This is a genomic window from Pontibacter toksunensis (assembly GCF_042686245.1).
In the GTDB taxonomy this organism is placed as follows: Bacteria; Bacteroidota; Bacteroidia; order Cytophagales; family Hymenobacteraceae; genus Pontibacter; species Pontibacter toksunensis.
On sequence record NZ_JBHUOX010000017.1, the window covers coordinates 57,276 to 114,946 of the forward strand.

Sequence of the window (57,671 nt, forward strand, 5' to 3'; positions counted from 1 at the left end):
CAGGGCATCACCGTGGCGGTTCTCCTCGGCTGTCCATCCACGGTTCCACTTCATCCACGGGCTGTCCGGGTCTTGCGGAAGTCCTTTTATTGTCATCAGCCAGCTCTCGTAAGTTGGCAGTGCTTCTTCAGTAATGGTATCACCCACCAGCACGGCCAGCAGGTCATAGCTCAAGTCCCGGGCACGCTCCCTCAACTCCTTTACTTCATCAAAAAAAGTTTCAAGGGTTGCATCCGGCAGGAGGTCGGCAGGCTGCCAGCTCTCTTCTACTGTTTTCAGTAACTCAGAGAACTTTTCACCCACAAAGTCTTCCATCCATCTAATTACTTCTGTGCGAGAGGTTGCTGCTGTAATCATTATATGTTGGTTGATTTAAATTCAAATATACTTATTTATACTAATTAGTAAATTGATTGTCTGAAATTTTAGTCCAACTGAAATTTGACAATACCACTAAACAGCTCAGGAACTTATACTTACGTAAAAAATGGAAAGGGTTATGTATTATTACTTGTTTTTCAACAGAACTATCAGAGAAAGAGTGCAATTAATTTGAATACTTAAGGTAATAGTACACCCGGCGCAGGAAACTCAGGTCAATTTTCCGCTTGTTCAGCACTTCTAAAAACTGGTACAAAACCGGCATGTCCGCCTGCTGCCGGAGCAGGTGCAGAAGCTGTGCAGCCTCCGTATAATTCCCGGTCAGGTACGCATGGCGGGCTTCATATTTCAGCCGGAATACCAATGCCTCACGCTCTCTTTCTGTTCGCACTAGCGCTGCAGCTTTCCGGCATACTTTAACTGTGGAGGCAAGCAACCTATTTCCTGCCTTATACCATCCTTTAGAGAGGGAGTGGGTATGTACCCGTCGCTTTGTCGTTATTTTATCGAGGTAATGATAGTGGTATGTTCTGGATGATCGTACCCAGAAATCGAAGTCCTCATAGGCCAGCGTCTCATCGTATCCATCCAGGTCCTCAAATACCTGCCGGCGCACTATCATGGTGGGCGGGCAGATAATGTATTTACCCAGCAGGTCAGCAAATACTTCGCCGGAAGGCGCATACGCATCCAGGCTGCCATCTGGCTTGCGCTTGTAATAGTACCCGATGTGCGCGCCTTCGTCAGAGATATATTCGGCATCGGTATACATTACACCATAACTGCTGTCCAGTTCTTCAAATGCTTCCACCTGCTGTGTTACCCGCTCAGGCAGCAGCACGTCATCCGTAGCAAAATCAATGATATAATCGCCGTGGCTGGCGCGCCACCCCATGTTAAAAGCGGTTGTGTTGCCCCTGTTATGGCCGGTGCTAATAAACTTTAGCTGCGGGTATTTCTCTAAATACTCCTGTATGATGGGCACGCTTCCGTCGGTGCTGCAGTCGTCTACTACAATCACCTCTATGTTCGGGTATGTCTGGGCGAGTACAGAATCGAGTGCCTCCCGCAGGAAACGTTCGTGGTTGTAGCACAGGCAGATAATGGAGACAAGCGGTAACTGACTCATATTTGAATTCGGTTAGCGTAGAACAGGAGCATCGGCAACTTTTTACCTATAAAAGCACTTAATGGCCTCCACTACCCGCTCCTGCTCATCTGGTTGTAACCCCGGAAACAGCGGCAGACTCAGGTTTGTTCTGGCAAGTTCCTCCGCTACAGGAAAATCACCGGCACTATACCCTAAAAGGCTGTAGGCAGGCTGCAGGTGCACCGGTACCGGGTAATGAACGGCAGTATGTATGCCCTGCTCCCGCAGTTGTTGCTGCAGGGCGTCCCGCTGCTTTGTCCGGACATTAAAAATATGGTACACGTGGCTGCAACCCGGAGCAGTAACCGGAAGCATAAGGTCAGGCATGTTCTCTAATTCCTGCAGGTAAACCGCTGCCAGTCTTTGCCGTTCTGCATTCAGGCTATCCAGGTACTGCAGCTTTACTCGTAGTACGGCGGCCTGCAGTTCGTCGAGCCGGGAATTGACACCTATCATTTCGCTTTGATACTTCTGCACCTCCCCGTAGTTGCGGTACTTTTGCACAAAATTAGCTACGGCAGTATCATTTGTCACTACAGCGCCTGCATCGCCTAATGCACCCAGGTTTTTAGTGGGGTAAAAGCTGAAAGCGCTGACATGGCCAAAAGTGCCTGCCCGCTGCCCCTTATAGGTTGCGCCGTGCGCCTGCGCTGCATCTTCTATTATTTTCAGGTTATGATCCTTTGCCAGTTGCAGGAGTGGCTCCATTTCGCATACCTGCCCGTACAGATGTACCGGTAGTATGGCTTTGGTTTTAGCCGTAATGGCATTGGCAGCAGTAGCAGCCGTAATATTATAAGTCTTCTTATCCGGCTCTACCAACACTGGCCTCGCCCCTACCTGCAGCACCGCGTTAATGGTGGCAATAAAAGTATGCACCGGCAGCACAACCTCGTCTCCTGCACCTATTCCCACTCCCCTCAGCGCCAGCACCAGGGCATCATAACCGTTCCCTACACCTACCGCTGCGGTTGCACCCAGATAACAGGCAAATTCCTCCTCAAAAGCGAGCAGATCCTTCCCCATAATATAGTGCTTACTGGCTACAGCCTCCACCAAGGCAGCCTGCACGGCGGCTTCACTGCCTGCCGGAAAGTCTCTGAACTGAAAGTACGGGATGGTTGGCTTCATCAATAGAAGAAGTATGGATTACAACGCTGAGTGCGTCGCCAGTTTCCTGAAGTATTCGTAATCATTGATATAATCGGCGGCATTATAATCTGTGGATGTTAGGCAAAGCGCAACAGCTCCCTCTGAGAAATAGATGTCTGTCCAGCACATGGCCGGTATGTAGAGCCCGGTCAGTGAATCCGTCAGTTCAAACTCCTCTACCTTATTGCCTGTGTCTGCTTTCACTCTGATTTGCCCGGTTAAGGCAACCAGCACTTCCTCTGTGGCTTTGTTGGCATGGCGGCCCCGCACTACTTCTGGTGGTGTTCCGTGGGTCCAGAATACGCGCCGGATAGTAAAAGGCACTTTATCAGCATATTGCATGGTGGTAATGTAACCCGTTTCTGGGTTACCGATGCGCTCAAACTGCAGGAGGTATGGAGATGCCGGCAAGGTATAATTTCAATTGAAATTAAAGGATTCTGTACATCCGCAAAGCTGCCTTCTTTCTGATTCAGATAAATCCGGTAATTTGCGTAAGCCCTAAATTAAAACTTTTAAGCCAATAAAGCGCTTTGGCAGGTATGGTTTTGCCCTTGGCGGCAGATAGGTTAGCTTTGCAGCACGGGCGTGAATCAAATACTAATGCTGGATTTGAGTAGGTTTTGTTCAACACTCGTTCAGTAATGGCTGGTAATTAACCCATGGAAGATACCTACAGAACCATAGAAGCTCCTGCTGAAGGACTCTACAAAGAGAAGGGCAGCAAGTTTATCGGCCTCGCCTACCCCGTGTATACTGAGGAGGAGGTAAAGGAGACGATGGCAGAGCTGAAGAAGCAGTATTACGATGCCCGCCATCACTGCTATGCCTATAGTTTAGGAGCCGATAAAGGTCGCTTCCGCGCCAACGATGACGGCGAGCCAAACCACTCAGCTGGAGACCCCATATTGGGTCAGATCCGATCTGCCGATCTCAGCAATATCCTGATTGTGGTGATTCGCTATTTTGGCGGGACAAAACTAGGGGTGAGTGGTTTGATTAATGCGTATAAAACTGCTGCCGCCGATGCCCTGGAGAATGCCACTATAGTAGAGAAGCATGAGACCGTGCTGCTGCAGGTACACTACGCCTATCCGCAGATGAATGAGGTGATGAGCCTTGTAAAAGAGTACGACCTGAACGTGCGGGACCAGCATTTTGAATTAGACTGCCGCCTGAAGCTGGAAGTGCGTAAAGTGCTGCAGGAGGAAATAACAGTAAAACTAGAGGACATGGAAGGCGTTGAAGTACACGTTCTCAACGAAACGACTTTTTAACTCCTCCACTCTTTAAATTCTAACTCTTTAACTCATAGATGGCTAAACGTAAGCATCGCCGCCCCCGGAATAAGATACTAGAGCGTAAAGTTGGTTTAAGGCCCGGTACATTTAGTGCACCTACGGAGTCTTTCCCCCCGCGCTTTTTCCTGATCTCCTTTACCCAGGATTCCTTTGATGAACAGGAACTGAAAACATACCCTGAGTTACTGGAGCGTATAACCTCCAGGCCTGATGCCCGCCATTGGATAGATATACGGGGCTACGGCGACCAAGCTTTGCTGGAGCATTTGTCGCACGACTTCGGGCTGCACCCGCTGCAGATGGAAGACGTGATAAACGACTACCAGCGGCCTAAGGTGGAGGAGTTTGACGAAAACCGGCTGTTTATTATTTCGCGTATGCTGCGCTGGTCATCGGAAACAAAGTCACTGGACGATGTGCAGCTGTCGCTGTTTACGGGGCCAAACTATGTGCTCAGCCTGCAAAGCGATTACGCCGACTGCCTCGATCCGCTTCGGGAGCGTATCCGGGTGGGCAAAGGCGTTATCAGGCAGCGCCCCACTATGTACATGGCATATGCTATGATGGACGTGGTGCTAGACTACTACTTCCCGGTGATGGCAGAGATGGGCGAGTATATAGAAGACCTCGAGCAGAAGGTGCTCCTGGCACCTTCCAAGAGTAACCTGACGCTGATACTGGACCTCAAAAGTGAACTGGTAAAATTGCGCCGCATCACATGGCCGGAGCGTGATAAAATGACGGAGATGCTCCGGATGGATGAGGATGTAATTCCGGAAAGCCTGAAAGTCTACTTCCGGGATGCCTACGACCACAGCATTCAGCTGATAGACCTGATAGATAACCATAAAGAGATGACCTCCAGCTTAGTAGACCTGCACATGGCCACGGTAAGCAACCGCATGAATGACATCATGAAAGTACTCACCATCATCTCCACTATCTTTATTCCGCTCAGCTTTATAGTAGGTTTATACGGGATGAACTTTTCCCGCGAAGACCCTGAAACAGGGCGCGTGTTCCCTCTCAGCATGCCAGAACTCTACCAGCCTTACTCTTACCCGATCTTGCTGTGTCTGATGACATTTCTGATCCTGTTCCAGCTTTACTTCTTCTACCGCAAAGGCTGGTTCAGAAGCTTTTAATAATGAGACAAAGGACACAAGACAAGGCAATTCAGTGCCTCCAGCCTTGTTAGTGATAGGAGAGCATTTAGTCGTCAGCATCTATAACAGTGTAGCCGACGTTAAACCTTCCTTTTGTCTTGTGTCTGATGTCTTGCATCTTATGTTCTGAAAATCAATCCGGCAGCACAAAATCTATCTTCTTTAGCTCACGGCGGAAAACTTTGAAGAGCGAGTAGTTGTTGGATGCTTCGTTGAAGTAAATGGTTACAGGCTGGCTGCTCTCCAGCGTGCGATTTCCGATAAGGTTTCCACGGCTGTCGTAGAGGTAGGTTTTCTGGGGGCCGGTTTCTGTCACAGCAATCAGGCTGTTGGCGCCCCCGAAGTTAAAGTATTGCACGATCTTAGGAGCCGAGGTAACATAGCGCTTAGAGAACAGCTCCTTCATATCCTGATCGAACAGTGTTACCTGCCCCTGCTCCTGCCGGGCAATAATGTAAGACCTGCCGCCGCTGCTTTCCGGCACCAGGTTAAAGAGTGCGCGCTTGCTCGGGCGCGGCAGTTGCTCCCGCTTCAGGGTTTTGCCCTGCAGGTTAAATGTCACTACGTTGCCATACCGGGTAACTGCCGTTACCTCTGTGCTTCTCAGGTCAGAACCGATTCTGGCCACCGCTCCGGAAGTAACAGGAGCATTCAGGTTGATAGGGAAGCCTGGATATGTATCGCCCCGCCGGTTGAGGGCGTAAATGTAGCCGTTCTCCAGCACCACCAGAATTACATCCCGGTTTCCAACGCGCAGGTGCTGTGGCTCAGCGGCTAGTTTGTAATCCATCCGGCGTGGCTGCCAGCCCTGTATGGGCGCTCCACGCAAGTCATACATAAACAGGTTGCCCATGTTATCGTCAACAAGCAGACGGTAGTCTTTATTGTTCTCGTAGTCGAAAACGGCCAGGTGCTGCAAGTCCAGCGAGTCGCCTAAATTGAACGGGAAGTTTTCGATCTCCTGCCCCTGGTTGTCGATGGCGTGGATGCGGTTGGCGGTGGCAAAAAGGTACCGCAGTTTGTTTTCCGGCCCATACGCAATCTGCTGTACATTTCCTCTTACGGCGGTTCCTAGCGTATCGGCCCAGCCGCGCCTGCCATTCGAGGTGATGTTAAAGAGCACGCCTGCTGAATCCTGTACCACTACTTCCCGGCTTCGGTCCAGAGCATTTTGAATCGGGAACGGGCGTGTTTCCAGCCTTGAATCGAACTGCAGCACCTGTTCGGCAGCAAACACATCCTGACCTGTAGTGATGTTGCTGCGGTCCGGCCGGCGTATAACCAGGCTGGTGTAGTACTGCTGCTCCACTTTAGAAAACTGCAGGCTTATCTGGCTGAAGCGCTTGATTAGGGCCACATTCTGAAGCAGGTCATCCCGCTCCACATCCTCCACGTAGCGGTTCAGGATATACCATGCGTTGACGGTATTCAGGTACAGGCTAAAGTTTGCCTCCTGCAGCGTCTCCTCCAGAAAAGCTTTCTGCGCCACCGACTTAATCCACACGTTCTCCTCCGAAATATCGTCCAGCAACCCACGGAGCGTGATCATTTCTTCTGTCAGGACCAGGTAATTGTCTACCAGCACCACGTAGCTTTGCTCAAAGCCTTCAAATACGCTCCCTAGGAGCCGCACTGGCAGTTCAGGCACGTTCAGGCGCCGGATTGTGTAGTTACCATACTGCTCACTGAAAGTGCTTTGTTTTCGGGTATCTGCTACCTGCTGGCTCAGGCTTTTCAACAGACTTGCCGTCAGGGCCGGATTAGACAGGTGTATAAACGCTACTTTCTCTGGTTTGGCATTGATGCTGTTTGTTTCAAGGTATGCAAGGGCTGCCTCCTGGCTAAAAGAGTCTGCAAGGCTATCGATGGTAGCGGCATAAGCAGCTTGCTTTTGTGGCTGTGGAAGCCGCAAGCGCTCAATGTCTTCTAAGCCAAAATGCAACAGCATGGCGGTGCGCGTCGGCAGGTAAGCTTTTACGCCTAGTGGCTGCGGTTTCTGTGGCTGCATGGCCTGGTGCAGCGAGCCCTTAAGCGACTCAGGAACAGAGAAGCCGTTCAGGAAAATTTTGTCCCGGCTCAGCTTCAGCTGCAACATGGCGCTCTGGCAAAGGGAGGACAGGTAACGTACCTCCGGCATCACCTCATCTGCCAGGAACAGCCCCAGGAGTTCGGGCAGGGCTCTGTAGTTCACGAAGACATTGGCATACACATCCGGCTGGTCGAGGTACTTGGTGTTCCTGAAGTTCTCTATAATGGACGTGGGCTGCGTACGGTTAAGGCGGCGCACAATCTCCTCCACCAGTACAGGCGAAGGGCTTAATACAATGTTGTTACGGTAAGTAAAGTATGTGAAGCTGGAGCCAAGACTGGTGTTCGTGACTTCAGTAAGTAGCATGTCCTCGTAGTCGCGGGTGCTCTCTTCAAAAAGTGTGCTCTTTGTAATGTTTTCAGTGAGGGTACGCACAAAGCGGAGCTCTCCTACAGAAGTCACCGGCACGTAGTACACAAACCCTACATCAGACTTGCCCACTACATGAATGGAGGTAAGTATACTTTTTTCGTTCAGGAAGCGCGAGAGGCGCTCGCTTCCAGGTGCCACGCTGTCCAGGGAAGCCATGTTTTCCTCGAAGCGCTGCGCAAAGGGCAATACCGAAAAGTTCTGCCAAAGCTCTGTTTCGCGCAGATGCTCTATCAGGGCTTCGTGGTTGTTTGTTTCCAGCACCAGCACGGCGCACTCAGGCACCAATGTCCATAGGTCTATCCTTTCCCTGGAGTCTTTCCATCGGTTAAAACCGAAGTAGACCAGCAAGGCAATCACTACAAAGCCAAGAAAGAAGAATATGATGCGTTTTGGCATGACAAGGGTTCCCGGTAACAAAACTAACTTATTTTTCTTATTTAGAGCTTGCCGGAATCCTATTCTTTGAGTTGCAAATAAGCATCTTCACAACCTGACTGTTGCTGTTCCTCGCGTAGCATAGCAGCTAATATACTCAAAATGAGCTTTATCAGAATCTGAAACTGATCCATTGCCGCTCCACAACAAAATCCAACAAACGCTGTAGTACAGAGACACATAGTCCGGAACAACACCTGCTGCCCGTATAAGGAGGCAACATAAGACACAGTAACACCCGGTTGCCACTACCACGTATATATAAAGCCTAACTCATACAGCAATTCTCATGTTCAGAATTCTTATTCCTGTAGATTTTGAGGCCAGTACTTTTAAAGCCTGCGAATATGCTTTGAAACTCGCAGCTGCCGCTCCGGGAGCAGAAATCCTGCTACTGCACTGCTTCAAAGACTATCTGGCCTCTCCCTGGGAAGTACCGGAGGAAGAAGATAAAGAAAAACTTACTCCTACAGAAAAAGTGACCGAGCAGGTTATTAACCGGAATGAGCGGGAGGAGCATCGCAAGCTGGAGGGGCTGAGACAGGAGTTGCAAAGCAAAGCGGGCAGCCAACAGGTACACCTGAAAACCTCCTTTGCAGAAGGCTCTCCAGAGGACGTTATCCCGGAGGAGATCAGGCGCTTCAGGCCAGAACTGGTGGTGATGGGGACGGAGGGAGAAGGCGGCCTTACCCGCTCTATTTTCGGCACCGTCACTACAAAAGTGGCCGAAGACGTGCAGGTGCCGGTGCTCACAGTGCCACAGCACTCCCGGGGCCATAGAATAAAACGGGTGCTGTATGCCTCTGACTATGATGAAAAAGACTCTGCCGCAATCAGGACTTTACAGCAGCTGTTACAGCCCTTCAACCCGCACATACTTTGCCTTCATATTGCTACAGGCGCTGCCGCGCAGGAAGAGAGGGAAAAACTGGCCCATCTGCAGGCGAAATTGGAGCGCGATATACACACTGATAATGTTCGCTTCCTGCTGCTGGAGGGCCAGGATGTAACCCAGGACCTCCAGCATTTCGTGGAAAAGGAGCAGGTTGACCTTCTTGCTGTCACTACTCATAAGCGCTCGCTACTGGCTGGTTTCTTTAACCCCAGCCTGACAAAAAAGCTGATGCTGACTGCAGACATACCGCTGCTCGTTTTCCACAGCAAAGATTAGGGCGGAATTTTTTAGGGAATCAAGTTAGCTGTTTCCTGTAGCTGCATCAGCAGTGCCTCACAATAGCGCTGCAAAGCTCCTTCGCTCATGGCCATAAACAGGAAAGGCTCAATGAGCTCGAGCTCCATCAGAGCCAACGCTCCATTCAGCTCGACACCATCAACACGTGCATAAAGACAGCCGGGCGCATGTTTGTCTACAATGTGCTGTGCTGCTACTAACAATGCCACCGGTGGTTCCGGCGTGTGCACGGTGCCTCCGTAAAAATGCTGCACCCGGAAGTCACCTGGTTTCACGGTTTTAAGTACAGTATGACTGTACTGTCCGTTAAAGAAAAGAAACGACCACTCCCCTTTCGTTTTGATTTCCTCTAAAAACGGCTGCGCCAGGAAGCTTTCCTGCTGCAACAGCTGGTTGATTATTTCTGTCTTTTCTTCTGCCTCTGTTAATGTAAGTGCAAATGTGTTTTTGGCACCGCCGCTTATAGCCGGCTTCACAATCACTTTCTCAGCACTGAAAGTTTTGAACAGCGCTGCTGCATCAAAAGTATCTCCCTTCTCCAGCCATACGGTGGGCACTACCTTTACGCCCTGCTCCTGCAGGTCCAGCAGGTAGCGCTTATTGGCGTTCCAGCGCACGATATCCACCGGATTCAGCACCCGCACATCCAGCTTCTCCAGCTCGCCCAGCCAAATATAGAATGCGTCTATTTTATCAAAATAATCCCATGGCGATTTCAGCACAATCAGGTCGAAACGGCTCCAGTCTACGGCTGGATCATCCCATATCTGAAAAGAAACATTGAGGCCTTTTTCTTTTAACAAATCTAGAAGTTTGCTGTTCTCCTCGTCAGAAATGCCACTATAATTGCCTTTATCTGTATATGTTATAAGCGCTATTTGCTGTGTATTCATTTTTGTATCATATTTGCCGCAAAATTATGCTTAATATCAGGGCCAAACAACCAGCGGAGGCATTTTAGCTATAACTTTTAAGCGGCTTCATCTCGTATGTAAGTATAATTCTTACCTGCACATTTTTACCCATTACTCTTATGTTTATGTTCCGCCGCAGTAGCCTCCGCTATACGTACAGCCTTTCTGTACGCCTGATGTTGCTGTTGCTTCTGGTAAATACTTTTGCGGTAGCCTGCAGCTCCGATACTGCCTCTGAAGAGCAGAAGTTTCTGCCATCCGAGCACAGCAGTACTGCCTTAGCTGACACTGCCTCTGCCCGCCGCCGTACGCCTGCGGCACCAACTACTATCAGCCTGCTAGGCAACCCGTTTGTAGACAGCCGCAGCCAAAGCAATAACCTGAGCACCTACATTGAACGTATCGACTCTGATTTGACCCTGGATGCGGATGCCATAGAGAACCGCCACAAGCCTGAGGTGACTGACACCATCTTCACGATCCGGTTCGGCAGCTCAATGATAGAGTTTTATGCCCCAAGCCAGTCAGGTGAACTACTTCTGCAGGTGGCAGATATTCAGAGCCGTGACATTATTCTGCGTGACAACCTGCGTGTAGGTATGGGGCAAACAGAACTCCTGAACAAGCTTAAGGCAACAAGCAAGGATTTGATCATCACACAGAGCAACAACCAGATAGTAGCCTCTAACCACGAAGGCGCTCCAACCTCTCTGCACTTCTTCCTCAAAAACGGCAAAGTAAGCCGCATCCGCTACGAAGGGTATGTAGATTAAGGTTGAAAAGTTTGATTGATAAACTACTAATTGTTGGGCCTAAAGGTCTATACATACTCCTGCACAGCTTCCTTTTTAAATTTTCATAGCCTCAAATCTCCAAATTGATACCTTTGCCCTAAATCAAACAACAGTATATCATGCGCATAGTGATTCAGCGGGTAACGCAGGCATCGGTTGTAATTGAGAATGAGGCAAAAGGCGAAATAGGACATGGCTTGCTGCTGCTGGCTGGCTTTTGCGGTGATGACACTGCGGAAGACCTGAAGTGGATGGCAGGCAAAGTGGCGCAGCTACGAATATTCGGTGATGCCGAGGGAAAGATGAACCTGAGCGTGCAGGACGTGCAGGGGGACATCCTTGTCATCAGCCAGTTCACCTTGTATGCCAACACAAAAAAAGGCAATCGGCCTTCCTACATCAATGCGGCTCCTCCTGCCGTGGCTATTCCGCTTTACGAGCGCTTTGTTGCTTTACTGGAGGAGGCCTTGGGAAAGAAAGTACAGACCGGGGAGTTTGGTGCCGACATGAAGGTATCCTTGCTCAACGATGGGCCTGTGACCATTGTAATAGACACAAAAAACAAGGAATAATTAAAATAAAACAATCTGTTCTAGCTAAACATATAGTGCAATTCTATATATTTAGAGCTAATTGCAAACAGTTTCACTTGGCTTTGCCTCCGGATATGGTTAGCAGAACGCACACCCGCTCATTAGGTATACTTGCTTTGCTGTGCTTTGCCTTATGGTTTTGCCCAGCCACTGTTGTGCTGGCACAGCAAACAGACAGCGCACAGACACAAACCTCCCCGCCACAGCGCTGGCTCATAGAAACCAAGGACGGCTCAGTGTTTCAGGGGACTTATCTGGGGCAGAGTGAAGCAGGCATCCGCCTGCTCACTGAGAGCGCCGGTGAGATTCTTATTCCCATGAGTGCCGTCAAGAACTTCCGGATTCTGAATGAGCGGAATTTCAAGAATGGGGAGTATTGGTTTGAGAATCCAAATGCTACCCGTTACCTCTTTTCTCCTTCTGCTTATAACCTGCGTAAGGGCGAAGCCTACTACCAGAACACTTACATCGTCATCAATTCCTTTAACTATGGTGTTACGGACAGATTCACTATTGGGGCTGGTTTTGAACTGATTTCCACGTTCTCGGGCACTCCTATTTTCTTCATTACACCTAAATACTCTTTCCCAATCAGTGAAAACTGGAATGCCGGGGCAGGCATACTTTATGCGAACGCAGCCGGTTTTGATGAAGAGTTTTCAGGCCTGGGTGTTGGTTACGGTATTGTTACCTATGGCAGCAGGGACAACAATGTTACGCTTGGTGCTGGTTTCGGCTATGTGAGTGGTGAAGCTTCCGGAGAACCTGTGATCAACCTGAGTGGCATGAGGCGGGTGAGTCGTAAAATAGCGCTGGTAACAGAAAACTGGTTTGTTCCGGCAGATGGCTACTACGGTGTTTACTCCTATGGACTACGCTTTATGGGTGAAAAGATTACCGTTGACCTAGCTTTCCTTAACAATGCTGATATTGCCCGGGATATTGTATTTATAGGGGTGCCTTATCTTGATTTTGTGGTTAAATTTGGCAAATAGATAACCCATACATTAGCAGGATGACCTTAGCCGAAGCACAAGCCATTGTAGATAAGTGGATACAGGAAAACGGAGTACGTTACTTCAACGAGTTGACTAACATGGCCATACTTACCGAAGAGGTTGGCGAGGTAGCCCGCATCATCTCACGGCAGTACGGGGAGCAGTCTTTCAAGAAAAGCGATGAAGGAAAAAACCTGGGCGATGAACTAGCCGATGTCCTGTTTGTGCTGATTTGCCTGGCGAACCAAACCGGAACTGATTTAACGGAGGCGCTGCGCAAAAACCTGGAAAAGAAAACCGCCCGCGACAGCGAACGACACAAGCAGAACAAGAAGCTTAGCTGAGTTAGAAAGTCATCTTGAGTTTGAAAGTTAGAGAGGTAGAAAGGTAAAGGATACTTAGCTGTCGCCGGTATCCAACCAGTGACATACGGTGGGTGCGAGTCTCCAGACTCGCTGAAGGATAACAGGAAGAGATTCCATACAAAAGAGAAAGGCCCGCCTGAACAGCGGGCCTTTCTCTTTTGTATGATGCAACTTTAGAAATCTTTAACCTTTTAACTTTCTGACTTGAGATGTCTTTCTAATTTTTCACAGCGGCCAGGTCTACCAACCTGTCGTGGCGCCACACGGGCAGCACCTCATACAGGTTATGCTGCAGGCAGAACTGGATGTCTTCATGAATACCTAAGTTCTCCAGCCTCCGCACATGCGACGACTGCTTCAGGAAACTGAATACATCTGATTTGGCGGCCTGGTACAGGTGAAGCGAAGCCAGGGTGGCGTCGTTTTCAAAGGCAAAGCTCTTCTCCAGGCACTCTACCAGGGCACCGGCAAACAGGGTATCTTCCAGGTTAAACTGGCCCTTCCAGCCTGCACACACCACTACCACGTCTATCTGCAGTTCTTTCAGATGGCTTGCTACCGTGCGCAAGTTTAAGAATGAACCCACTACTACCTCTTCGGCGGCCTCTGACAGGCGTATGGCGCGGGTACCATTGGTAGTTGTAATCGCAATTGATTGACTCTCTACGGCTCCGTTCATGTAGCTGAACGGGGAATTTCCAAAATCAAAGCCATCTGCTTTTATGCCATTGCGCTCGGCAGCCGTCAGGCAACCCTTTTGCGAGAAGGCACGGCACTCCTCCAAATCCATTACCGGGAAAATATCACGGGCACCGTGCGCAAACGCCGTTACCATGGTAGAGGTAGCACGAAGAATATCTACTGCCACCACCGCTTTTCCTTCCAGATCATACAAGTGTAGCAGCTCCGGGCTGTAACACACATCTATACTTGCCATCTTGTCTCGTTATTCGTTTAACGTTGCTCGTTCCCCTTTTACACGGATAACGAGTAACCAACAACTATTTTTTATAGAAAGGCAGCTTCACCACCTGTGCTTTCATGTCCTTGTTGCGCACGCGAACGAAAATTTCGGTGCCTACTTTGCTTAAATCCTGCGTTACATACCCTAGCCCTACACCTTTACCCAACGACGGTGCCATGGTGCCAGAGGTTACTTCTCCCACTTTTTCGCCTTCCTCATTCACAATATCATAGTGCGCACGCGGGATAGCCTTCTCCAGCATCTCAAAGGCAATCAACTTGCGTGTTACTCCAGCTTCTTTCTGTGCTTTGAGTTTATCTGCGTTTATAAAGTCTTTGTCGAACTTGGTTATCCAGCCCAAACCTGCTTCCAGCGGAGAGGTTGTATCGTTTATGTCGTTTCCGTACAGGCAAAAGCCCATTTCAAGGCGCAGGGTATCGCGTGCACCAAGGCCGATTGGTTTAATGCCGAATCTCCTGCCAGCCTCCATAACGGCTTCGAACACGGCTTGGGCATCTTCGTTCTTCACGTAAATCTCAAAACCCCCGGAACCTGTATAGCCTGTTGCTGATACAATGACATCCTGCACCCCGGCAAATTCGCCTTTCTCAAAGGTATAGTATACCATAGCCGGCAGGTCAATTTTCGTCAGCGACTGTAGTGCCTCAACAGCCTTAGGACCCTGCACAGCAAACAGTGACAGCTCATCAGAGATATTCTCCATCTCCACGCCATTGGTGTTATACTTGCTCACCCATGCCCAGTCTTTCTCAATGTTGGACGCATTTACTACCAGCATATACTCCTCCTCGCTGAAACGGTACACCAGCAGGTCGTCTACAATACCGCCTTCTTCGTTCGGGAAGCAGGAATACTGCACTTTACCATCTGTCAGCTTAGAGGCGTCATTTGAGGTGATGCGCTGAATCAACTCCAGGGCCTGCGGGCCGCGCAACATGAACTCGCCCATATGCGACACATCAAAGATACCAACGGCATTCCGAACAGTGTTGTGTTCTTCTATATCAGATGAATAACGCACAGGCATATTATAGCCGGCAAACGGCACCATTTTAGCACCAAGCGCTTCGTGCACATCATTCAGAGCAATCTTCTTTAGTTCCATGCGGTGTTATATGAGGTTCAGAGTAATTGTGGGGGCAAAAATAAGTAAATTAAATCCGCTTCCGAAATAAAATACCTCCGGTTACCAGCAACTGCAGCAGCAAGAACCCCTAACGCAGGCAAACAAAAAACAAAGACGTGCCCTGCTTGTTCAGGCGTATTCATTTTCCTTGACTTAGCTTCTCCTTTCTTCTGTGCTGCCTCCTTTTATATAGCCCTGAGCGCTGGCCAGACGCCAAGTTTTATTTCTTATTTCCCTTTCGGGCCCGGGCCAAAGCATCGGTTTGAAAGGTGAAATCATAAAACTGTTGTACCTTTAAATTTCAGCCATGCTATTGCATGCCGCTACGGTAAAGGAAAAGCAGCCTTAGATGAAACTTTCTTACAAACTTTTTGCAGGTTTCTTACTCATCTCACTCCTGTTTACGGCGGTAGCCATCGTCAACATCCGGCTCTCAGAAGATGTAGTTGACAACACCGTTTGGGTGGCCCGTTCCCAGATGGTGGTTCGGAACTCCGCTGCCCTGCAGCGCCACATTACAGATATGGAGACTGGACTACGTGGCTTTCTGCTGAATGGCAACGAAACGTTTCTGCAACCTTACGTACAGGCAAAAAAGAACTTACCCAAGCTGTTCAATGACACAAAGCCACTCATTTCTGATTCACCACAGCAGCTTGAAAAACTAAATGAGATATTTCGCCTGAAGAAGCGTCTTCAGGAAGTCTATGCTGAACCGCTCATTGCATTACAGCGCACTGATACGTTGGATACAGATGAGTTCGATGCGCGGTTAGAGATTCTCTTATTGGACGAACAAGCATTAATGGATACCATCCGCACCTCCTTCCGCGAGTTCAATGCTTTTGAGTACCAGATACGTAATGAGCGGCAAGACCGCCTTACCAAGAGCATAAGCAACACTAAGCAACTTTCTACTATCCTCACCGTCCTTTCTGTTATCCTTGGGCTGAGTTGGGCGTTCTATATCACCCGCCTCATAACAGACCGGATCATAAAAATGGTAACGTTGGCTGAACAAATATCGCAGGGAGACTACAAAACGCATATCGTTGACACTTCCCGCGACGAGTTGAGCCAGCTCTCCTACTCCCTTAACCGTATGTCGGCTACCATAGATGAGTCGTTTACTGAGCTGGACCGCAAGAACAAAGAGCTCGACCAGTTTGCCTATGTTGTATCGCATGACCTGAAGGCACCCTTACGCGGCATTGAGGTTGTGTCGCGCTGGGTAGAGGAAGACATGGGGGCACAGTTGCCGCCAAAAGTGCAGGAGTACCTCATGATGATGCGCATCCGGGTGCACCGGATGGAAAACCTGATAAACGGTATACTGGCCCTGGCCCGCATAGGCCGCACAAAACAGATTGAGGAAGAGGTGGATGTAAATATACTGCTGAGTGAGATAGTAGACATGCTTGCCCCTGCTACAGGAATCCGGATTGAGGTGCAGGAAAACATGCCGGTTCTGCATACAATCCGTATACAGCTGCAGCAGGTATTCAGTAACCTGATCAACAACGCTATTAAGTACCACAACAAGAGCGAGGGCCTGGTGAAGGTAACCTGCCAGGAAACGGGGTCGTTCTATGAATTTGCTGTCTCAGATGACGGTCCGGGCATTGCCCCGGAATACCACGAGCGGATATTTGTCATTTTCCAGACGCTGCAGGAGCGGGATGCGATAGAAAGCACCGGTGTTGGCCTGACGATCGTAAAGAAGATTGTAGAGTGGCAGGGAGGCACCATCAGGGTGGCGTCTCAGCCCGGGCAGGGAGCTACTTTTACCTTTACATGGCCCAAAAAGTGAGATGATTTTGTAGCTTTGTTTTCAGTATTATCAGAAGTACACAAAAAGATGAGTGATAAAGCAGCTAATATCCTTTTAGTAGAAGATGACTACCTGGATATTATGAACGTAGAGCGGGAGCTAAGCAAAATAAATGTTTCCCTGCCACTTCTGGTGGCACGCAATGGGCGCGAAGCCCTGAACATGCTGCGCGGTACGGAAGGTGCTGAAAAAATAAACCCTGCCCCCAGCGTTATTCTCCTGGACATTAACATGCCTAAAATGAACGGGCTGGAGTTTCTGGCAGAAATGCGCCGCGAACCGGAATTCAGCCATATTCCCGTCTTCATTATGACGACATCGAACGAGGACATAGACCGAATGGCAGCCCAGCGCCTGAACGTGGCAGGCTACATTGTAAAGCCACTTACCTTCGACAGCTTTGAGAAAAGCCACTCCTCCCTCGACAGCTTCAGCCTTTTCCTTGACCTGATCAAACTGAAACAATAGCTGCTCTGCTACTGCCTTACCTTAGGCTATTTTTACAGTAGCAACCTTAAAACATTTCCAGTTGCTTCGGCAGCATCGTAAACGACTGCCTGTGGTGTATGGTGGTGCCGTGGCTGATAATACCATCCCGGTGAAGTTTAGTCGGGTAGCCTGCATTCTGCTCCCAGGCGTAATGCGGATGCACTTCAGCCAATTCACACATCAGGTCGTCGCGGTAAGTTTTGGCCAGCACCGAGGCTGCCGCAATCGAAAGGTACCGGCCGTCTCCTTTCACCATACAAGCAAAAGGAATTTCCTCGTATGGCCTGAACCGGTTCCCGTCCACCAAGAGGTACTCCGGCTTTACAGGCAGCTTGTCCAGTGCTCTGTGCATGGCCAGGTACGTCGCGTTTAGGATATTTATTTCATCTATCTCCGCAGGTGAGGCTTCTCCAATTGCCCACGCCACGGCGTCTGCTAAAACATCCTTCCGCAGGTCTTCCCGCTGCTTTTTACTGAGCTTTTTGGAGTCGTTGAGAAGTGGGTGCCGGTAATGCACTGGCAATATAACCGCAGCCGCCACTACCGGACCGGCCAGGCAACCTCTTCCTACCTCATCTACTCCTGCCTCAATACTGTTTCCGCTGTGGTTTGATATCAGCATAAGTATGAATCTGGCACAAGTATAAAAAGAAAAACCCGCCAGTCAAACGATGGCGGGTTTTCATTAAAAACTTATCTTCTACCAGCGCCTCTTGTTCTATTCAGAGACGCTGGCCAGGAACATGACTATAGCGCCTTGTTAGTAGCCAACTCTGAGTTAGGCATTGGCCACACATAGTCAGTAGAAGTAGGGGCTACCGCTGGTGCGCTGATACCACTGCCTGTTTTTTCAGGGAATGCCTGAAGCGTTCTGGTAATGTCCATCGCCCGGAAGCCTTCTCCTAACAACTCGATGCGTCTTTCCTTCAGAATGGCATCAACTAAGCCTTCCTGTGTTAGCAGGGCATCAACCGGGAAAATATACGTTGCATCTGATCTATGTCGAACAGCAGAAAGAAGTGCAACGGCCTTTACCAAGTTGTTTGTTCTTGCAGCTGCCTCAGCATAGTTCAGCAGCACCTCAGAGTATCGGATTACCGGTACATAGTCAGAGAATGGAGCTGGCTTCACAAACTTTGCCAGGTAAACGTTACCGCCGGCGGTAACAACAAAATTCGTTTTTCTGGCATCTGTTGCAGGCCATGCTGCATCACCTACAATGCCGGATGCGTTCAGGTAGTACTCACCGTTTCCAACAGGGGCTGCATTAAAATAATAGCCCAACTGGTTCTGAGTACCCGGGGCATCCAGGTCAGACATTGGCATGGAGAACACAGACTCCGTTGTAGTATAGTTCACAAAAGGAACTGCCACATCTGCCTGTAAGGTGTGCGCCACACCCGATGGTGCCGTGAAAGGAGCAGCATCAGACACAATCTTCTGCGCTTCTTCCATTACTTTGCCATAGTTACCCATGTGCAGGTGCACTCTTGTTTTTAAGGCAATAGCAGTGTTCTTATGTGCTCTGGTCGTGTTCAGCGCTGGCGTGGCATAAGTAGCCGGAAGACCAGCCTCTGCCTCGTTTAAATCTTTTAGAATCTGCGTATAAACCTGCGACACCGAGCTACGTGCCAGGTCGTTATTTGCGGTGGAGGTTTCAGCCTGCAGGCGCAGTGGCAACCCAGGGGAATTACCGTTATCTGCATTAAAGGGCTTTGCATAAAGTGTTACCAGGCTGTGGTAAGAAAGCGCCCTCAGGAACTTAGCCTCTGCCTGGAACTGCTCATAAAGAGCCGGATCAACCTTGGCTTTGTTGTCCTCCAGGCCCTGCAGGAACACATTTATCCGGTTGATAGCCGCATAAGCTGCTCCCCAAAGGTTCTGCACTTCGTTCGTGCCAGACTGCACGTTTTGCTGCCATGTCTGAAGACCTGTAACACCATTCGTCAAGCGGTTGATGTATTCCTCGCCTCTGATCTCATTATAAACCACGAGTCTGCCACCATAAAACTGGCCATTCTTCACGGCATCGTAAAGTCCGTTTACCTGCCCCTGGATTCTTTCAGGTGTATCGAAGGCGTTTTTATCAGAAATAGAAGTTTCCGGCACCGGGTTTAGCAGCTCGTCTGTATCGCAAGCCACAAAAGTAAAAGGCAAAGCAAGAAACGCCATTCTAAGCAGGTAGTGCTTGCGTGCTTTTATATTTATATTCTTCATTTGATTTAAATTTAAAAGATGTTAGAAACCAACGTTTACACCCACAGTGAATGTTCTGCCTTGCGGTACAGAGTTACGCTCCACACCAGGTGTCGTGTTTGAGCTACCGTTTGTTGAAATCTCTGGGTCAGCACCAGTGTAGTTTGTCAGCACAAAAGCATTTAATACGCTTGTGTAGATTCTTAGTGAGTTGATGCCAGCCTTGTCAACAAGCGTAGAAGGAATCTTATAGCCGAGTGTTGCAGTCTGCAGTTTCAGGAAGTCTGCTTTCTCAACGTTCTCAGAGATAACGAGGGCAGAGCCGTTAGACACATTGTCACCGAATACCACGCGAGGGAAGGCAGTGCTCTTTCCTTCAGGCGTCCATCTGTCCAGCACATCCGTGTGGTTGTTCCAGAAGCGCTGATCCCTCAGACCTGCCTTTGTACCGTTGTAGATGTAGTTACCACCAGAGTAAGTGAAGTTCAGACCTAAGTCTATGTTACCATACTTGAATGTGTTCTGGAAACCACCAAACCATGTTGGCAGGGCACTGCCTAAAATCTTACCGTCACCGGCAGCAGTAATTGGGGCAGCGGTCGTACCGTCAAGAAATGTCCAGCGCTGTGATGCAGCAGCAGCATGGTTGTACTGTACCTGCTTGCCGTCTTTGTTGATGAAGATACGCTGGCCGTTTGCCGGGTTTACACCTGCTGTCTCCACACCGTAGATACTACCTACCGGCTCTCCTACACGGGTTACGTTTGTCATTTCAAGACCACCTGTGAAACCAAAGATATCGGCGTTTCCGTCAGAAAGCTCAGTTACTTCATTTTTAATAGAAGTGAAGTTCAGGTTTGTGCTCCAGGAGAAATTTCCTTTCGCAATAGGCGTTGCGTTGATGGCAAATTCAAAACCTCTGTTATACATAGAACCAACGTTCTTCAGAATCCTGTTGTCCGGAATACCTTTTGAAGGAGCCTGTGGCGCTTCCAGAATTAGGTTGTTTACATCGTTGTTGAAGTAAGTGAATTCGAACTGGATACGGTCGTTGAGGAAGCCCAAATCCATACCAACGTTAGTCTGCTCACTTGTTTCCCAACCCAGTTCATTGTTACCTGCCTGATCAAATACCAGAGTTGGCGCATCTGCATACAGTCCGGAGGCATAAAGGAACATGGAGCCATAGGCGTTCGTTAAGTTACCGTTACCTACTTTACCCCAACTTGCTCTTAGTTTTACGCTATTCGCTATGTTCGCCAATCCTGAACTCTGATAGAAGCTTTCTTCTGACAATGCCCATCCACCGGAAACACCACCGAAGTTACCCCACTTGTTGTCTGCAGATAGCGCTGAGTTACCATCACGGCGGAAGTTAACTGTCATAAAGTAACGCTTAGCAAAATCATAGCTGAAACGTGAGAAGCCAGACACAAAGGCACGCTCTCTGAAGTAATTGTTAGATGGAGCTATGTTTGTAAAGTTACCTTGGTATTCATTGAAGAAGTTATCTGCCACGCCAAATCGGTTGGCACCCCAGCCGCTGTTTTGAAATGCTTGGATGTCAGAACCAACTAACAATGACAGGTTGTGGTTTTCACCTATCGTTCTCTGTAAAGACAAGGTATTAGTCCAGTTCCAGTTGTCCAGGCGCTGCAGCGTGTTCGTTGCATTTCCTTTGTTAGAGAAACCGTCGCCGTGAAGCGGGTTCTGGAAGGAGATACCTTCGATGCTTGTTCTGTCTAATGAGTAGCTTGTTCTGAAATCAACTCCTTTTGCTAAATGTACATCCGCACCAAAAGATCCGAAGATACGGTCAGTCTCAGAAGTAAAAGAGCTCAGATCCAGCAGTGGAAGCGGGTTAGTGAAGCCAGACTGCGTTAAGTTAGCACCTCGGCCCATGGTGTTGTCAGTTCTGATGTTATAGGAACCGTCAGCATTTCTTGCAGCAACGTTCGGAGCCGTTACGATAGCAAGACGACCTAAACCGCTGGTATTGAAAGAGGTACCAGGGATAGATCCTGTATTTGGCGCAGAACTGAAAGCGTTAACATAGTTAGCAGCACCTGTCAGTTTCAGCCAGTCGGTTACTTTATGATCGATGTTGAAGCGAACAGCTTTTCTTGAGAAGTTGTTCTGCTTGATAAAGCCATCCTGGTCAGTAAGGTTAGCAGAGAAATAGTAAGTTGTTGACTCTGTACCACCAGAAATACTTAAGCTGTGGTTCTGAGAGTATGCTCTTCTGTAAACTTCCTTGTACCAATCCGTGTCAATCAGATTTCCGTCTGCGTCATACGAAGGGAAGAACAGCGCTGGAAGCACTTTTTCGTCGTCTGCTTTGCCACTCAGTATTTTCTGGTTCAGAACGGCTTCGTTCTTTATCATCATATACTCTTCAGCGTTCAGCAGGTCAGGTAACCTTGTTGCCGTTGTTGTACCGGCCCAAGCCTCGTAGCTAACCCTTGGCTTGCCTGTTTTACCTCTCTTTGTAGTAATTATTACAACGCCGCCAGCAGCTCTTGAACCGTAAATAGCAGCAGACGCAGCATCTTTCAGAATGTCGATAGACTCAATATCAGCAGGGTTTATGTCACCCAATGCATTGCTTGCAGCAGAAGTCACGGAGTTATCGCCTGTGTTAATCGGAATACCATCTACCACTATTAGGGGAGACGTGTTAAGCGAGATAGAGTTAGTACCGCGTATTCGAATCACGGGAGGGTTACCAAGTACACCGTTTGGCTGAATTATGTTTACACCAGCTGCTCTACCAGACATGGCCTGGTCGAAGCTCTGCACAGGCATATCCTTCAATTTCTCTCCTGAAACAGAAGCCGCAGAACCTGTAAACTCCTGCTTTGTCTGGGTACCGTAACCTACTACAATTACCTCTTGCAACTGCTTGTTGTCAACTGACAGGGCTACGTTAATAGAGCCGACATTGCCAACTTCCTTCTCCACGCCCAGGTAACCAATATACCTGAATATAAGTGTGTTGGAACCTGCTGGCACACTTAATGAATAAGATCCGTCAGCCCCGGTTGTTGTACCTACAGAAGTACCTTTTACTATAACTGCCACACCTGGCAGCCCTTGAGTTGTCGCCTGGTCGGTAACCGTACCAGTAACTGTTCTGCTCTGCGCATACGCCTGTTGTAGAAGCGTTAGTACAAGAACAAAACTCATGAGGAACATTTTTCTCATTTGTTGTTTGTAGTTAAAGTGAATAAAGTGAATTGAGGTTTGGTTTATTGTAATATTCAGGCAAAACGATTCCAGTAGCACTTTGGAAGTGCTAAGAAATATACCCTTCACGTGCAGGCTTGTCAAAAGCCTGGCAGCTTCGGAGTTCTATAATTTTATAAATATGTGCTTTTAATGATGTTTAGCCAGCGCGCTCTACAACAGACACAACCAAGCTAGAAAAGGATTGGGAGTAGCATCAGGTTCTAATAGATATTCTAGTGATATTATTTCTTAGCCGTCCGCTCTTGCTTCTTTCTTTTCCCAATATTATGCACTTACAAAATTAAAAACAAGAGGCTTAAAAAAATAAATTTTTTATCAGAACACGATTTATATTGATGTCTCAACAATAATATAGTTCATCTATTGTTACAGCGGCAAATAAATTATTCTATTTTTAAGCAAGCGCTCACTTCTCCTATAGCTAAACATAGCCCTTTGAGAACAAAAATGACAAATCCTTATTAATTTGATAAAGGTTAGTACTATTCCTGTATTCCAGAAACAGAGTAATTAAACACTCGTATGCAAGGACTTGTGTTATAACAATAAAGCACTATAATTTTTCTTGCAAAGAAGAAAGCTAGGAAGTCGATAATTAAGCCTGATTGATTTAGACTTTTTTAAAGAGGGTTTTAAATGGTAAATATAGTGGATTTGCTTACTCGGGGTGCTTGATTAAATAGAAAAGGCACCGGAAACGGTGCCTTTTCTATTTTGTCTTAGGTACTGTACAAGTCTTTACGCCTGCATTAAGTACGCTTTAATATATTCATCCAGGTCCCCATCCAGTACGTTCTGCACATCGGAGCGCTCCACACCTGTACGGATATCCTTGACAAGCTTATAAGGGTGCAGCACGTAATTCCGGATCTGAGAACCAAAATCGATGCGTTTTTTTGTACTCTCGATGCGGTCACGTTCCTCGTTGCGCTTCTCTACCTCTATCTGGTACAACCGGGACTTCAGCATGCGCAGCGCGTGCTCTTTGTTCATGAGCTGTGAGCGTTCAATCTGGCACTCAATCACGATGCCTGATGGCCCGTGTTTCAGGCGCACCGCCGTCTCCACTTTGTTCACGTTCTGGCCACCAGCACCACCCGAGCGGAAGGTGTCCCAATCGATATCGCTTGGATTGATTTCGATATTGATTGTGTCGTCAATCACCGGGTAAGAAAAAACCGAGGCGAAAGAAGTATGGCGGCGGCCACCGGAATCAAACGGTGAGATGCGCACCAGGCGGTGTACCCCTATTTCGGACTTTAGATACCCGTAGGCAAAGTCGCCGGTTATCTCCAGCGTTGCGGACTTTATACCTGCTCCGTCTCCCGGGTTATAATTGATCTGCTTCACGCTGAAGTTATGAGACTCTGCCCACATAATGTACATGCGCATCAGCATCTCGGCCCAGTCCTGGCTCTCGGTACCGCCGGCACCCGGGTTTATTTCAACGATGGCACTCAGTTGGTCTTCCTCGCCGCTGAGCATGCGCTTAAACTCCAGGCCCTCTACGGCATCTGTCGCTTTTTTGAACTCCTGCTTTATGTCCTCTTCTGAAACGTCTCCTTCTTTGTAAAAGTCGAACAGCACCTCAAAATCAGAAATGGTCTTTTCAACCGTTTCATAATGGTCTGTCCATACTTTTATGGATTTAATTTCTTTGAGGACTTTCTCAGCTGCTTTCGGGTCGTCCCAGAAATCAGGCGCTGTGGTTTGAGTTTCTGTTTCTTCTACTTGTTGTTTCTTGACATCGTAGTCAAAGATACCTCCTCAAGGCCTCAACTCTGGCCTTTAATTCCTTAACCTGTTCAGTTGTCATGGATTATAGTTTATAATATGAAATGTATTTACTTGAAAGGCAAAATGCTGGTGTATAAACCTTAGTAGCTTATACACCAGCATTTTAAATTTATTTTAGTCTTTACAGCGTGATTTTATACACCCAGTTATGTGTGTCCGGCACCTGGCCAGTTCTTATTCTGTTCAGCTCTGCCGCCACCTTATTGGAGATTTCACGTCCCTCTACCGCAGGAAGCTCATAGTCCTGCCCCTCATGGTGAATCAGTGCAATCTGTGAGATAATGGCCGCTGTTCCTGTTCCGAAGGCTTCGGATAGTTTACCGGCTTTGTGTGCGGCTATTACTTCATCCACAGAAACACGACGTTCCTCTACGGTATAACCCAGGTCTTTTGCCACCTGCAACACACTGTCGCGGGTAACACCATGCAGTATACTGGTGCTCAGGCTAGGGGTTACCAGCACACCGTCTATCACAAACATCACGTTCATGGTACCTGACTCCTCAATGTACTTGTGCTCACGGGCATCGGTCCAGATAAGCTGGTCATAGCCTTTCTCCTGCATCTTTTTAGCGGGCAGCAAAGCGGCTGCATAGTTGCCCGCTGCTTTGGCATAACCGGCTCCGCCTTCTGCTGAGCGCACATAGTGAGGCTCCACCGCTACGGTTACCGGCTTATCGTAGTACTTGCCTACCGGGCAGGTGATGATCAGGAAACGGTAAGTTAAAGACGGTCGCACCCCAATGAAGCTATCTGTTGCAAACATCAGCGGGCGGATGTATAGGGAGCTTCCTTCCTTGGAAGGTACCCAGTCTGCATCCACGCGCAACAGCTGTGAAAGGCCTTGCATAAAAAGATCTTCCGGTAACTCCGGCATGCAAAGGCGCTCAGCTGAGGAGTTAAGGCGCTTATGATTGGCTAAAGGTCTGAAAAGGAGGATGTCCCCGTTCTGGTCACGGTAGGCTTTCATTCCCTCAAACAGAGCCTGCCCATAGTGCAGGGATGATGTGGCAGGGCTCAACGACATGTTACCGTACGGCAGCACCTGCGGGTTTTGCCACTCGCCGTTTTTATAGTCCACCACAAACATGTGGTCGGAGAAAGTTTTCCCGAACTGAAGGTTATCAAAATCCACCTCCGAGATGCGTGACTGTTTTACACGCTCTGTAGCTATAGTTAGAGTATCAACTGACATATGGAATAGGTTTTATACTTATTTTTTAAAGTCGTGGCTTCCAGGTAACTTCTTCTGCTCCGAGTTGCTGCGTCATTTTACGGCAAAGTGCGAACAGATAGTCAGATAATCTGTTCAGATATATTATCACAAGGTCTTCTACCGGGGAATGCTCCTGTAAATGAATGGTTATACGTTCGGCACGGCGGCACACGCAACGGGCCACGTGGCAAAAAGAAACGGACTGATGCCCGCCTGGCAGCACAAAAGCACGCAGGGGCGGCACTCCGGCTGTCATGCTGTCTATCTCCTGCTCCAGCAGCGTGACATCCTCTTCATGGAGATCAGGCGTTTTCATTTTTGATTTGGCAGGGTCAGTGGCCAGCAGGGCACCAATGGTAAAGAGCCTGTCCTGAATCTCTTTCAGGATGTATGCCCGCTCACGGTTTACCTCCTGGTCGCGCACCAGCCCTATATAGGAATTCAGTTCGTCTACGGTACCGTACGCTTCGATGCGGAGATCAGATTTAGCCACACGGGTACCACCAATAAGGGAGGTGGTGCCTTTGTCGCCTGTTTTCGTGTATATTTTCATTACTGTTATTCTGCCTGTAGTTTGGCGGCGGTGGCGATATCCTCGTTTATAGTGTCGGACTCTATCAGACCATCGCGCATTCTTACAATGCGGTGTGCATATTTGGCAATATCCTCTTCGTGCGTTACCATAATGATGGTGTTACCCTTGGAGTGCAGGTCCTCAAACAACTCCATAATTTCATAGGAAGTCTTGGAGTCGAGGTTACCTGTCGGCTCATCGGCCAGAATTATGCTGGGATTGTTGATGAGGGCGCGGGCAATGGCCACACGTTGCCGCTGACCACCAGACAGCTCGTTTGGCTTGTGCTTGCCACGGGTGCCAAGCCCAACGCTCTCAAGCGCACGCTGTGCCTTTTCTTCCCGCGTGCTTTTGCCGTAGCCTGCGTAAATAAGGGGCAGGGCTACATTCTCCAGCGAGCTCTGCCGTGGCAGCAGGTTAAAGGTTTGGAATACGAAGCCGATCTCTTTGTTGCGCACCTCCGCCAGTTCGTTGTCCGTCATGTTGCTCACGTCGTTTCCGTTCAGGATGTAGGTGCCGCCGGTAGGCGTATCGAGGCAGCCGACAATGTTCATGAAGGTTGACTTGCCGGAGCCGGAAGGCCCCATAAAAGCAACATACTCGCCTTTTGAGATTTTGATAGACACCGATTTAAGGGCGTGTATAGTCTCCGCTCCCATGCGGTATATCTTCGAGATGTCGTGCGTTTCGATGAGCATGTTCATACGTTTTTTTCATAGTTGCCAGTTATCGGCACGTGTCTCAACTTCCTGGCGCTTTTGGTTCAACTTCTCTATAAATGTACTGTATTCTGCAGAAGGAAGCAAATCACGTAATGTTTCCTGTGCCTGCTCCGAATAGGAGAATAGTCCCTGATCCAGGCTCTCCAGTGCATAAGCTTTATAGAGTTCTGCCGCAAAAGGATTATAGGTAATGCCGCTCAGCAAAATATTGTAGGCAACCTCTTCTTCCGGCTTATACTTGTCGAAGAAACTTGCTGCTGCCAGCACAACTTCCTCATCGTATAACAGCATTTTCAGGGCCTGCTCATACCGTGTGGCAGCTTCTTCCTTTCGGCCTTTCTCTTCTGCAATACGCGCCTTAAAGTACAGCCGCTGTCGCTTATCACGGTCCGTCAGGTACAGCTTGTCCATTTTGTTGAGCAGGGCATCGTAGTTCCCGGCATGAAGCCACACTTTCAGCTGCTGCAGGTTCAGGGCAGAGCGGAGTTCGCCCTCCGGCTGTAGCTTTGGCGAGGTTTCCTTTATGGCCTCATAGGCTGCTCTCCACTCTTTCCGGCCTATCAGGTAATCGATGCGTGCTATCATGGCCTGCCGCTTCAGGTCTTTTTCTTCTACTGCCTGTACCAGTGCATTCACCTCCTCTAAACTCAGTTGTGGCAAATATGTTAACAGATATTGCACCTTATCCTTGTCCGGTACCTCTGCCACAATGGTCTTCACGTCCTGCTGCAGCACCTCTGCCAGATCCTGTGCCACGGCAACAGCTGCCTCGTTTTCCGAAAAAGCTACTTCCTCCAGCGCCTGTATAGCGGTTTCAGGTTTGTTTGCCAGCGCAAGCGCATAACCCTGGCTCAGGTACGCCTGCTTATAGCCGTAGTCTTTGGCCTGCTTAAAATAGGCGGCTGCAGCCCGGTAGTTCTCCTCCTCCATCATCCATTGTCCCAGCGCATTATAGTAATAGCCGCTGTTCCGCTCAGACTGCAGCGCCAGGTTCTCCACCACTCTCCTGCCCTCCTTCGGCAAGCCATTGTAGTGGTGCACAAGCCCCTTCAGGTAAAGCAGGTCTTCGTGGAAAAGCTGGTTACCCCGGGAAGCTAAATAACTGTTGATTGCCTCCAGCCGCGTGGTATCGCCTTTGTTGAGCCTGCTGATGGTCTGGTTATAGAAAAGTGTGAAGTCCTCCACTGCCTGTATGGAATCCGGAATAAAGGTGTCTTCATTCTGAGGATCCTTTCCCAGCAGTTGCCTTAAGGCAGCCATATTGCTGCGAAGCGCTTTGTTATTGCCTTTCCGACTTTCCTCCAGCACCACTTTGGCCGGATCCAGCATGGCCTGCCGCGTATAATAAGCCAGGCGGTTGCTGCGCACGAAGTATTCGTCTGAGTTATGCCGCTGTGCCAGGTTAAAATAGTACTCGGTGCTGTCCTGCACGCTGGTCTGGGAGTAAAGCAGGGCCAGGTTGTTGTAGATTTCGCCGCTTTCCGGGAAACGCTCCGCTCCCTGCTGCAGCACATACAGCTTTTCGAAGAAGAACTGCTTCTCGTCGTAGAGGTTGGCGAGGCGCACGTAAAGTTTGGGGTTCGGGCGCTTTTCCAGCGCATCCTTCAGCCGAAGTATCTCATTGTTACGCTGGTCATCCTGCCGGTGCATGGCTGCGAGGCTGTAATTCGCTTTCACATTGTTGGCGTCATACAGATCACTCTCCTCGAAGAAGCGCTCAGCCAGAATTACATTGCCGGAGGCGGAGTAAAGGTCGCCAAGGTAGTTGTAGTAGCCCGCCTGCACATGAAAGTAAGAGCGGTACTGGGTGCGCATCACCAGTATAACGCAGGCAATGAGGCTCATCAGGAAGAAAGAGAAGAGCGAGAATGATTTAGGCTGATACACCACCTTGTACACCGGCAGCCGCTGATCAATGAGCCGCCCGAAGTTGATCATGATGTACAGGAAGAAACCCACTCCAAAAGCAAGGTGCGTGTACACGACCATGTCGTGGTAAAAGACCGTAAGCGGGTCGTTGGCCGTGGCAAAGGCATACCCGATGCTCAGGAAGGCAATGGTTGCAAACACCAGATACAGCACGGCACCTGTGGGCCGGAACAGGAAGAGTGACTTATAATACTCCTCCCGCTGACGCATTCCCCAGAAGCCTGCCACTGCTGAGAGCAGCAGAATAAAGTAGCCGTTTATGTAGAAAAGGTCGAGCTGCAGGTAACCGACATGGCGCAGGTACAGCAACACCAGGTTGAGCAGGTACAGCACGCTCACCAATATAAACTGCCACATGCTGAACCGCCGCTCCGGCGTCTTTGCCTGTGTATTGATCCAGAGAAGCGCATTTACGTTTTCATAGGCCACCCACACCATGAACAGCACCGTAGCCGCGAGCGTACCAATGGAGGAATAGTTCACGAGGTGCAGCGTCACCAGTTCAGCCGGAAACTCAGCCCCTCTGTAGGCCAGCAGCGCGATAAGCAACATCACCAGCAGCATCGCCAGCAGGCGCAGCGAGAAGTTCACCTTCTGCCAAAAGGCCTGAAAGGCATAACTGGTGATAGCCAGCAGCGCGATGGAGACCAATAGCAGGGTCTGGCTGGAGCCATTGCCAAAAGTGCCTAACACATCAAAGTTGAAGGTAGCCAGGAACAGCATCAGCAGGAGTATACCGGCAAAGTACGGCAGCTGCTTCATGGTACTGATGGCGGCGGCATAGAAGGCAATGCACAGCGCCAGGATTCCCAGCATGAGCGTAGCAGCCACCGTATTAACGGATGGCAGCGCCACATCGTACTGCTCAAAGATAAGGTAGCCGTCGGCAGAAAGGGTAAAGGGCTCCAGGAGACGTGTTACCTCATGCACCGGCACCGGCACTATCTGCAGATCTGTGATTTTATCCCAGCCAAAGGCAATGCTTTCCCCGCTGAAATAATGGTAAACGCCCAGCAGCAGGGCCAGTGCTCCCAGCAGGAGTAAAAAAAGATAGGGATACCGTATAGTAGTATCCCAACCTTTCCAAAACTTTATTTTATTCATATGTAAGTCAGCAGACTACTCCATTACCTTCGGAACACGGAAGTAATCGGAGTCTTTTTTAGGAGCGTTCAAAAGCGCCTCTTCATGTGTAACAGTATTCTTTGCAACATCCTCGCGCAGCACGTTCACCTCTTCTGACATATGCGTTAAAGGCTCAACGCTCTCGGTGTCCAGTTCACGCAGCTTATCCATCCAGTTCAGGATCTTGTTCAGGTCCTGCAGCATTTCCTGCTCTTTCTCCTCGTTAAACTCAAGCCTCGCTAAGTGTGCTAATTTTTTTATAGTCTGAATATCCGTTGACATATGTCTTCTTATGTTTCGTAATTTCTGTTTGAATAATATTGAAAACCCGCGCCTTCAGCTCCGGCAGGTCCTGCAGCGTCATACCTATGGTCTGTATCGGCTCATGCACCACTATCTTGAGCGGATGCCAGCGTACTTTCAGCTTTCCGTCCAGGTCCGGCAGGAAGTGCTGGTTGTAAGGCATGGTAACCGGCACCACCGGCAGTTGCCGTTCAATAGCCAGTTTGAAAGGCCCGTCTTTGAACTCCAACAGCTTTTCTCCGGCCGTTTTAGGTATAGTGCCCTCCGGAAATATAGCCAGGCTCCTCCCCTTTTCCAGCGTTCTCACCGACTTGATGTAGCTCCGGGCACTGCTTACCGGGTTTCTCCGGTCTACCGTAATATAGAGTTTGTCATACACCTTTCCCCAGAGCGGCACCTTCGCCAGAGAACTCTTCCCCACAAAGTTAAGGAATCCGGGGATGGTATGCAGCATCATCGGTATGTCGAGGTAAGAGCTGTGGTTGGCCGTGAAAATATACTGCTGCTTCGGGTCAAGTTCAGTCCGGCGCTCCACAATCAGCGGGGCCAGGAACATGCGCAGGAAAACAGTAGACCAGCCGCGGTTGATGTTGTGCACATGGCGCCACCACTTCTCCTTCCGGAGTAAGAAAGCCTGGAAAGGATAGGTTACCACAAACGGCAGCACAAACCAGGTGCAGCACCAGGTTGTATAGATGCGTTGTGATATGTATTTAATGGCCTTCATACATTCAAATGTAAGCATTATCCCTAATTGTACAAATCCGGCACCGCCTGCCATACAAGGGCACAGTCCTAACGACAAACTGGCTGGTATGGTATGCCTGCTACCCTTGTTGTTGCAGGAGCAACGCCGCCTTCAGGATACCTGCTACGCTGATGGCATCTGTTATTTCGTTGTTCATAGCCATGCGCACTGCTTCCTGAAAAGGCACCCGCCTGATGTGCAGATCCTCCGTCTCTTCAAATGCTGTTTCGCCCGCTGTTAGTTCCTGTGCCAGGAAAACAAATCCTTCTTCGTTGGTGACAGAGTTGGATGTATGCAGTCGCATCATGTTAGTCCACTTAGCAGCTGTATAGCCGGTTTCCTCTTTCAACTCCCGCTTCGCCGACTCTAGTATGTCATTCTCTATCAGGCCGCCGCCCATCGGTATCTCCCAGGAATACTCGTTCAGGGCATAGCGGTACTGCCCCACCAAGTATGTATAGCCTTCATCATCTATCGGTATAATGCCAATAGCTTTGTTTTTCATGCTCACTACCCCATAGATGCCCTTTCCGCCTTTCGGGTTCAGCACCTGGTCTTCACGCACTTTTATCCAGGGGTTCTCATAGATTTCTTTGGAGGATAGGGTTGTCCAGGGGTTATGTTGTTCGTCAATCATAGCGGTTATTGTATGCTTTTCTGCTGCAAATATAATTGAATTGTTTTTTATGCTGATTGGCTTCGCTAGCTTAAGTGGTTATTAAAACTGGCTATAAATGTTCTGTCTAAGCTACCGTGGGTTCTGTTCATCCAGCGACTCACAAACGGCCTTTTCCATAGCTAATTACGTGCGCTCCACTCCCGCGGGGGCGCGTTTTCCTGTTCGGCGCTGTATACATTTCCTGCCTAACGGCTGCCACAATCGTGGCACCGAAAATCTACAAGGCGCCTCTCAGAAAAACTGGAATCACTTTTCCTCCGAGCCACCAAAGAAAATCCTCCAGATTACTTTGGTCAATTGAAACATATTTACTTATTAGCTGATTCTGCACAGGCTTCACTAATTCTGTGAATTCCTTTGAAGCAACGCAGTAGATTAGTATGCCAGGTGCACATTGTGACACTCCACTGTCAGAGCGTTCAGCGAGTTTGGAGGGTCTTGATTCTTTTGCTTACTTTTCTCATCAAGGAGAAAAGTAAGGCCCAGCCGGCGAGGCGAAAAGCTAGTAGAAGATGATTATCTCTACTAGTTGCTTTAAATTTAGCAGAAAGAGAAGCAGCTTAGTTATTCAAAGTTTTAACAGCTTTAGAAAGCAGTAAAGCTGCTCCATTACATGAATGAAGCAGCTTTTCTATATTAAAAATCTATACTACAGATATTACCAGAGTCTGATTCTTTCTTCCGGCGCTTTATAAAGCTTATCTCCCGGCTGCACATTGAACGCTTCGTACCAGGCATCCATGTTTACCGGTGCACCAATGGTTCGGTACTCTCCCGGAGAGTGCGGATCTGTGATAATCTGCTGTGCAGCGGCTTCTGGGAGGATGTTCCCTCTCCAAACCTGTGCCCACGACAGGAAGAAACGCTGATCAGGAGTAAAACCGTCGATCTTGTCGTTCGATTTCCCTTGCTCCGTCATCTTGAAGGCTTCGTAAGCAGCACTCAGACCACCCAGGTCACCAATGTTCTCACCCAGCGTCAGTTTACCGTTCACATGAATAGTATCTAATACCGTATAAGCGTCATATTGCTCCTGCAGTGCTTTGGCTTTCTCCTCAAATCGGGCGCGGTCTTCTGCGGTCCACCAGTTGCGCAGTGTGCCGTCTTTGTCGTACTGGCTGCCAGAGTCGTCGAAGCCGTGCGAAATCTCGTGACCGATTACAGCTCCGATACCGCCGTAGTTTACTGCATCATCCGCGTTCGGATCGAAGAAAGGGAACTGCAGGATACCCGCCGGGAACACGATCTCGTTCATTACCGGGCTGTAGTAGGCATTTACGGTCGGAGCTGTCATACCCCACTTAGTTCTGTCTACTGGCTTACCCAGCTGGCTCACCATGTCGTTATAGCCCCACTGGCCGGCATTGCGTACGTTCTGGAAGAACGTTTTGCGATTGATATCCAAGCCATCATATGCTTTCCATTTGTCAGGGTAACCCACTTTTGGAGTGAAGGCATGCAGCTTGGCCAGTGCTTTCTCTTTTGTAGTAGCACTCATCCAATCCAGGTTATTTATCCGGATTTCGTACGCTTTGATCAGGTTGCTGATCAATTCTTCCATCCTGGCTTTTGCCTCCGGCTTAAAGTGCTTTTTCACATACAGTTGGCCCAGTAGGTCGCCAATGGTGCCGTCTGTGAGAGATGACATACGCTGCCAGCGTGGCGTCTGCACTTTCTGCCCGCTCAGCGCCTGTGAATACGCGAAGTTAGCGTCTACAAATGGTGTGCTCAGGTAAGGAGCCGCTGACTTCAGCACGTTCCACTGCAGGTAGGTCTGCCAATCAGTAACAGGAGTTGCTTTTATTAAGCCGTCTAGTTCTTTGAAGAAAGCTGGGTTGCTTACCAGGATGGTATCTTCGCCTGTCACCTTCATTTTAGCCAGCATTGTCTTCCAGTCAATGTTTGGAGTCGTTTTGCTGAAATCAGAAACAGAAAACTTATTGTAGGTTTTATACGGATCACGCATCTCTACACGCGCCATTTGCGCCTGGGCCATTTTCTTCTCCAGGTTGAAGATGGTCTCTGCGTTTTGCTGTGCTTTTGCCTGCGGAACACCTGTTAATGTAAACAGGGACGTTATATATTTCTTGTAAGCCTCCTGTATTTTCTGGCTACGCGCATCGTCCTTCAGGTAGTAGTCGCGGTCTGGCAGGGTTGTACCACCCTGGCTCAGTTGCGGAACCATGTTGTTAACATCCTTACGGTCCTGGCCCACATAAAAGCCGAACATCGGGGAGCCGGCGCCTGAAGTTCTCAGGTAAGCCACTTCATTCAATATGGCTTTTGTATCTTTCACTGACCCTACTCTTTTCAGGTCTTTTTTAATAGGTGTATAGCCAAGTTTGTCGATGGCAGCACTATCCATGGCAGCGGCATAAAAGTCGCCAACGCGTTTCTCAGCAGAACCTGCAGGAGCATTCTTATTTGCAGCAGCTTCGTTCAGGATGTCCTGCACGGCCTTGATGTTGAAATCGCGCAGCAGGTTAAAGCTTCCCCAGCGGGTTTCCTTTGCCGGCACCGGGTTGTTCTTCAGCCAGGTACCGCTGGCGTAGGTGTAAAAGTCATCGCCCGGCTTCACCGACACGTCCATGTTAGACTTATCAATGAATTGTTTTTTTGTGGCGCCGTTTTGTTGGGCAGATGCTTCTACGCCAAAAAGGGTAGCAGCACCGAAAAGCAGTAGTGTGAGGTTGTTTTTCCAGTTCGACATATTTGTCATCGAAGGTTAGTTATAAAAGGTTAGAATAGTTTGTATGTGATGAAGGCTTTTATTGATGGAGCTCCCTTTCATTTAATTTTGCTCCTAAATTAGTGTTTTATACCAATAGTACTTCTGCAAATCTTATCTCTGGTGCAATTAAACATTAAGAGTGCATACATCTCAGGTGCTGTATCTTTCAAATACTGATCCAATAATAAAAAGAAAATGTGACAACATGCAGTTTAGGGTTCTATTGCGGGCTGTAGTAGTAGTTCAGAACGCCTACTCAACAGCAAACCTACTTTATCAGTTCGATTCAGGTAATTTTTACTCAAGAAGCAGGCTCCTGCCCCAATAACAAACAAAGGTATACTGAGGAAATTTACAGGCGGTGCCTGGCGGCTTTTTCCTGAATGAGCAATTAGCAGCAGCAAATTTATGTTGGAAAAGAACTTATAAACAGTGCAAATTGAGTGAGTATAAAGGCCTTCCTCTCCTTTTGCTCTGTAAAACATTTTTCAAGTTCTACCTGTGCACATTTGCCTTACCCCGTGGAGCAGACAGATCTGGATTATTTGATACCGCCAAAGGCTGCAAAGCAACTGTTTTTATGCAGTACCTCTACATGTCTAAACCCAACTTCCTTCAACAGATCAAGCTGGAAAGTCAAGGGTCTAGGGCTGTCTTCCTTCTCAATGTAACTGAACACGTTATCCCTATAGTCGGTCCCTCCAATGCCAGCCAGATACGCTCCGTACCTGGCCTGAAAAAGAGCACTTACTTTCTCTGAGCTATGCGTTACCAGATCTGAAATCCAGAAGCTACCGCCTTCTCTCAAGGAATGGTATATCTTTTCGAAGACGAGCCTCCAGTCATCGTCTCCTCTCAGGTGATGCAGGACGGCCCCAGCAAGTATGACATCGTAGTGGGCTGATGGCAAGTTAATGGTTCTTATATCACCCTGCATGGCATTTAAGTTACCGCTTGTCATTTCCTGTACTCTGCTGCAGGCTTTGTCGAGCATTGGTTTCGACAAATCAATTAATGTGCAGTTAAGGCCGGGAAGTTTTGCCAGCATCCTTAAGGTATAGTTGCCCGCACCACACCCTATATCCAGAAGGTTTGTGGCGGCAGAGTTCACTATTTTAGCTGCATCTGATATAAGCTCAAGAGAAATGGGAGCGTCAATAGTGGACTGCTGACCGGTCTCTAGGTTTGAAAACCTGTCCACATCGTTGTCGAAACGCTGCCTTATTTCCTCGTTCGTCGATTTATTTCTGAAACTTTCTTCCATATGAACCAATGCTATATTTGTTTATTTTCTACTCATCCCTATCGCAAAGGCAACCCAACTACAACTGTTTTACTGCCCCATGTTTAGCTGCTTTTACCGGAGCTTTTCCTCCACCAAGATTGACTTATTTATCAAAAATACAGCTAATTATTAGGTATTTACAGATAATTTTTGTATATTGCTATATACCGAGAAATCATCTGCATTTCTTACATGAGGAGGCTTAAAGCAGCGAATATGCTGAAGAATATAAGCTTCTGTCGCTATACAGGAACATGGACAGCCAGACATGCTGTCATCTACAAAAGGCTAATTATTCTGCCCTACTAAGGAAAGCCAATTAAACTGCCTTAAGTCAAAATCACCATCTATTCAGATGTGCCTGTTTGTGACCAGTCTGTCCAGTTCAATCATGTGTCTGATGACTCTCTCGGCTGTTTTTAAATTTATTCATCAAAGTTAATATTACCTATGCTATACACACGAAAGAATACATCAGAGGAGTACAATGCACTTGCCGAACAAGTTATCAAATATGCCGTGAAATCTGGTTACAAAGATATCAAAGCTGATTTTACAGGGTATGACAGCCCGGCATCTTTAACTATGGTAAACCAGGAGATTGTGCTAACACCTGATTTTACAGCCAAGCGCGGCAACAATAAATATTACTTTGAGCTTGTGGTGAAAAATGGAAACGAAGATGATAAGCGCACGCTGGTGAGCAAGTGGAAAGCCCTGGAATCTATTGCTAAAATGAAAGGTGGCGACCTGCGTTTGTTTGTACCACACGGAAGCTTTAAGTATGCAACTGACCTGATGCAAGATCATGGCATTGAGGCCAAGCTCACAAAGATGAACAAACTGTAAGAATACAGGCTCAACATATACTTCAGCTTTTAGTTGAAAAAGATAGAAGTAAAAAAGAGGAAGTGCAGAACTGCACTTCCTCTTTTTTTGCTTTAGAATGGTGATCTGGATGGCAGATAACCTCGGGTAAGTTTTTGGTGCAAAATATATTTTCAGTCCTTTTTCCTGGCCGTAAGCCCTACGGGAACTTTGAGGTCGCCTTTATCATACATGTTGATGTAGATATCCAGCGTATCACTCGCACCACTCCAGGAAACTCTGTATAGATCTAATAGACCAGTGTTATTCATTAAGCCGTTAGGAGTTTTAAAATGACAACAACTCCCCGCCCTGTAGTAGTTAACTTCTTCACCGTTTGGACCAAGCAATCCATTCAGAAACGTTCTCTCATTATCCGGCCCACTCCTGTCTTTAGCTCCTCCCACTTTAATTGGATTAGCCTTATCATACCCATACGTAGGGTCATCACTGATGTCAACCAACAGGTAGCTGTCGTCATTTAGATACTCCACCTGCTTGGTTCGGGTATCTCCTTGTCCAGTGCTTGCTGAAGTTATGCTTTTTGATGATGCGCAACCGGTAGCGATCATTAATCCAATGGCTAATAAAGTTTTGTTCATAGTAGCTTTTCTTAAGTTTAATGCGTGATAATTGGCTGAGGTAGATTTAAAAGTGCTTTCGCTCTTGTTAGGAGGCATCAACAATCATAGAAGTGTTCAGTGCCGATAAGTAAGTGTCTTTTAATCATTTTGGTTTTTGAGAATAATATGTCCGGAATAGTTTCCATGCTCCTCTAGCTGCTCTTACTGATGTCCAACCACTACAAAGGATTACCTAATTATATATTCAATTTAATAAATATATAAAATAAATTAGAATTTATAATACTTTTATTCTATCTCAGCAAGAACTTAGAAATTTAAGTATCCTACAGTTATAGGAGGAAGCGCCACACCAAAGCACAAAAAAGCCCTGCAGCATAAACTGCAGGGCTCCAGATTTTTATAAGTCTCATCTTACAAAGCGCCTTCTTTGATTTCGTCTACCACCGTAGGGTCGAGCAGCGTAGAGGTGTCGCCGAGGTTGGAGGTGTCGCCTTCGGCTACCTTGCGCAGAATACGGCGCATGATTTTGCCGGAGCGCGTTTTAGGCAGCCCGCTTACCACCTGTATCTTATCGGGGCGGGCAATCTTTCCAATCTTTTCAACCACCGTCTCAATTATCTCTGCACGAAGCCAGTCGATGTGCTCCGGCCTGTCTTTGAGCGTAACGAAGGCATAGATACCCTGCCCTTTCACATCGTGCGGATAACCTACCACTGCCGATTCCACCACATGCTTGTTGTGGTTAATGGCTTCCTCAATCTCGGCTGTTCCGAAGCGGTGGCCGGACACGTTGATCACGTCGTCCACGCGGCCAATGATACGGTACAATCCGTTCTCGTCGCGTTTGGCACCATCGCCAGTAAAGTACAAGCCTTTGTAGGTGGAGAAGTAACTGAGGCGGGCACGTTCGTGGTCGCCGTAAGTGGTACGGATAATGCTGGGCCACGGAAACTTCATGCACAGGTAACCTTCCACACCATTCTCTTTGATCTCGTTACCGTCACCATCTACTAAAATAGGCTGCACACCTGGCAGCGGTAGGCCAGCATGGCTCGGCTTCATAGGTGTTACTCCGGCTATGGTGGATATCATGATGCCACCTGTTTCTGTCTGCCACCAGGTATCTACCACCGGACTGCGGTCTTTCCCGACATGGGTATGGTACCAATGCCAGGCTTCCTCATTGATTGGTTCGCCCACCGACCCCAGCACACGCAGCGAGTTCAGGCTGTAAGACAATACGTCTTCAATATCTCCACCCATGAGTGCGCGGATGGCTGTTGGTGCCGTATAGAAGATCGTTACTCCAAACTTGTCTACTACCTGCCAGAAACGCCCGTTATCCGGATAGGTCGGCACACCCTCGAACATTAATGAAGTGGCTCCCGCCAACAGCGGACCGTACAGCAGGTAGGTATGGCCTGTAATCCAGCCGATATCCGCAGTGCACCAGTATATGTCACTTTCCTCCAACTGAAATACATTGCTGAAGGTATACTGCGCATACACCATATAGCCGCCACTCGTATGCACCACCCCTTTCGGCTTCCCCGTGGACCCAGAGGTATACAGGATGAATAGCATGTCTTCGGCATCCATCTCTTCGGCAGGACACTCTTTGCTTACGCCCTCTACTTCCTCATGATACCATACATCACGGCCTTCCACCATATTCACGGCCCAACCTAAACGCTCTACCACAATTACTTTCTTCACTGAGTCACAACTCTCCAGTGCCTCATCCACCACACGCTTCACGGGTATCTGCTTCGCGCCGCGGTTCAGGCCATCAGACGTCAGCACCATACTGCACTGGGCGTCATTTATTCTGTCGGCCATGGCCGAAGCTGAGAAGCCAGCAAACACCACTGAGTGGATGGCACCAATGCGGGCGCAGGCCAGTACAGCTATAGCCAGCTCCGGAATCATGGGCATGTAAATACAGATGCGGTCACCTTTCTTGGCCCCGTTCTTCTTCAGCACGTTGGCATACTGGCATACCTTCTCATATAGCTCACGGTAGGTAAAGCGTACAAACCGCTCTTTCGGGTCGTTCGGCTCCCAGATAAGGGCCAGCTTATTGCCACGGGTTTTCAGGTGGCGGTCCAGGCAGTTCTCAGTTATGTTCAGCCTAGCACCCTGAAACCACTTTATATTCGGTTCATCAAAATTCCATTCCAGCACCTTGTCCCACTTCTTACGCCAGGTAAAGGTATCGGCTATATCAGCCCAGAAGCCTTCCGGGTTTTCTACGCTGCGCTTGTAGGCTTCCTGATATTCTTCATAGGTTTTAAGTTGAAAGTTGTTCATGGCAAAGGTTAGGTTTTGGGTTAAAGTTCTTATTCTAATTCAAAGAGACCAACAATTTAGAACGTATGCAGCGAGTCATTTCCACATTAATGGTGTGTTGCCGCACCCGCACCTCGTGGTATGCGAATATCCTCCACAAGTTCCTGAATATAAACTGGCGGAGCAGGTGTGAAACGAGACACAACCCCGGATACTATAAAATTGAGGAGCATGCCTAATGTACCTATACCCTCCGGAGATACGCCAAACCACCAGTTGGCAGGGACGTTGGCCGCAGGGTTGATAAACTTAAAGTACGATATATAAGCGATTGTGAACAAAAGGCCTGTAATCATGCCCCAGATGGCTCCCTGCTTGTTCATGCGGGTTGAAAATATACCCATAATAATAACGGGAAAAAAAGAAGCGGCAGCCAGACCAAAAGCGAATGCAACTACCTCAGCCACAAACCCTGGCGGGTTAATACCAAAATAACCCGCTATTACAACCGCCGCTGTAGCGGCGGCACGCGCAGCCAGCAACTCCTGCTTTTCAGAAATATCCGGTGTAAACGACTTCTTCAAGAGGTCATGGGCAATAGAGGTGGAAATAACCAGCAACAGGCCCGCCGCTGTAGAAAGGGCTGCTGCCAGGCCACCAGCTGCCACCAGAGCAACCACCCAGTTCGGTAGTCGTGCAATCTCAGGGTTTGCCAGCACCATGATGTCCTTGTCTATCACCAGCTCATTCTGCTCCGGGTTTTTCACATACTGGATAAGGCCGTCCGCATTCTTGTCCGTCACCGAAATCAACCCTGTCTTTCCCCAGTTGCCCACCCACTGCGGCATAGAGGCTATCTCCCGGCCGCTTGTAGTGTTCAGCATGTTGTACATGCCATAGGCACCTACGGCAGGAGCAGTGGTGTAAAGAATGGCAATTAACAAGAGCGCATAACCAGCAGATTTACGGGCATCCTTCACCTTAGGAACGGTAAAGAAGCGCACGATTACGTGCGGCAGACCGGCAGTACCCACCATGAGGGCAGCTGTGATAAAGAATACGTCTATAGTAGTTTTACTACCTTCTGTATAGGCGGCAAAGCCAAGCTCGGTCAGTACGCCATCCAGCCTGTCCAGCAGGTAGCCGCCTTCTTTCAGTTCACCTCCAAAACCAATCTGGGGAATGGGGTTCCCTGTTAACAGGATGGAAATAAAGATGGCTGGAACCATGTAAGCAAATATCAGCACACAGAACTGCGCCACTTGTGTATAGGTGATTCCTTTCATGCCACCCAGCACAGCATAGAAAAGCACGATGACCATACCAATGATTACGCCTGTATTGATGTCTACCTCCAGGAAACGGGAAAACACAATACCCACTCCCCGCATCTGGCCGGCCACATAGGTAAAGGAAATAAAGATGGCACAAATCAGCGCCACCAGTCGGGCAGTTTTGGAGTAGTACCGGTCGCCCACAAAATCAGGCACCGTAAACTTGCCGAACTTGCGCAGGTATGGTGCCAGAAGCAGGGCCAGCAACACATAACCACCCGTCCAGCCCATCAGGTATACAGAGCCGTCGTAACCCATAAAGGAGATAAGACCGGCCATGGAAATAAAGGATGCGGCCGACATCCAGTCTGCCGCAGTAGCCAGGCCGTTAGCCAGTGGTGACACGCCTCCGCCCGCCACATAAAAGTCTTTTGTAGAACCTGCCCTTGACCAGATTGCAATGCCAATGTAAATGGCAAAAGTGATTCCTACGATAATGTATGTCCAGGTTAAAATACCCATTACTTGTAACGTTACAGTGAAACTTCTTTAAGAAAACTTTGCGTATTCAGCTGATGTACGAATTCATCTCCGAGCTGCAAAAGCGAATAAATGACGTTCTTACTCTTCGTGTACATCAAACTCCCGGTCCAGCCTGTTCATCAGCCAGACATAAACGAAGATGATGATGACAAAGCAATAGATAGAACCCTGTTGGGCAAACCAGAATCCGAGTTTAAATCCACCTATCCTGATTTGATTGAGTTCATCAACCAGGAGTATCCCAAAGACAAACGACACCAGGAACCAGAGGGCAAGTAGAATAAAGAGAATCCGAACGTTGCGCCTCCAGTACTCCTGCATTTTTTGTTTGTTGTTTTCCATGTAGTAAAAGCTTCTGTTTATTATAAGTATATCAATTCCTGCTTAATTTTATCAAGTTAGCAATATAATGTAAAAAGAATATTTTAGTTAACAGGCAAAGAAGTGGTGGGTAGTAAGAAATTTACTTCTGATGCTCTCATTAAAAAGCCCTTCCAATAGCTGGAAGGGCTTTTTGATTGTTTAAAAGGATTGCATTTACTTTACGGTTTTTGCTAAAGAATAGGGATAGCAGAAAACTCAGCAAAGGAAAGCCGAAAAATATCGGTTTCCCTTACATATCCCGCACCGACACAATTACCTCGTTATACTTGTCTATGTTCTGAAGGAAGCTCACAATCTTTCGCCCGGCCTCTTCTGGTGAGGCAAGTTCACCGTTCGCTTTGTAGTCGCGGAACTTCTCTACGGTGCTGAACCTGCTGGCGTCCGACTCCCTGATTTGCCCCTGCATGCCCGTATCTACTACGCCCGGTGAGAGCGCATATACTTTTACACCAGTGCCGCGCTTGTCCTGCTCCAGCTGAACCGTTTGTGAAAGCATATCTATGGCAGCTTTGGAGGCACAGTAGCTGGCCCAGCCATCAATCGGGTATTTGCCCGCACCGGAGCTTACGTTCACCACTACCTTCTGCGCCGGGTGTTGCTGGTATACCTGCAGGAACGTGTTCATGAGCATAGCCGGAACCACCAAGTTTATATCAAACACAAACTCGAAGCGCTCGTTGGGCATGTCTTCGCCCACATAGCCAATATCTCCCAGCACACCGGCATTGTTGATCAGCACCAGCTTCTGCGCCTCCGGGTAAGGCAGAAACACTTTCTGCAGGTTGTGCTCCACCGCTTCAATGTCGGAGAAATCCATTGGTTGGTAACGGTAGTTCGGATGTTTGATGTTGTTGGTGCGCGATACACCTACCACCTGGTTGTTTTCGTCCTTCAGCAGCTCTTCCGCTATAGCCTTGCCAATGCCTTTGCTGGCGCCTGTTATGATGTAGATATTCACTTTTCTGAATTATGAATGATGAATTATAAGTTACGAATGAGCGGGTTAGAAGGTACGTATTTCAATGGTAGACGCTTATAAATAAAAAAGCTGGTGCCTCTGCCATTGCAGAAACACCAGCTTTCCAATGATCAATCAGCTTTACAAAGCGAGTCTGGAGACTCTTCCACACCCTAAGTCACGGGATGGATTCCCGCGCCAGAAGTTATTACAACTCTCTAACTCCCAAACTTTCTAACTTTTTAACTTATAAAATATACTGGCTCAGGTCACGGTTTTTCACCATGCCGGCCAGCTTTTCCTGCACCGTCTCGCGGGTGATAACGATATGCGCATTCGCACCAATTTTATCCGGCACATCGAAAAGGATATCGTTGAGCAGGCGGCTCATAACGGTGTGTAGACGACGGGCACCTATGTTCTCCACCTCTGAGTTAACCTCGAAGGCAATAGAGGCGATCTCATCCAGTGCCTCATCGTTAAAGCTGAGGTCTACGTCCTCTGCAGAAAGAAGCGCTTCATACTGCTTCGTCAAAGCGTTTTTGGGGAACTTGAGGATTTGATAGAAGTCATCTTTGGTCAGGCTGTTCAGCTCCACTCGAATCGGAAAGCGTCCCTGCAACTCCGGAATCAGATCAGAAGGTTTAGCCACGTGGAACGCTCCGGCTGCAATAAACAGGATATGATCCGTGTTGATGATACCATACTTGGTGTTTACAGAAGAACCCTCCACAATTGGTAGCAGGTCGCGCTGCACGCCTTCGCGGCTTACATCAGGTCCGCCACCGCCTTTTTTGCTGGAGCTGGCTACTTTGTCTATTTCATCAATAAAAATGACACCTGCATTCTCTGCTTTAAATATTGCCTCTTCCTTCACCTCATCCATGTCGATGAGTTTAGAAGCTTCCTCTTCCAACAGAATCTTACGTGCCTCGGCAATGGTTACTTTGCGCTTCTTCGTTTTCTTCGGCATCATGCCGCTGATCATCTCCTGGATATTCATCATAGAAGCCTCGTCCATTCCAGGGCCTAAGGCGCCAACACCAGGCATGGCACTCTGCTGTATCCTGATTTCAATCTTGCGGTCTTCCAGTTCTCCGTTGCGGATTTTCTCTCTGAATTTCTCGCGGGTGCGCTCGTTCAATTCATAGTCGCTGTCGGGCATTACGCCTGGATCAGAGGAGTAACCAACAGCTGAAGTGTTATTGTTTCTGCCTTGTATAGGCGGAATAAGGGCATCCAGAATGATGTCTTCCACTACTTCCGCGGCACGCTGCTTTACCTCTTCCTTTTTCTTGTTCTTCACCATGTTCACCGACTGCTCAACCAGGTCGCGCACCATGCTTTCCACATCGCGGCCTACGTAACCTACCTCGGTAAACTTAGAAGCCTCTACTTTGGTGAAGGGCGCATCTGCAATTTTGGCCAGGCGACGGGCTATTTCTGTTTTACCCACACCTGTTGCTCCAATCATGAGAATGTTATTCGGAACAATTTCGCCCCGAATGTTTTCATTGGCATTCATGCGGCGCCAACGGTTACGCAGCGCGATGGCTACGTTGCGTTTGGCATCGTTTTGCCCGATGATGTATTTATCCAGCTCCGCTACAATCTGGGCTGGGGTTAAGTGTTCTATGCTATCTAACATGTTCGTTTCGTTTTTGATAATGCCTTACATACCACAGCTGATATGCTGCCATAGCCTATAATCTTTTTAACTACGCTTCTTTTTCAGGAACGTGCGGGTGTTGGTGCTCACAGTAATATAGTGCGTGGCGCCGGAAGGATGAAAAAAAGCACTGCCGTAGTTCAACTCGAACGTACGCACCCGCAGCATGGCTCCTAACGAGAAACCAGCCCCTCCCGAACGGGTATCCAGGCGCAATTCCCGGCGGCGCAGGTGGTTGTATCCTGCCCGCACCTGAAAACTCTTGCTGAAGATAAATTCAGCCCCTGCCACAAAGTGGCGGGCTATCTTATCACCTAATTTTTTCTCTTCCTTCACCTCATTCCCGTTCTCATCCAGCTGCCCCGGTGCATTTGGGTCCAGGTATACTATATCGAACTGGTAGAGACGGTGTGCCGTGAGCGACAGCCGCACCGGCATGTGCTCCGGTTTATAACTTACACCTAACTGGGCATCGAAGGGCATTGGCTGCCGCTCACCTCCGTCGTAGGCCATCACCTGGTACCCGACATTCTTAAATGCCAGCCCCACCGTAAAGTCCTTCTCCGGGTGCTTAAATGCCACACCCGCATCTGCCAGTAATCCCATTGCCTTATTGCCCGCTATACTTGACACAGCGATCTTCGCGGTGGCGCCCACTGTAAAAGCCTCCACCTGCCGGGCATGTGTAATGTTAACGTTATACTCATTCACGCTGAAGCTGCCTTCTGCTGCCCCCGTGGCGTCACGCTGCACAAAGTCGCCGTAGTTGAGGTAGTTTACACCTGCTGCCCACCGGCCATACTTCTCTGTGTTAAAAGCGTAAACCGCATTGCTCTGCCTGATATCAGCCAGGTAGCCCACATAACTCAGTGAGAGTTGATTATCCATCTCCTCGTTCAGCAGTGCCGGGTTAGCAGCCACCATATTCACATCATGCGCCCCCGCCGTTACATTCACTCCTCCCAAAGCCGCCTGCTTCGCACTATTCGGGAGCTCCAGGAACGAGAAGCCCCGCTGGCCACCCACCTGCGCCTGCGCCATTAGCGAAGAGCTCAGGAGCAACGTAACTAGCAGTGGCTTGAGTACTTTCATGCTTTAGCGGCTACTGGGGTAACTTTAAGTAATCAAAGGCCCAAACAATATTTTCATTTCAACGACAGGGGAAAGCTATGATAGTTTGCACAATAAATTTCTCCTATCGTCAAAATGTCAAGTCTTATTCGTTCACAACTTTCTCTTCCGTCACCGTCAGTTTGAGCGGGTGTTTTACCTTCTCTTTTAGCAGCGCTATTTTCACCACATCATCCACACGGTCTACATAGTGTATATGGAGACCTTTGATGTAGTGTGCCGGAATCTCGTTGATGTCTTTCTTATTTTTCTGGCAAAGGATGATGTCTGTAATACCAGCACGCTTTGCCGCCAGAATCTTCTCTTTGATGCCGCCCACCGGCAGCACCTTCCCTCGCAGGGTTATCTCACCCGTCATAGCCAGCCGCGACTTCACCTTACGCTGCGTAAACACAGAGGCAATGCTCGTAAAAATGGCAATACCCGCCGACGGACCGTCCTTTGGCACAGCCCCTTCTGGGAAGTGAATGTGCAGGTCGTACTGGTCGAACAGGCGGTAGTCGATATCAAGCAGCTCCGCGTGGGCTTTCAAGTAGGAAATAGCGGTCATAGCCGACTCCTTCATCACATCCCCCAGTTGGCCAGATAATGTCAGTTTGCCTTTTCCTTTGCTCAGGATAGACTCTATAAAAAGAATGTCTCCGCCTACGGAAGTCCAGGCCAAGCCTGTTACCACTCCTGCCGTGTCGATGTCCTGGTATATCTCTTTATCAAAAATCTCGGAGCCTAAAATCTTCACCACTTCTTCCGGCTTGATAGAAGAAGGAAACTCCTCGTCCATTGCCTTCAGCTTGGCAGTATTGCGCACCAACTGCCCTATCTTCCGCTCCAGGTTCCGCACACCCGATTCGCGGGTATAGTCATCGATTACTTTATGAATGGTTCCTTTTGGCACCTTTACGTCATCCGGCTCCAGGCCATGCTCCATCAGCTGCTTTGGCACAAGATGGCGCTTGGCAATTTCTGCTTTCTCCTCCAGGGTATAGCCTGTAATCTCAATAATTTCCATACGGTCGCGCAGGGCAGGCTGTATAGTATCCAGTGAGTTGGCCGTGGCAATGAACAGTACCTTCGAGAGGTCATACTCTACATCGAGGTAGTTGTCCATGAACGTATGGTTCTGCTCCGGGTCCAGCACCTCCAGCAAAGCGGAAGCCGGGTCGCCACGAAAATCAGATGCCAGCTTATCTATCTCATCCAGGATAATCACCGGGTTAGAAGAACCCGTTTTTTTAATCTGGCTAATTATCTTGCCCGGCATGGCCCCCACATAGGTGCGGCGGTGCCCACGAATCTCAGCCTCATCCCTTACGCCACCCAGAGACATGCGCACATAGTTACGTCCTAGAGCCTTCGCCACAGAGCGGCCCAAAGAAGTCTTACCAACTCCCGGAGGACCGTACAGGCAGAGTATCGGCGCTTTCATGTCCTTCTTCAGCTTCAGCACAGCCAAGTACTCTAGAATGCGCTCTTTTACCTTCTCCAGACCATAGTGGTCGGCGTCCAGTATTTTCTTCGTGCGCTTCAGGTTAAAGTTGTCTTTCGTGAAATCGTTCCAGGGCAGGTCGAGCAGGAACTCCAGGTAGTTGACGGCCACCGGGTATTCTGCGGCCTGTGAGTTCAGGCGAGCTAATTTTTCTATCTCCTTCTGAAAATGCTTGGCTACAGGCTCCGCCCATTTCTTCTTCTTCGCCCGTTCCCTGAAGCGCTCAATCTCCTGGTCGGGTCCCTCCTGCCCCAGCTCGTCCTGCAGTACTTTTATCTGCTGGCGCAGGAAATAATCCCGCTGCTGCTGGTCAATATCGGTATGTACTTTTGAGTGAATTTCCTGCTTGAGCTCCAGCATCTGTATCTCGAGCAGCATGAGTTCCAGCAACTGGGTACCGCGCTCTTTGCTGTCGTTCACCTCGAGCAGCACCTGTTTCTGCGCCACCTCCACATTCAGGTTGCTCGACAGGAAGTGTGTCAGGAAGCTTGGGCTGTCAATATTATCCAGCGCCACCTGCGCCTCCTGTGGTATCTCCGGGTTCAGCTTCAGCATTTTACCGGCCGCGTCTTTCAGCGACTGCACCAACGCCTTCACTTCCTTGCTCTTCTTGTCCAGTGGAGTCTCCTCACACAGGCTTACTTTAGCCGTCAGGTAAGGGTCTTCCTGCTTTATCTCGTCAATCTGGAAACGGCTTTGCCCTTGAATAATGATGGTAGTATTGCCATCCGGCAGCACCAGCATCTTCAGGATTTTGGCTACAGTACCCACATTGTACAAATCTTCTGCTGCCGGGTCGTCGCTGTTGGTGTTTTTCTGCGCCACCACCCCTACAATCTTATTACCGGTATGTGCCTTTCGCACCAACTTCACAGATTTCTTGCGTGTCACCGTAATCGGCAACACCACCCCAGGGAAAAGAACTGTATTCCGCACCGCCAGAATCGGCAGCTCATCCGGCAGGTCTTCGGTCTTTACGTCATCTTCAATTTCTGCTGTGATCACCGGGATGAGTTCGGTGTCATCGTCATCGGAAATTCCGCTTAGTAATAGGTTATTTAAAAATTGGTTGAATGTATAGTTCATATGTAGAATAGTGCCATTTTGACAGAAAAACACTAGTTGCCCCCGTTTATCTGTTCCCCCTTAGTAATGTCAAGTCTTGTGCCAAGACGTTCCTGGCTGTAGTATTGTCGGTTGAGCCCGCTCAGGCCATAAAGCTCATCATAAAAAGTTATATCATTTATAATGCTTTCACAAAATATAGCTTAGATTTGATATCTTTGACACTCAGGCGAAACCTTTACCTAGATGAAACGATCTCTTCTGCTGGCGCTGTACTTGCTGCTGTTCCATCTTGCTTTTACAAGTCAGGGGCAGCAGTACAAGCATATACCACTTGATTCGGAAGCTGGCCTGACTGTACACAAGAAAGCTCCGGATCCAGAGCTTCATCTTAATTTTCCCAATTTAAATAAAATACCTTACTATCACGAGCCCAGGAAACTTGCAGCCATACAAAAGTTAGAGAAACGCAAGCGCTATGCCCAAGTGCTGCCGCTGTTGAGGCAGTACGTAAAAAACTTTGGCATCCAGAATTTTTACAAAGACACCCACCTGCTCTGGCGCCTGGGCCAACTCTACGAGAAGAGTGGAGACCAGGAAAGGGCAATAGCCTTGTATCGTCTTGTACTGAAGCACCACCGCAGCGATGTGCGCAAAGTTGTTTCTCACTACGACTCACTGGAGCAGAACACCAAGGATTATTATGTTCCACTCAACTACTACTATGAGCTGGTGGAATACCGTAAATCCATTGCTACGTTTCAGCCACCAAGAGGCGTGTACATTAACATGGGCAACGCCCTCAACTCTGCCTACGCAGACTATGGACCTACACTCAGCGATGAAAACGAGATGTTTATATACACCTCCAAGCGCAACGTTAACTATCTGGGAATGGAGAACAAGGTTAACGAGGATTTGTTCTACAGCAAACAGAACAATGGCTACTGGGAAGAGGCCAAGTCTTTTGGAAAACCTATCAACAGCCAGTACAACGAAGGCTCTGCCCGCCTGAGCCGCGACGGTAAGACGCTATACTTTGCCCGCTGTGAATCGCCAGACGGCATGGGCAACTGCGACCTCTATACGGCCTCTTTGCAGGACGATGGCACCTGGGGCCAGATAAAGAACTTAGGACCTAATGTTAACTCTAAAGCATGGGATTCCCACCCAACGCTCTCTGCAAACGAGGATACGCTCTACTTCGCCTCTGACCGCCTCGGCGGCTTTGGTTTGTCAGACATCTATTATACCTATAAAACAAAAGGAGGCAATTGGGCGAAAGCAAAGAACCTGGGGCCTGTGGTGAATACGCGCGAGAGCGAGGTAAGCCCCTTCTTCCACCCACTGTACCAGGTGCTGTATTTTTCCTCAAGGGGCCAACTCTATAACTTCGGGGACTTCGATATCTACAAAACCTATAAGGTAAAGGGGCACTGGCAGGAGCCCCGTAACATAGGGCCACTCGTAAACGGGCGGGGCAGCGAGTATTACTTTACCATTGATGCCGCTTCCAAGAACCTCTACTATGCCCGCTCCGAAGCCGACGATATAGACAACCTGGACCTGTACTCTTTTCCCTTACCAATGGAGGCGCATCCGCTTGCTGTTACCAAAGTAGTAGGCGTCCTTACTGATTCTGTTACCCGCAAACCGCTGTCTGGCATTGTCTCTATCATAGACCTGGAGCATGGCGTAGAGATTTCCTCAAAGTATATTCGGCCCGATGGCTCCTTTGAGTTCGATTTGATTGATAAATCCCGCTACATGATCCTGATCCAGAGCCCTGACTTTTTTACTATTGAGCGGGAGTTGTCGCTGGAGCAGGATACAGCTTTTCAGGTCATGACCACGGTGATTGACTATAGTGTGCCGATGGTGTTTCAGAACATTGAGTTTGAGCCGAACCAATCGAACATCAGTCTGGGAATGGAGCCGATACTTGACCAGGTGGCACTCTTCATGATTGACCACCCGACCTACAGGCTGGAGATTGCCGGCCACACCGACAGCTTTGGAGATGCGGACTTCAACCTCTCCCTCTCACAGGACAGAGCGGATGCCATCAAACGCTATATAGAGCGCAAAGTCAATATAGGCAGTGACCGCATTGATGCCATTGGCTACGGAAGCCGCAAGCCTTTACGCGAGGAGAAAACAGAGGAAGACAGGCGTTTGAACCGGCGGGTGGAGTTTACTATTATTAAGCCGAAGAAGGAGTTTTAGTATTTGTGTAGTTTACAAGAGCTACTACTCAAATTGGAAACCACTAATTGAGTGGATTGCTTTTCTTTGGACCATAAAAGCCTTCTCGTGCGCTTGAGTAACTTTAAGTGATTTCTCGTCTAAGCTGCCGTAGTTGCTGTTCATCCAGCGCTAGCTTACCTATTGTTTCATCTTATCTGTCTTAGCTCTCTAGGCCGAGGGGCCTCGTCTTCGGGCATCGCGCTGTGCAACTGAAGCTGCACTCGCGCTGCTCGTGCTGCCTCACTGCGTTCGTCACCGGAACATCTACAAGGCGCTTCACTTGAAAACTGGAATTACCTTTCCTCCGAGCCAGCAGAAAGCCTCTTCATGATGTAGTCACATGCGTATATAACGTATTTACATTTATTCCTTTTCCGATTTCCCCCCTGTACACCAAAATTAGATGTGCTGTATAGGCATGGTGCGTTAGGCGCACTGTGGTGTTGTTAGCTTTATGATAAAATTATCTCGCAACTCACTGAGCTTTTACATCCGTCAGCACGGAGTGAGACTGTTTCCAGTCTTTGGATTGAGCGCCTTGTAAATGTTGCGGTGCTGAGCGCAGCGAGGCAGCACGAGCAGCGCGAGTGCAGCTTCAGTTACACAGCGCGATGCCCGAAGACGAGGCCCCTCGGCCTAGAGAGCTAAGACAGATAAGATGAAACAGTAGGTGAGCTGGCACTGGAGAAGCCATAGCAACGGCAGCTTACTAGGCAGCTTACTACAGGAATATACTTAACTGATATTTTTGGTTTATGAGAAACGATATGAAAGCTAAGTTTCTCTACCTACCTTAAAAGTAAAAGAGGCTATGCAACCAAATGCATAGCCTCTTTTCACGTATTATATCAACTTAGAAAGCTACCTTTTTCGTTACATCACCCCGCTGCATCAGCACACTTTCTGTTGCACCTTTATAGTTCACGTTTACAATATTCATTTGGTCGGTGAACAGGTCTGTGAGGATGGCATTTTTCACGTAGAGCTGCGCCAACGTGCCTTTCTGCACAGGTACCTCTACATACATCCACACTACATCCACATCTTCTTCTGAGCCCAGGAGTTTCGCCTTCAATGGCTTGCCTTTCTCCACCTCAAAAGAAAGCTTATGCTGCAGATAATCCGCCATCTGCTTTTTAACTTCTTCAGAGCTGCTGCTATAGGTTATTTTAGTTTTAGCCTGGCGGGAGAGGGCGCTCTCCAGGTCATCCATAAACACCTTTACAGCCACCTCCAGGTTTTGTGTGCTCGGGTTATACTTTACGTCCGTTATACTGGCGTGATAATCGTGGGCGCTGGCTGGCTGCACTGCCAGAAATGCCACTAAAAGCAGCAGCAGGGAAAACACTTTATTTCTCATTAGTTCTTATTTGCCAGCGGGCAGGTCAGACAACACACGCTTGGCCATCGTAGGCATACTGTCGCTTACAATGCGCTGCACGTCGTTGATGTTGGATTGGTAAGGCACTTTCACCTTATTGCCTGACACCAGCTCGCCATTACTGTCATAGATCGAATAGTGAACCAAAAAATCGCGCTCATAGTTCTGTGCCGCTCTATCTAAACAGTTTTCATACACTGTTTTCACCTCAAACTGGTTAATGAAAACATAATAATCGATGCCGTACTGGCCATTGAAGTAGGAGAAAAAGTTCGGGTCCTTCACCTTCACCCCAAAGTGCTTGTCGGGGTCCTGCGCTATAGGCACTTCCTCGGGCTCATCTTTCAGCCCCATCTTTTCCTTCTGGCGTAACACCCAGGCTACGGCACCCTTCTCATCCTCCTTCACTACAGGCTGGTGGTTGTACCTGGACTGCTTGTTATCCTGGTAGGAATAGTTTAAAGATTTGTAGATACGGCTCAGTTCACTCACGCTGTCGCGGTACACGCCACCCAGCAAGTGGATGGTTTCATATCCCTGAGGGGCCAGCATAGCATTCAGCCTGCCACGGAACACATGGCGCACGTTCTGGCGCGGTATCTTTGACTGGCGTGCAATCTCGTAATCGGCATCAGAGAAGTACAGGTAAGGGTCGAATGGGATGACCAGGATACGGCTCTTGGATTTATGCTCCGACGGCTTTGGCGCAGGGGCCGCTGCCGCAGAAGTACTTTCCACGGTGCGAGTTGCAGCAGAAGCGCTTTTCTGAGAGGACACAGGCCTGGCAGCAGGTTTAGCAGCAACAGCGGTGGTATTTGCAACAGGCTTTGCCTGGCGGGCAAGGTATAGGGTCTGGCCTGTCTGCATTTTGTTGTTATTCCATTTCTGAAGCGAGTCCAGAGGAATGCCAAAGCGGCGCGAGAGGCTGTAGTAGGTGTCGCCCTGCTGCACCAGGTACACGCTATCGCCTGAAGCGGCCATAGCGTGCTGGTTTATCTTGAGCAGTTTTACGGCAGGTGCCGCTTCAACACAATTTAATGCAATTACTAAAAGGAATACTAAGCTTGTAAGGCTGTAAGCAAGGATGCTTTTCATTAGCGGAACTCTTGGTTAGAATATCAACTTGAACACATCGTTAAAGATAGCGAATGCCATTAAGCCTAACAAAATAACCATACCCACTTTTTGGGCGTTCTCTAAAAAGTTATCAGAGGGTTTGCGCCCGCTGATCATCTCATATGTTAAAAATACAACATGGCCACCGTCCAGGGCAGGAATCGGCAGGAAGTTCATAAAGGCCAGCACCATGGAAAGCATAGCCACAATAGACCAGAACTTATACCAGTTAAATGTATCCCCGAAAACCTGGGCTATTCCTATGGGGCCGCTAAGGGACTTGGAAGCCGAAACCTCACCACGGAATATTTTACCAAACCCTTTCAGGTTGGCAGTGATGACACCAAATGCCTGCTCAGTTCCCATCGGGATAGACTCACCTAGAGAATAATCGCGGGTGGCATACTGCAGCAATGGCACAGAATGAAACCCGATGGTACCGTCCTCGCTGACCTCTGTTTTCAGCTTGATAAGCTTCTGATTACGCTTCACCGTCATCGTTACTGCTTTGCCCTTGTTCTCCTGCATGGCCTGCTGGAATTCGTGGAAGAACTGGACATCTTCACCGTTCACTTTCGTGATGATGTCGCCTTCCTGTAATCCTGCTTTAGCAGCAGCACTGCCGGAAACAACATCGCCTACCTTGAACGGCGTGCGCGCCTGCACGAAGAACATGCGCTCTTCTTTATCTGCCAGGCGGTCCATCATGTCTACCGGCACTTTTATATCTACCAGCTGGCCGTTGCGCTCCACGGTGTAATAAGAGTTGGTGCCGAGCAGGGCATCCATTGAGTATACATCGTTGAATTTCTCAAGCTCTTTGCCATTAACGGCCACCACTTTGTCGCCTGTCTGAAAGCCGATGTCCTTGCCAATCTCATTTGCTACAACGCCATACCGTGCCTCAGAAGCGGGAAGGTAGCTTTCGCCGTAGTTATAGGTAAGGGCAATGTATATAACGATACCCGTGATAACGTTCACAATAATACCGCCCATCATCACAATCAGTCGCTGCCAGGCTGGCTTGGCTCTGAACTCCCACGGCTTCGGCTCTTCTTTCAGGGCTTCTGTGTCCATGGATTCATCTACCATACCCGATATCTTCACAAAGCCTCCCAAGGGAATCAGGCCCAGCATATACTCTGTCTCGCCAAACTTTTTGCCGAAAATTTTCGGAGGAAAGCCAATAGCATACTTTTCTACCCGCATTCCAAACCACTTGGCAGCCAGCATGTGTCCTAACTCATGTAGCCCTACCAGTATCGTCAGGCCCAGTATGAGCTGGCCTACCATTACAATTACATCCATCTAAAAAGAAAAATAAATACTTTTTTGGTTTGGCCTATGCCGCTATAGCAACAGGCCGGAAATAAAACTTGTTTATGAATTTTTACTTTATGAGCTCGGCAGAAATTATTCTTGCCTCATTATCTGTCTTAACATAGTCCTCATAAGAAGGATTCGCAATATACGCAACTTTTGCCAGACAGCTTTCGATGACATCTGACATTTGCAGGAACCCTACCTTATCGCGCAGAAAAGCACTGACAGCCACCTCGTTAGCTGCATTAAGGATACAGGGCATATTACCCCCTTTCTCCATCGCATCAAAGGCCAGTTGCAGGTTACGGAATGTCTTCAGGTCCGGCTGCTCAAAGGTTAGTTGCGGATAATCCATGAAGCTAAATCTCGGAAAATCTGACTTCAGGCGCTGCGGATAGCCCAGTGCATACTGTATCGGCAGTTTCATATCGGGCAGGCCAAGTTGCGCTTTAATAGAACCATCCTCAAACTGCACCAGCGAGTGGACAATGGACTGCGGATGCACCACCACTTCTATCTGCTCGTTGCGCAGGTCAAATAGCCACTTTGCCTCAATCACCTCCAGCCCTTTGTTCATCAGCGAAGCAGAGTCGATGGTGATTTTAGCCCCCATCTCCCAGTTAGGGTGCTTCAGCGCCTGTGCCTTCGTTACCTGCTCCAGTTCTTCCGTACTGCGTCCTCTAAACGGTCCGCCTGAGGCAGTCAGTATGATCTTCTCAATCGGGTTGTGGAATTCTCCTGCCAGGCACTGAAAAATAGCGCTGTGCTCTGAATCTACCGGGTAAATGTTTACCCCATACTCCTTCGCCAAGCCTGTTACCAGTTGCCCTGCCACTACCAGCGTCTCTTTGTTAGCCAAGGCAATTTGCTTGCCAGCTTTTATGGCCCTGATGGTCGGCTGTAAACCAGCGTAACCAACCATCGCCGTCAGCACCATGTCCACGGTACCCATTTCCACTACCGAACACAAGGCATTGGTTCCGGCATACACCTTTATGTCCTCGTGCTGTAGGGCGTCCCTCACCTGGTTGTAGAGGTCTTCCCGGGCAATAACAATTGCATTAGGTTTAAATTCTAATGCCTGCTGCACCAGCAGGTCTGCATTGCTGTGCGCGGTCAGCACTTCCAGCTCAAAGCTTTCAGGGTTGGCTTTTATCACATCCAGCGCCTGCGTGCCAATGGAACCGGTGGAGCCTAGTATGGCGATTCTCTTCATTCAATTACGAATTACGAATTACGAATTACGAATTAGATTTCCCGTCCAGCTTCGCTTTACCCGTAATGATGATACTGTTTAGTATTTTAATAATCTCTTCACAATCTGCATATATACTCGGGAAATACGTTCCTGCGATGTAGCCCGTATCATGCAACAATCTAATCTAAGCCAATAGCTACTTTCTCTCGCTTCTTTTCTGGCTATGCTCATTTTATGTATAAAATCAATGGCAGACTGCCCCGCTACAGCTTCCTCTATATTCGCTCCGATAGAGGTACCACTCCTCAGCACCTGCTTTGCCAGCACATACTCCTGCTATTCCTTTTTTTAAATACTCATAAAGCTTCACAACACGAATAGCAAAGGCATAAGACTAATCTACTATTACATTTTCTATCATTTGTGATTCCTAATCAGGAATTCGTAATTGCCAGCAGACCATCCGCCAGTTGGCGGTCGTTGCTGAGTCTGGGAACCTTATTTTGTCCGCCCAGTTTGCCCTGCGACTTCATGTACTCACGGAAAGTGCCCGGCGGCAGCGGCGTAATTTTAAGATGCTTCAGAATGTTGCCTTTAATCAGATCGTAATAGTAAGAGTTCAGCTTTTGCAGTTGCTCATCCAGTTCTTCTGCGAAAGCATCCATATTATGTGGTGCGCGGGCAAACTCTACCAGCCACTCGTGATACGACTGTCCGTGGCTCTGGCTTACATAAGGAGCCACTGTGAATTCAATAAGCTCCACATTACTGAACTTCGCCATCGTAAGCTTCATCGCCTTCTCCACCTCCTCGCCTATTACGTGCTCGCCAAAAGCAGAGATAAAATGCTTAATGCGGCCGCTTACAATCAACTTATAAGGCTTTACAGAGGTGAATTTCACTGTATCGCCTATAGAATAGCCCCACAGGCCGGCATTGCTGCTGATAACAAGGGCATAGTTTACTCCAACTTCTACCTCCCCGATTGTGAGGCGGGTCGGGTTCTCTTTGAAGTATTCCTCCGTTGGGATAAACTCATAGAAGATACCAGAATCCAGCAAGAGCAGGAGGCCGCTGTCGCCCTGCTTATCCTGGTAAGCGAAGAAGCCCTCTGAGGCCGGAAAAAGCTCTATAGAATCTACCTGCTTGCCCACAGACTCAAACAGCTTTTTGCGATAAGGCTCAAAATTTACGCCTCCGTAAACGAAAAGCTGGAAGTTCGGAAAGATGTCTTTGATTTGCTTCCCAGTCTGGCGCATCAGCTTATCGAAGTACATCTGCACCCACGGCGGAATACCCGAGATGAGCGTCATGTTCTGATCAATGGTCTCCTCGATTATCTGGTCCAGCTTTGTTTCCCAGTCTTCAATGCAATTGGTGTCGTAGCTTGGCAGTTGGTTGGTGCGCAGGTAGCCCGGCACATGGTGGTTGGCTATTCCTGATAATCGGCCAGTGTGTATGCCTCCCACTTCTTCCAATATGGGGCTGCCTGAGAGAAAAATCAGTTTGCCATCCAGGAACTGCGATTGGCCTGTTTCATATACATAAGCCAACAGCGCGTCGCGGGCACCATTTATGTGGTTCGATATAGAATCCTGGGAAATGGGAATATACTTGGTGCCCGAGGTGGTGCCAGAGGTTTTAGCCAGGTACAGCGGCTTTCCAGGCCAGAGCACATCCTTCTCCCCTTGCTTTACCTGCGCTATATAGTCCTTCAGGCCCTCATAATCACGCACAGGCACCGCTTTCACAAAATCAGCATGCGACTTTATGCTGGCGAAACCATGATCTCGGCCAAAGCGGGTGGGCTGCGCCTTTTTCAGGATATGCTTGAAAATTGTCTGCTGTGCCTCCACTGGGTTATCAATCCAGTTTTGGTGCTTCCTGTGCATATAAGCAGCCAGCGGCTTGCTCAATAATGCTTTTACACCCATACAATTCCTTTTGATGTGTGGTAAAGATAAATAGTTAAAGCGGCATTGCCATACCCCGGCAGGAAGTTAGAAAGATTAAGTAAAGAGGCACGCAAAACACAACATTGCAAAAAGGCGCTGTTAGTTGAAAGGCCGGGCCGCCACCTGTTAAAAGCAACAGTCCCATTAGCCGCAGCACTGCCTTATTTGTCAGTTTGCTCCACTTTCCATAGGTTTCTTTCTAAAAGAGCAAAACCTCATGCTCTGGTTTAAGTTTATAGGAAGAACCTGTTTCTGTTTCTATCCTTATCGGGGAACGACGCCGAACCAGGCTATAGAACCACTTAAACCAT

General features: G+C 48.6%; 46 protein-coding genes (1 of these 46 only partly in view). 11 read left to right on the forward strand and 35 right to left on the reverse strand.

The window, feature by feature from the left end:
• From ACFS7Z_RS19280 to ACFS7Z_RS19295, 4 genes are all read right to left on the reverse strand, one after another.
• Positions 1-357, reverse strand: partial view of an acyl-ACP desaturase gene (locus tag ACFS7Z_RS19280; protein ID WP_377488039.1) — the start only. The gene continues 621 nt to the left of window position 1, outside the view; 357 of the gene's 978 nt are visible here — the first part of the coding sequence; the start codon lies at positions 355-357; its stop codon lies beyond the left edge, outside the window.
• A 190-nt stretch (positions 358-547) separates the two neighbouring features.
• Entirely contained in the window at positions 548-1,510 is a 963-nt protein-coding gene (locus tag ACFS7Z_RS19285) for a glycosyltransferase family 2 protein (protein ID WP_377488042.1), read from the reverse strand.
• Positions 1,511-1,552: 42 nt separating this feature from the next.
• Entirely contained in the window at positions 1,553-2,662 is a 1,110-nt protein-coding gene (locus tag ACFS7Z_RS19290) for a DegT/DnrJ/EryC1/StrS family aminotransferase (RefSeq protein ID WP_377488045.1), read from the reverse strand.
• Positions 2,663-2,680: 18 nt separating this feature from the next.
• Positions 2,681-3,094 carry a sugar 3,4-ketoisomerase gene (locus tag ACFS7Z_RS19295; RefSeq protein ID WP_377488048.1) on the reverse strand — a complete coding sequence of 138 codons (414 nt, stop codon included), beginning with the start codon at positions 3,092-3,094 and terminating at the stop codon, positions 2,681-2,683.
• Between the two features lie 251 nt (positions 3,095-3,345).
• On the opposite strand from ACFS7Z_RS19295, the gene ACFS7Z_RS19300 reads away from it, so the two are divergent.
• The gene (locus tag ACFS7Z_RS19300; protein WP_377488051.1) at positions 3,346-3,960 is read left to right on the forward strand and encodes an IMPACT family protein; all 615 of its coding nucleotides are present in this window, start codon (positions 3,346-3,348) and stop codon (positions 3,958-3,960) included.
• A 38-nt stretch (positions 3,961-3,998) separates the two neighbouring features.
• Positions 3,999-5,129 carry a magnesium/cobalt transporter CorA gene (corA, locus tag ACFS7Z_RS19305; protein ID WP_377488054.1) on the forward strand — a complete coding sequence of 377 codons (1,131 nt, stop codon included), beginning with the start codon at positions 3,999-4,001 and terminating at the stop codon, positions 5,127-5,129.
• Positions 5,130-5,283: 154 nt separating this feature from the next.
• On the opposite strand, the gene ACFS7Z_RS19310 is transcribed toward corA, so the two are convergent.
• Positions 5,284-8,007 (reverse strand): hypothetical protein, encoded by a 2,724-nt coding sequence (locus tag ACFS7Z_RS19310; RefSeq protein ID WP_377488057.1) that lies wholly within the window; start codon positions 8,005-8,007, stop codon positions 5,284-5,286.
• A 328-nt stretch (positions 8,008-8,335) separates the two neighbouring features.
• On the opposite strand from ACFS7Z_RS19310, the gene ACFS7Z_RS19315 reads away from it, so the two are divergent.
• Positions 8,336-9,217: a universal stress protein gene (locus ACFS7Z_RS19315; RefSeq protein ID WP_377488060.1), complete on the forward strand. Its 882-nt coding sequence runs from the start codon at positions 8,336-8,338 to the stop codon at positions 9,215-9,217.
• A gap of 11 nt (positions 9,218-9,228) precedes the next feature.
• Here ACFS7Z_RS19315 and ACFS7Z_RS19320 read toward each other — a convergent pair whose 3' ends face one another.
• Entirely contained in the window at positions 9,229-10,131 is a 903-nt protein-coding gene (locus tag ACFS7Z_RS19320; protein ID WP_377488063.1) for an ATP-grasp domain-containing protein, read from the reverse strand.
• Positions 10,132-10,271: 140 nt separating this feature from the next.
• On the opposite strand from ACFS7Z_RS19320, the gene ACFS7Z_RS19325 reads away from it, so the two are divergent.
• The 4 genes from ACFS7Z_RS19325 to ACFS7Z_RS19340 all read left to right on the forward strand — a co-directional run bounded on the left by ACFS7Z_RS19325 (position 10,272) and on the right by ACFS7Z_RS19340 (position 12,881).
• On the forward strand, positions 10,272-10,925 hold the full coding sequence (locus ACFS7Z_RS19325) for a hypothetical protein (RefSeq protein ID WP_377488066.1): 654 nt from the start codon (positions 10,272-10,274) through the stop codon (positions 10,923-10,925).
• 140 nt (positions 10,926-11,065) lie between these two features.
• The gene (gene dtd / locus ACFS7Z_RS19330; protein ID WP_377488069.1) at positions 11,066-11,518 is read left to right on the forward strand and encodes a D-aminoacyl-tRNA deacylase; all 453 of its coding nucleotides are present in this window, start codon (positions 11,066-11,068) and stop codon (positions 11,516-11,518) included.
• A 95-nt stretch (positions 11,519-11,613) separates the two neighbouring features.
• Positions 11,614-12,534 (forward strand): hypothetical protein, encoded by a 921-nt coding sequence (locus tag ACFS7Z_RS19335; protein ID WP_377488072.1) that lies wholly within the window; start codon positions 11,614-11,616, stop codon positions 12,532-12,534.
• Positions 12,535-12,554: 20 nt separating this feature from the next.
• Positions 12,555-12,881 (forward strand): nucleotide pyrophosphohydrolase, encoded by a 327-nt coding sequence (locus tag ACFS7Z_RS19340; protein ID WP_377488075.1) that lies wholly within the window; start codon positions 12,555-12,557, stop codon positions 12,879-12,881.
• 238 nt (positions 12,882-13,119) lie between these two features.
• Here ACFS7Z_RS19340 and ACFS7Z_RS19345 read toward each other — a convergent pair whose 3' ends face one another.
• Both ACFS7Z_RS19345 and gcvT read right to left on the reverse strand, forming a co-directional pair.
• Positions 13,120-13,839: a 2-phosphosulfolactate phosphatase gene (locus ACFS7Z_RS19345; RefSeq protein WP_377488078.1), complete on the reverse strand. Its 720-nt coding sequence runs from the start codon at positions 13,837-13,839 to the stop codon at positions 13,120-13,122.
• Positions 13,840-13,903: 64 nt separating this feature from the next.
• Positions 13,904-14,992, reverse strand: coding sequence for a glycine cleavage system aminomethyltransferase GcvT (gene gcvT / locus ACFS7Z_RS19350; RefSeq protein WP_377488081.1), 1,089 nt, complete (start codon positions 14,990-14,992; stop codon positions 13,904-13,906).
• A 370-nt stretch (positions 14,993-15,362) separates the two neighbouring features.
• Here gcvT and ACFS7Z_RS19355 point away from each other — a divergent pair, with 370 nt between their 5' ends.
• A complete protein-coding gene (locus ACFS7Z_RS19355; RefSeq protein ID WP_377488084.1) occupies positions 15,363-16,823 on the forward strand; it encodes a sensor histidine kinase in 1,461 nt (486 codons plus the stop codon).
• Positions 16,824-16,871: 48 nt separating this feature from the next.
• Positions 16,872-17,312: a response regulator gene (locus ACFS7Z_RS19360; protein WP_377488087.1), complete on the forward strand. Its 441-nt coding sequence runs from the start codon at positions 16,872-16,874 to the stop codon at positions 17,310-17,312.
• 46 nt (positions 17,313-17,358) lie between these two features.
• Here ACFS7Z_RS19360 and ACFS7Z_RS19365 read toward each other — a convergent pair whose 3' ends face one another.
• The 13 genes from ACFS7Z_RS19365 to ACFS7Z_RS19425 all read right to left on the reverse strand — a co-directional run bounded on the left by ACFS7Z_RS19365 (position 17,359) and on the right by ACFS7Z_RS19425 (position 35,866).
• The gene (locus tag ACFS7Z_RS19365) at positions 17,359-17,955 is read right to left on the reverse strand and encodes a ribonuclease HII (protein WP_377488090.1); all 597 of its coding nucleotides are present in this window, start codon (positions 17,953-17,955) and stop codon (positions 17,359-17,361) included.
• A 125-nt stretch (positions 17,956-18,080) separates the two neighbouring features.
• Complete coding sequence (locus ACFS7Z_RS19370; protein WP_377488093.1) at positions 18,081-19,550, reverse strand: RagB/SusD family nutrient uptake outer membrane protein; 1,470 nt, start codon at positions 19,548-19,550, stop codon at positions 18,081-18,083.
• Between the two features lie 21 nt (positions 19,551-19,571).
• Positions 19,572-22,733, reverse strand: a complete 3,162-nt coding sequence (locus ACFS7Z_RS19375) for a SusC/RagA family TonB-linked outer membrane protein (RefSeq protein WP_377488096.1) — start codon at positions 22,731-22,733, stop codon at positions 19,572-19,574.
• Between the two features lie 783 nt (positions 22,734-23,516).
• Positions 23,517-24,594, reverse strand: a protein-coding gene (gene prfB, locus ACFS7Z_RS19380; RefSeq protein ID WP_377488099.1) for a peptide chain release factor 2 whose coding sequence is annotated in 2 segments (ribosomal slippage) — positions 23,517-24,533 and positions 24,535-24,594 — 1,077 coding nt in all. Because the reading frame shifts where the segments join, the coding sequence is not laid out codon by codon here.
• Positions 24,595-24,696: 102 nt separating this feature from the next.
• Complete coding sequence (locus ACFS7Z_RS19385) at positions 24,697-25,770, reverse strand: branched-chain amino acid aminotransferase (protein ID WP_377488102.1); 1,074 nt, start codon at positions 25,768-25,770, stop codon at positions 24,697-24,699.
• 25 nt (positions 25,771-25,795) lie between these two features.
• The gene (locus tag ACFS7Z_RS19390; RefSeq protein WP_377488105.1) at positions 25,796-26,344 is read right to left on the reverse strand and encodes a cob(I)yrinic acid a,c-diamide adenosyltransferase; all 549 of its coding nucleotides are present in this window, start codon (positions 26,342-26,344) and stop codon (positions 25,796-25,798) included.
• A gap of 5 nt (positions 26,345-26,349) precedes the next feature.
• Positions 26,350-27,069, reverse strand: coding sequence for an ABC transporter ATP-binding protein (locus tag ACFS7Z_RS19395; RefSeq protein WP_377488108.1), 720 nt, complete (start codon positions 27,067-27,069; stop codon positions 26,350-26,352).
• 9 nt (positions 27,070-27,078) lie between these two features.
• Positions 27,079-30,120: a tetratricopeptide repeat protein gene (locus ACFS7Z_RS19400; RefSeq protein ID WP_377488111.1), complete on the reverse strand. Its 3,042-nt coding sequence runs from the start codon at positions 30,118-30,120 to the stop codon at positions 27,079-27,081.
• Positions 30,121-30,135: 15 nt separating this feature from the next.
• Positions 30,136-30,423, reverse strand: coding sequence for an Asp-tRNA(Asn)/Glu-tRNA(Gln) amidotransferase subunit GatC (gene gatC, locus ACFS7Z_RS19405; protein WP_377488114.1), 288 nt, complete (start codon positions 30,421-30,423; stop codon positions 30,136-30,138).
• The gene (locus tag ACFS7Z_RS19410; RefSeq protein WP_377488117.1) at positions 30,371-31,171 is read right to left on the reverse strand and encodes a lysophospholipid acyltransferase family protein; all 801 of its coding nucleotides are present in this window, start codon (positions 31,169-31,171) and stop codon (positions 30,371-30,373) included. The genes gatC and ACFS7Z_RS19410 overlap by 53 nt, the downstream gene beginning before the upstream one ends.
• 100 nt (positions 31,172-31,271) lie before the next feature.
• Complete coding sequence (locus tag ACFS7Z_RS19415; RefSeq protein ID WP_377488120.1) at positions 31,272-31,829, reverse strand: NUDIX domain-containing protein; 558 nt, start codon at positions 31,827-31,829, stop codon at positions 31,272-31,274.
• Between the two features lie 700 nt (positions 31,830-32,529).
• Positions 32,530-34,581, reverse strand: a complete 2,052-nt coding sequence (locus ACFS7Z_RS19420) for a M13 family metallopeptidase (protein WP_377488123.1) — start codon at positions 34,579-34,581, stop codon at positions 32,530-32,532.
• 562 nt (positions 34,582-35,143) lie between these two features.
• On the reverse strand, positions 35,144-35,866 hold the full coding sequence (locus ACFS7Z_RS19425; protein WP_377488126.1) for a methyltransferase domain-containing protein: 723 nt from the start codon (positions 35,864-35,866) through the stop codon (positions 35,144-35,146).
• Between the two features lie 471 nt (positions 35,867-36,337).
• On the opposite strand from ACFS7Z_RS19425, the gene ACFS7Z_RS19430 reads away from it, so the two are divergent.
• Positions 36,338-36,736, forward strand: coding sequence for a hypothetical protein (locus ACFS7Z_RS19430; RefSeq protein WP_377488129.1), 399 nt, complete (start codon positions 36,338-36,340; stop codon positions 36,734-36,736).
• Between the two features lie 152 nt (positions 36,737-36,888).
• Here the strand turns inward: ACFS7Z_RS19430 and ACFS7Z_RS19435 are convergent, their stop codons facing one another.
• The 8 genes from ACFS7Z_RS19435 to lon form a co-directional block, all read right to left on the reverse strand.
• Entirely contained in the window at positions 36,889-37,356 is a 468-nt protein-coding gene (locus ACFS7Z_RS19435; RefSeq protein ID WP_377488132.1) for a hypothetical protein, read from the reverse strand.
• Positions 37,357-37,752: 396 nt separating this feature from the next.
• Complete coding sequence (gene acs, locus ACFS7Z_RS19440; RefSeq protein WP_377488135.1) at positions 37,753-39,651, reverse strand: acetate--CoA ligase; 1,899 nt, start codon at positions 39,649-39,651, stop codon at positions 37,753-37,755.
• A gap of 86 nt (positions 39,652-39,737) precedes the next feature.
• Positions 39,738-41,426 (reverse strand): sodium:solute symporter family protein, encoded by a 1,689-nt coding sequence (locus tag ACFS7Z_RS19445; protein ID WP_377488138.1) that lies wholly within the window; start codon positions 41,424-41,426, stop codon positions 39,738-39,740.
• 99 nt (positions 41,427-41,525) lie between these two features.
• Positions 41,526-41,789 carry a DUF4212 domain-containing protein gene (locus tag ACFS7Z_RS19450; RefSeq protein WP_377488141.1) on the reverse strand — a complete coding sequence of 88 codons (264 nt, stop codon included), beginning with the start codon at positions 41,787-41,789 and terminating at the stop codon, positions 41,526-41,528.
• Between the two features lie 271 nt (positions 41,790-42,060).
• Positions 42,061-42,789: an SDR family NAD(P)-dependent oxidoreductase gene (locus tag ACFS7Z_RS19455; RefSeq protein WP_377488144.1), complete on the reverse strand. Its 729-nt coding sequence runs from the start codon at positions 42,787-42,789 to the stop codon at positions 42,061-42,063.
• A gap of 247 nt (positions 42,790-43,036) precedes the next feature.
• On the reverse strand, positions 43,037-44,437 hold the full coding sequence (gene hslU, locus ACFS7Z_RS19460) for an ATP-dependent protease ATPase subunit HslU (RefSeq protein ID WP_377488146.1): 1,401 nt from the start codon (positions 44,435-44,437) through the stop codon (positions 43,037-43,039).
• Between the two features lie 66 nt (positions 44,438-44,503).
• Positions 44,504-45,550, reverse strand: coding sequence for a type IX secretion system protein PorQ (porQ, locus tag ACFS7Z_RS19465; RefSeq protein WP_377488149.1), 1,047 nt, complete (start codon positions 45,548-45,550; stop codon positions 44,504-44,506).
• 124 nt (positions 45,551-45,674) lie between these two features.
• Positions 45,675-48,161: an endopeptidase La gene (lon, locus tag ACFS7Z_RS19470; RefSeq protein WP_377488152.1), complete on the reverse strand. Its 2,487-nt coding sequence runs from the start codon at positions 48,159-48,161 to the stop codon at positions 45,675-45,677.
• Positions 48,162-48,386: 225 nt separating this feature from the next.
• On the opposite strand from lon, the gene ACFS7Z_RS19475 reads away from it, so the two are divergent.
• Positions 48,387-50,366, forward strand: coding sequence for an OmpA family protein (locus ACFS7Z_RS19475; protein ID WP_377488155.1), 1,980 nt, complete (start codon positions 48,387-48,389; stop codon positions 50,364-50,366).
• A gap of 874 nt (positions 50,367-51,240) precedes the next feature.
• On the opposite strand, the gene ACFS7Z_RS19480 is transcribed toward ACFS7Z_RS19475, so the two are convergent.
• From ACFS7Z_RS19480 to ACFS7Z_RS19505, 6 genes are all read right to left on the reverse strand, one after another.
• The gene (locus ACFS7Z_RS19480) at positions 51,241-51,747 is read right to left on the reverse strand and encodes a DUF6702 family protein (protein WP_377488158.1); all 507 of its coding nucleotides are present in this window, start codon (positions 51,745-51,747) and stop codon (positions 51,241-51,243) included.
• 6 nt (positions 51,748-51,753) lie between these two features.
• Positions 51,754-52,863, reverse strand: coding sequence for a LysM peptidoglycan-binding domain-containing protein (locus ACFS7Z_RS19485; RefSeq protein ID WP_377488161.1), 1,110 nt, complete (start codon positions 52,861-52,863; stop codon positions 51,754-51,756).
• Positions 52,864-52,878: 15 nt separating this feature from the next.
• Positions 52,879-54,192: an RIP metalloprotease RseP gene (rseP, locus tag ACFS7Z_RS19490; RefSeq protein WP_377488164.1), complete on the reverse strand. Its 1,314-nt coding sequence runs from the start codon at positions 54,190-54,192 to the stop codon at positions 52,879-52,881.
• A gap of 82 nt (positions 54,193-54,274) precedes the next feature.
• A complete protein-coding gene (locus tag ACFS7Z_RS19495; protein WP_377488167.1) occupies positions 54,275-55,423 on the reverse strand; it encodes a 1-deoxy-D-xylulose-5-phosphate reductoisomerase in 1,149 nt (382 codons plus the stop codon).
• A gap of 78 nt (positions 55,424-55,501) precedes the next feature.
• Positions 55,502-55,732, reverse strand: coding sequence for a four helix bundle protein (locus tag ACFS7Z_RS19500; RefSeq protein ID WP_377488170.1), 231 nt, complete (start codon positions 55,730-55,732; stop codon positions 55,502-55,504).
• 107 nt (positions 55,733-55,839) lie between these two features.
• The gene (locus tag ACFS7Z_RS19505) at positions 55,840-57,339 is read right to left on the reverse strand and encodes a GH3 auxin-responsive promoter family protein (protein WP_377488173.1); all 1,500 of its coding nucleotides are present in this window, start codon (positions 57,337-57,339) and stop codon (positions 55,840-55,842) included.
• Between the last annotated feature and the right edge of the window lie 332 nt (positions 57,340-57,671).

What these genes read in the sequence shown, in the direction of transcription:
- ACFS7Z_RS19285 (WP_377488042.1), bottom strand. Translation starts at nt 1,510, where the DNA reads ATGAGTCAGTTACCGCTTGTCTCCATTATCTGCCTGTGCTACAACCAC.
- ACFS7Z_RS19290 (WP_377488045.1), bottom strand. Translation starts at nt 2,662, where the DNA reads ATGAAGCCAACCATCCCGTACTTTCAGTTCAGAGACTTTCCGGCAGGC.
- ACFS7Z_RS19300 (WP_377488051.1), top strand. Translation starts at nt 3,346, where the DNA reads ATGGAAGATACCTACAGAACCATAGAAGCTCCTGCTGAAGGACTCTAC.
- corA (WP_377488054.1), top strand. Translation starts at nt 3,999, where the DNA reads ATGGCTAAACGTAAGCATCGCCGCCCCCGGAATAAGATACTAGAGCGT.
- ACFS7Z_RS19310 (WP_377488057.1), bottom strand. Translation starts at nt 8,007, where the DNA reads ATGCCAAAACGCATCATATTCTTCTTTCTTGGCTTTGTAGTGATTGCC.
- ACFS7Z_RS19315 (WP_377488060.1), top strand. Translation starts at nt 8,336, where the DNA reads ATGTTCAGAATTCTTATTCCTGTAGATTTTGAGGCCAGTACTTTTAAA.
- ACFS7Z_RS19320 (WP_377488063.1), bottom strand. Translation starts at nt 10,131, where the DNA reads ATGAATACACAGCAAATAGCGCTTATAACATATACAGATAAAGGCAAT.
- ACFS7Z_RS19325 (WP_377488066.1), top strand. Translation starts at nt 10,272, where the DNA reads ATGTTTATGTTCCGCCGCAGTAGCCTCCGCTATACGTACAGCCTTTCT.
- dtd (WP_377488069.1), top strand. Translation starts at nt 11,066, where the DNA reads ATGCGCATAGTGATTCAGCGGGTAACGCAGGCATCGGTTGTAATTGAG.
- ACFS7Z_RS19335 (WP_377488072.1), top strand. Translation starts at nt 11,614, where the DNA reads ATGGTTAGCAGAACGCACACCCGCTCATTAGGTATACTTGCTTTGCTG.
- ACFS7Z_RS19340 (WP_377488075.1), top strand. Translation starts at nt 12,555, where the DNA reads ATGACCTTAGCCGAAGCACAAGCCATTGTAGATAAGTGGATACAGGAA.
- ACFS7Z_RS19345 (WP_377488078.1), bottom strand. Translation starts at nt 13,839, where the DNA reads ATGGCAAGTATAGATGTGTGTTACAGCCCGGAGCTGCTACACTTGTAT.
- gcvT (WP_377488081.1), bottom strand. Translation starts at nt 14,992, where the DNA reads ATGGAACTAAAGAAGATTGCTCTGAATGATGTGCACGAAGCGCTTGGT.
- ACFS7Z_RS19355 (WP_377488084.1), top strand. Translation starts at nt 15,363, where the DNA reads ATGAAACTTTCTTACAAACTTTTTGCAGGTTTCTTACTCATCTCACTC.
- ACFS7Z_RS19360 (WP_377488087.1), top strand. Translation starts at nt 16,872, where the DNA reads ATGAGTGATAAAGCAGCTAATATCCTTTTAGTAGAAGATGACTACCTG.
- ACFS7Z_RS19365 (WP_377488090.1), bottom strand. Translation starts at nt 17,955, where the DNA reads ATGCTGATATCAAACCACAGCGGAAACAGTATTGAGGCAGGAGTAGAT.
- ACFS7Z_RS19370 (WP_377488093.1), bottom strand. Translation starts at nt 19,550, where the DNA reads ATGAAGAATATAAATATAAAAGCACGCAAGCACTACCTGCTTAGAATG.
- ACFS7Z_RS19375 (WP_377488096.1), bottom strand. Translation starts at nt 22,733, where the DNA reads ATGAGAAAAATGTTCCTCATGAGTTTTGTTCTTGTACTAACGCTTCTA.
- ACFS7Z_RS19385 (WP_377488102.1), bottom strand. Translation starts at nt 25,770, where the DNA reads ATGTCAGTTGATACTCTAACTATAGCTACAGAGCGTGTAAAACAGTCA.
- ACFS7Z_RS19390 (WP_377488105.1), bottom strand. Translation starts at nt 26,344, where the DNA reads ATGAAAATATACACGAAAACAGGCGACAAAGGCACCACCTCCCTTATT.
- ACFS7Z_RS19395 (WP_377488108.1), bottom strand. Translation starts at nt 27,069, where the DNA reads ATGAACATGCTCATCGAAACGCACGACATCTCGAAGATATACCGCATG.
- ACFS7Z_RS19400 (WP_377488111.1), bottom strand. Translation starts at nt 30,120, where the DNA reads ATGAATAAAATAAAGTTTTGGAAAGGTTGGGATACTACTATACGGTAT.
- gatC (WP_377488114.1), bottom strand. Translation starts at nt 30,423, where the DNA reads ATGTCAACGGATATTCAGACTATAAAAAAATTAGCACACTTAGCGAGG.
- ACFS7Z_RS19410 (WP_377488117.1), bottom strand. Translation starts at nt 31,171, where the DNA reads ATGAAGGCCATTAAATACATATCACAACGCATCTATACAACCTGGTGC.
- ACFS7Z_RS19415 (WP_377488120.1), bottom strand. Translation starts at nt 31,829, where the DNA reads ATGATTGACGAACAACATAACCCCTGGACAACCCTATCCTCCAAAGAA.
- ACFS7Z_RS19420 (WP_377488123.1), bottom strand. Translation starts at nt 34,581, where the DNA reads ATGTCGAACTGGAAAAACAACCTCACACTACTGCTTTTCGGTGCTGCT.
- ACFS7Z_RS19425 (WP_377488126.1), bottom strand. Translation starts at nt 35,866, where the DNA reads ATGGAAGAAAGTTTCAGAAATAAATCGACGAACGAGGAAATAAGGCAG.
- ACFS7Z_RS19430 (WP_377488129.1), top strand. Translation starts at nt 36,338, where the DNA reads ATGCTATACACACGAAAGAATACATCAGAGGAGTACAATGCACTTGCC.
- ACFS7Z_RS19435 (WP_377488132.1), bottom strand. Translation starts at nt 37,356, where the DNA reads ATGAACAAAACTTTATTAGCCATTGGATTAATGATCGCTACCGGTTGC.
- acs (WP_377488135.1), bottom strand. Translation starts at nt 39,651, where the DNA reads ATGAACAACTTTCAACTTAAAACCTATGAAGAATATCAGGAAGCCTAC.
- ACFS7Z_RS19445 (WP_377488138.1), bottom strand. Translation starts at nt 41,426, where the DNA reads ATGGGTATTTTAACCTGGACATACATTATCGTAGGAATCACTTTTGCC.
- ACFS7Z_RS19450 (WP_377488141.1), bottom strand. Translation starts at nt 41,789, where the DNA reads ATGGAAAACAACAAACAAAAAATGCAGGAGTACTGGAGGCGCAACGTT.
- hslU (WP_377488146.1), bottom strand. Translation starts at nt 44,437, where the DNA reads ATGTTAGATAGCATAGAACACTTAACCCCAGCCCAGATTGTAGCGGAG.
- porQ (WP_377488149.1), bottom strand. Translation starts at nt 45,550, where the DNA reads ATGAAAGTACTCAAGCCACTGCTAGTTACGTTGCTCCTGAGCTCTTCG.
- lon (WP_377488152.1), bottom strand. Translation starts at nt 48,161, where the DNA reads ATGAACTATACATTCAACCAATTTTTAAATAACCTATTACTAAGCGGA.
- ACFS7Z_RS19475 (WP_377488155.1), top strand. Translation starts at nt 48,387, where the DNA reads ATGAAACGATCTCTTCTGCTGGCGCTGTACTTGCTGCTGTTCCATCTT.
- ACFS7Z_RS19480 (WP_377488158.1), bottom strand. Translation starts at nt 51,747, where the DNA reads ATGAGAAATAAAGTGTTTTCCCTGCTGCTGCTTTTAGTGGCATTTCTG.
- ACFS7Z_RS19485 (WP_377488161.1), bottom strand. Translation starts at nt 52,863, where the DNA reads ATGAAAAGCATCCTTGCTTACAGCCTTACAAGCTTAGTATTCCTTTTA.
- rseP (WP_377488164.1), bottom strand. Translation starts at nt 54,192, where the DNA reads ATGGATGTAATTGTAATGGTAGGCCAGCTCATACTGGGCCTGACGATA.
- ACFS7Z_RS19495 (WP_377488167.1), bottom strand. Translation starts at nt 55,423, where the DNA reads ATGAAGAGAATCGCCATACTAGGCTCCACCGGTTCCATTGGCACGCAG.
- ACFS7Z_RS19505 (WP_377488173.1), bottom strand. Translation starts at nt 57,339, where the DNA reads ATGGGTGTAAAAGCATTATTGAGCAAGCCGCTGGCTGCTTATATGCAC.